The sequence below is a fragment of the Thermomonas flagellata genome (assembly GCF_022419185.1).
Lineage (GTDB): Bacteria > Pseudomonadota > Gammaproteobacteria > Xanthomonadales > Xanthomonadaceae > Thermomonas > Thermomonas flagellata.
In genome coordinates this window covers 133104-189000 of the sequence record NZ_JAJOZK010000002.1, presented here as the reverse complement: position 1 = coordinate 189000, position 55897 = coordinate 133104, and the positions used below count along the sequence as shown (strand labels likewise).

General features: G+C 74.1%; 49 protein-coding genes and 1 tRNA gene (1 of these 50 running past the window's edge). 31 read left to right on the top strand and 19 right to left on the bottom strand.

The genetic code is table 11. From position 1 onward, the window contains the following. Positions 1-1545, top strand: the 3' portion of a protein-coding gene (locus ML340_RS03055; protein WP_240096541.1) for a M13 family metallopeptidase. It extends 570 nt beyond the left edge of the window; 1545 of the gene's 2115 nt are visible here — the last part of the coding sequence; the start codon falls outside the window, past its left edge; the stop codon is at positions 1543-1545. Between the two features lie 19 nt (positions 1546-1564). Here the strand turns inward: ML340_RS03055 and ML340_RS03050 are convergent, their stop codons facing one another. Further along, on the bottom strand, positions 1565-1909 hold the full coding sequence (locus tag ML340_RS03050; RefSeq protein WP_240096539.1) for an EF-hand domain-containing protein: 345 nt from the start codon (positions 1907-1909) through the stop codon (positions 1565-1567). Then, entirely contained in the window at positions 1893-3092 is a 1200-nt protein-coding gene (locus ML340_RS03045; RefSeq protein ID WP_240096537.1) for a DesA family fatty acid desaturase, read from the bottom strand. Before ML340_RS03045 ends, ML340_RS03050 begins: the two co-directional genes overlap by 17 nt. 193 nt (positions 3093-3285) lie before the next feature. On the opposite strand from ML340_RS03045, the gene mutM reads away from it, so the two are divergent. The 3 genes from mutM (at position 3286) to ML340_RS03030 (ending at position 7606) form a co-directional block, all read left to right on the top strand. Continuing rightward, entirely contained in the window at positions 3286-4098 is an 813-nt protein-coding gene (mutM, locus tag ML340_RS03040) for a bifunctional DNA-formamidopyrimidine glycosylase/DNA-(apurinic or apyrimidinic site) lyase (RefSeq protein WP_240096535.1), read from the top strand. 95 nt (positions 4099-4193) lie between these two features. Further along, positions 4194-4772 (top strand): ECF-type sigma factor, encoded by a 579-nt coding sequence (locus tag ML340_RS03035; RefSeq protein WP_240096533.1) that lies wholly within the window; start codon positions 4194-4196, stop codon positions 4770-4772. 29 nt (positions 4773-4801) lie between these two features. Further along, positions 4802-7606 (top strand): serine/threonine-protein kinase, encoded by a 2805-nt coding sequence (locus ML340_RS03030; protein WP_240096532.1) that lies wholly within the window; start codon positions 4802-4804, stop codon positions 7604-7606. Positions 7607-7609: 3 nt separating this feature from the next. On the opposite strand, the gene ML340_RS03025 is transcribed toward ML340_RS03030, so the two are convergent. Beyond that, a complete protein-coding gene (locus tag ML340_RS03025; protein WP_240096530.1) occupies positions 7610-8230 on the bottom strand; it encodes a thymidine kinase in 621 nt (206 codons plus the stop codon). Between the two features lie 62 nt (positions 8231-8292). Between ML340_RS03025 and ML340_RS03020 the strand changes: the two genes are divergently transcribed. The 4 genes from ML340_RS03020 (at position 8293) to plsB (ending at position 15115) form a co-directional block, all read left to right on the top strand. Continuing rightward, complete coding sequence (locus ML340_RS03020; RefSeq protein ID WP_240096528.1) at positions 8293-10302, top strand: UvrD-helicase domain-containing protein; 2010 nt, start codon at positions 8293-8295, stop codon at positions 10300-10302. Positions 10303-10360: 58 nt separating this feature from the next. Further along, positions 10361-11248, top strand: a complete 888-nt coding sequence (locus ML340_RS03015; protein WP_240096526.1) for a 5'-nucleotidase, lipoprotein e(P4) family — start codon at positions 10361-10363, stop codon at positions 11246-11248. A 232-nt stretch (positions 11249-11480) separates the two neighbouring features. After that, positions 11481-12404, top strand: coding sequence for a hypothetical protein (locus ML340_RS03010; RefSeq protein WP_240096524.1), 924 nt, complete (start codon positions 11481-11483; stop codon positions 12402-12404). Further along, positions 12404-15115 carry a glycerol-3-phosphate 1-O-acyltransferase PlsB gene (plsB, locus tag ML340_RS03005; RefSeq protein ID WP_425608260.1) on the top strand — a complete coding sequence of 904 codons (2712 nt, stop codon included), beginning with the start codon at positions 12404-12406 and terminating at the stop codon, positions 15113-15115. The genes ML340_RS03010 and plsB overlap by 1 nt, the downstream gene beginning before the upstream one ends. Here plsB and ML340_RS03000 read toward each other — a convergent pair. Further along, positions 15112-15330 carry a YdcH family protein gene (locus ML340_RS03000; protein WP_425608259.1) on the bottom strand — a complete coding sequence of 73 codons (219 nt, stop codon included), beginning with the start codon at positions 15328-15330 and terminating at the stop codon, positions 15112-15114. The genes plsB and ML340_RS03000 overlap by 4 nt on opposite strands. Before the next feature lie 52 nt (positions 15331-15382). Between ML340_RS03000 and ttcA the strand changes: the two genes are divergently transcribed. Together ttcA and ML340_RS02990 are read left to right on the top strand one after the other, a co-directional pair. After that, positions 15383-16345, top strand: coding sequence for a tRNA 2-thiocytidine(32) synthetase TtcA (gene ttcA, locus ML340_RS02995; RefSeq protein ID WP_240096523.1), 963 nt, complete (start codon positions 15383-15385; stop codon positions 16343-16345). Positions 16346-16420: 75 nt separating this feature from the next. Further along, positions 16421-17323, top strand: coding sequence for a recombination-associated protein RdgC (locus ML340_RS02990; RefSeq protein WP_240096521.1), 903 nt, complete (start codon positions 16421-16423; stop codon positions 17321-17323). Here ML340_RS02990 and ML340_RS02985 read toward each other — a convergent pair whose 3' ends face one another. After that, complete coding sequence (locus ML340_RS02985) at positions 17324-17911, bottom strand: hypothetical protein (RefSeq protein ID WP_240096519.1); 588 nt, start codon at positions 17909-17911, stop codon at positions 17324-17326. On the opposite strand from ML340_RS02985, the gene ML340_RS02980 reads away from it, so the two are divergent. From ML340_RS02980 to ML340_RS02970, 3 genes are all read left to right on the top strand, one after another. Next, entirely contained in the window at positions 17910-18725 is an 816-nt protein-coding gene (locus tag ML340_RS02980; RefSeq protein WP_240096517.1) for a M48 family metallopeptidase, read from the top strand. The two genes, ML340_RS02985 and ML340_RS02980, sit on opposite strands and share 2 nt — an antisense overlap. Before the next feature lie 66 nt (positions 18726-18791). Next, complete coding sequence (locus ML340_RS02975; protein WP_240096515.1) at positions 18792-19280, top strand: hypothetical protein; 489 nt, start codon at positions 18792-18794, stop codon at positions 19278-19280. 51 nt (positions 19281-19331) lie between these two features. Continuing rightward, on the top strand, positions 19332-19637 hold the full coding sequence (locus tag ML340_RS02970) for a hypothetical protein (RefSeq protein ID WP_240096514.1): 306 nt from the start codon (positions 19332-19334) through the stop codon (positions 19635-19637). Between the two features lie 12 nt (positions 19638-19649). On the opposite strand, the gene ML340_RS02965 is transcribed toward ML340_RS02970, so the two are convergent. Both ML340_RS02965 and hemH read right to left on the bottom strand, forming a co-directional pair. Further along, the gene (locus ML340_RS02965) at positions 19650-20516 is read right to left on the bottom strand and encodes an alpha/beta fold hydrolase (RefSeq protein WP_240096512.1); all 867 of its coding nucleotides are present in this window, start codon (positions 20514-20516) and stop codon (positions 19650-19652) included. After that, positions 20516-21484: a ferrochelatase gene (gene hemH / locus ML340_RS02960; protein WP_240096510.1), complete on the bottom strand. Its 969-nt coding sequence runs from the start codon at positions 21482-21484 to the stop codon at positions 20516-20518. Before hemH ends, ML340_RS02965 begins: the two co-directional genes overlap by 1 nt. Positions 21485-21666: 182 nt before the next feature. On the opposite strand from hemH, the gene ML340_RS02955 reads away from it, so the two are divergent. The 5 genes from ML340_RS02955 to ML340_RS02935 all read left to right on the top strand — a co-directional run bounded on the left by ML340_RS02955 (position 21667) and on the right by ML340_RS02935 (position 24715). Continuing rightward, a complete protein-coding gene (locus ML340_RS02955; protein ID WP_240096508.1) occupies positions 21667-22488 on the top strand; it encodes a lipid-binding SYLF domain-containing protein in 822 nt (273 codons plus the stop codon). Positions 22489-22553: 65 nt separating this feature from the next. Then, positions 22554-22775 carry a Sec-independent protein translocase subunit TatA gene (locus ML340_RS02950; protein ID WP_240096506.1) on the top strand — a complete coding sequence of 74 codons (222 nt, stop codon included), beginning with the start codon at positions 22554-22556 and terminating at the stop codon, positions 22773-22775. An 18-nt stretch (positions 22776-22793) separates the two neighbouring features. Then, on the top strand, positions 22794-23270 hold the full coding sequence (gene tatB, locus ML340_RS02945; protein ID WP_240096504.1) for a Sec-independent protein translocase protein TatB: 477 nt from the start codon (positions 22794-22796) through the stop codon (positions 23268-23270). After that, entirely contained in the window at positions 23263-24018 is a 756-nt protein-coding gene (tatC, locus tag ML340_RS02940; RefSeq protein ID WP_240096502.1) for a twin-arginine translocase subunit TatC, read from the top strand. The genes tatB and tatC overlap by 8 nt, the downstream gene beginning before the upstream one ends. Further along, positions 23999-24715, top strand: a complete 717-nt coding sequence (locus ML340_RS02935; protein ID WP_240096500.1) for an RDD family protein — start codon at positions 23999-24001, stop codon at positions 24713-24715. Before tatC ends, ML340_RS02935 begins: the two co-directional genes overlap by 20 nt. Positions 24716-24717: 2 nt before the next feature. Here the strand turns inward: ML340_RS02935 and ML340_RS02930 are convergent, their stop codons facing one another. Together ML340_RS02930 and ML340_RS02925 are read right to left on the bottom strand one after the other, a co-directional pair. Further along, positions 24718-25629 carry a hypothetical protein gene (locus ML340_RS02930; protein ID WP_240096498.1) on the bottom strand — a complete coding sequence of 304 codons (912 nt, stop codon included), beginning with the start codon at positions 25627-25629 and terminating at the stop codon, positions 24718-24720. Positions 25630-25697: 68 nt separating this feature from the next. Beyond that, complete coding sequence (locus ML340_RS02925; protein WP_240096496.1) at positions 25698-26426, bottom strand: glutamine amidotransferase; 729 nt, start codon at positions 26424-26426, stop codon at positions 25698-25700. A 72-nt stretch (positions 26427-26498) separates the two neighbouring features. Here ML340_RS02925 and glyQ point away from each other — a divergent pair, with 72 nt between their 5' ends. The 4 genes from glyQ to ML340_RS02905 are packed head-to-tail and all read left to right on the top strand — an operon-like array spanning position 26499 to position 35254. Then, complete coding sequence (glyQ, locus tag ML340_RS02920; protein ID WP_240096494.1) at positions 26499-27443, top strand: glycine--tRNA ligase subunit alpha; 945 nt, start codon at positions 26499-26501, stop codon at positions 27441-27443. Next, positions 27440-29506, top strand: coding sequence for a glycine--tRNA ligase subunit beta (gene glyS / locus ML340_RS02915; protein WP_240096492.1), 2067 nt, complete (start codon positions 27440-27442; stop codon positions 29504-29506). Before glyQ ends, glyS begins: the two co-directional genes overlap by 4 nt. Positions 29507-29552: 46 nt before the next feature. After that, a complete protein-coding gene (locus ML340_RS02910) occupies positions 29553-31424 on the top strand; it encodes an autotransporter assembly complex protein TamA (protein ID WP_240096490.1) in 1872 nt (623 codons plus the stop codon). Beyond that, complete coding sequence (locus ML340_RS02905) at positions 31421-35254, top strand: translocation/assembly module TamB domain-containing protein (RefSeq protein WP_240096488.1); 3834 nt, start codon at positions 31421-31423, stop codon at positions 35252-35254. The genes ML340_RS02910 and ML340_RS02905 overlap by 4 nt, the downstream gene beginning before the upstream one ends. 9 nt (positions 35255-35263) lie before the next feature. On the opposite strand, the gene ML340_RS02900 is transcribed toward ML340_RS02905, so the two are convergent. From ML340_RS02900 to ML340_RS02885, 4 genes are all read right to left on the bottom strand, one after another. Then, on the bottom strand, positions 35264-35443 hold the full coding sequence (locus ML340_RS02900; RefSeq protein ID WP_240096486.1) for a hypothetical protein: 180 nt from the start codon (positions 35441-35443) through the stop codon (positions 35264-35266). 90 nt (positions 35444-35533) lie between these two features. Then, positions 35534-36787, bottom strand: coding sequence for a sialidase family protein (locus ML340_RS02895; protein ID WP_240096484.1), 1254 nt, complete (start codon positions 36785-36787; stop codon positions 35534-35536). Between the two features lie 74 nt (positions 36788-36861). Next, positions 36862-38751 carry a tRNA uridine-5-carboxymethylaminomethyl(34) synthesis enzyme MnmG gene (gene mnmG / locus ML340_RS02890; RefSeq protein WP_240096482.1) on the bottom strand — a complete coding sequence of 630 codons (1890 nt, stop codon included), beginning with the start codon at positions 38749-38751 and terminating at the stop codon, positions 36862-36864. A 642-nt stretch (positions 38752-39393) separates the two neighbouring features. Then, positions 39394-39933 carry a hypothetical protein gene (locus ML340_RS02885; protein WP_240096480.1) on the bottom strand — a complete coding sequence of 180 codons (540 nt, stop codon included), beginning with the start codon at positions 39931-39933 and terminating at the stop codon, positions 39394-39396. A gap of 129 nt (positions 39934-40062) precedes the next feature. On the opposite strand from ML340_RS02885, the gene ML340_RS02880 reads away from it, so the two are divergent. From ML340_RS02880 to ML340_RS02870, 3 genes are read left to right on the top strand one after another with little or no spacing between them, the layout of a single operon-like run. Beyond that, positions 40063-41046, top strand: a complete 984-nt coding sequence (locus ML340_RS02880; protein WP_240096478.1) for a pyridoxal-phosphate dependent enzyme — start codon at positions 40063-40065, stop codon at positions 41044-41046. Beyond that, on the top strand, positions 41043-41468 hold the full coding sequence (locus tag ML340_RS02875) for a ketosteroid isomerase-related protein (protein ID WP_240096476.1): 426 nt from the start codon (positions 41043-41045) through the stop codon (positions 41466-41468). The genes ML340_RS02880 and ML340_RS02875 overlap by 4 nt, the downstream gene beginning before the upstream one ends. A 6-nt stretch (positions 41469-41474) precedes the next feature. Beyond that, positions 41475-42971, top strand: a complete 1497-nt coding sequence (locus ML340_RS02870; protein WP_240096474.1) for an ArnT family glycosyltransferase — start codon at positions 41475-41477, stop codon at positions 42969-42971. 4 nt (positions 42972-42975) lie between these two features. Here ML340_RS02870 and bioC read toward each other — a convergent pair whose 3' ends face one another. Genes bioC through bioB form a run of 5 tightly spaced genes read right to left on the bottom strand, consistent with a single transcriptional unit; the run spans position 42976 to position 48101 of the window. After that, positions 42976-43878 carry a malonyl-ACP O-methyltransferase BioC gene (gene bioC / locus ML340_RS02865; RefSeq protein ID WP_240096472.1) on the bottom strand — a complete coding sequence of 301 codons (903 nt, stop codon included), beginning with the start codon at positions 43876-43878 and terminating at the stop codon, positions 42976-42978. After that, a complete protein-coding gene (gene bioH / locus ML340_RS02860) occupies positions 43875-44642 on the bottom strand; it encodes a pimeloyl-ACP methyl ester esterase BioH (protein ID WP_240096706.1) in 768 nt (255 codons plus the stop codon). The genes bioC and bioH overlap by 4 nt, the downstream gene beginning before the upstream one ends. Positions 44643-44647: 5 nt before the next feature. Continuing rightward, entirely contained in the window at positions 44648-45829 is a 1182-nt protein-coding gene (locus tag ML340_RS02855; protein WP_240096470.1) for a CaiB/BaiF CoA transferase family protein, read from the bottom strand. Next, the gene (gene bioF, locus ML340_RS02850) at positions 45826-47058 is read right to left on the bottom strand and encodes an 8-amino-7-oxononanoate synthase (protein ID WP_240096468.1); all 1233 of its coding nucleotides are present in this window, start codon (positions 47056-47058) and stop codon (positions 45826-45828) included. The genes ML340_RS02855 and bioF overlap by 4 nt, the downstream gene beginning before the upstream one ends. A gap of 2 nt (positions 47059-47060) precedes the next feature. After that, positions 47061-48101 (bottom strand): biotin synthase BioB, encoded by a 1041-nt coding sequence (gene bioB / locus ML340_RS02845; protein WP_240096466.1) that lies wholly within the window; start codon positions 48099-48101, stop codon positions 47061-47063. A gap of 43 nt (positions 48102-48144) precedes the next feature. Here bioB and ML340_RS02840 point away from each other — a divergent pair, with 43 nt between their 5' ends. Both ML340_RS02840 and ML340_RS02835 read left to right on the top strand, forming a co-directional pair. Next, on the top strand, positions 48145-48867 hold the full coding sequence (locus tag ML340_RS02840; protein ID WP_425608258.1) for a ComF family protein: 723 nt from the start codon (positions 48145-48147) through the stop codon (positions 48865-48867). A 95-nt stretch (positions 48868-48962) separates the two neighbouring features. Next, the gene (locus tag ML340_RS02835) at positions 48963-49511 is read left to right on the top strand and encodes an HdeD family acid-resistance protein (protein WP_240096464.1); all 549 of its coding nucleotides are present in this window, start codon (positions 48963-48965) and stop codon (positions 49509-49511) included. 4 nt (positions 49512-49515) lie between these two features. On the opposite strand, the gene ubiA is transcribed toward ML340_RS02835, so the two are convergent. Next, on the bottom strand, positions 49516-50415 hold the full coding sequence (gene ubiA / locus ML340_RS02830) for a 4-hydroxybenzoate octaprenyltransferase (RefSeq protein ID WP_240096462.1): 900 nt from the start codon (positions 50413-50415) through the stop codon (positions 49516-49518). 155 nt (positions 50416-50570) lie between these two features. Here ubiA and ML340_RS02825 point away from each other — a divergent pair, with 155 nt between their 5' ends. The 4 genes from ML340_RS02825 (at position 50571) to ML340_RS02810 (ending at position 55677) form a co-directional block, all read left to right on the top strand. Further along, entirely contained in the window at positions 50571-51686 is a 1116-nt protein-coding gene (locus ML340_RS02825) for a glycerophosphodiester phosphodiesterase (RefSeq protein WP_425608257.1), read from the top strand. Between the two features lie 7 nt (positions 51687-51693). Next, a complete protein-coding gene (locus ML340_RS02820; RefSeq protein ID WP_240096460.1) occupies positions 51694-53073 on the top strand; it encodes an alkaline phosphatase family protein in 1380 nt (459 codons plus the stop codon). 104 nt (positions 53074-53177) lie between these two features. Next, entirely contained in the window at positions 53178-55481 is a 2304-nt protein-coding gene (locus tag ML340_RS02815; protein WP_240096458.1) for a TonB-dependent receptor, read from the top strand. A 119-nt stretch (positions 55482-55600) separates the two neighbouring features. Next, positions 55601-55677, top strand: a tRNA-Arg gene (locus ML340_RS02810). Positions 55678-55897 lie beyond the last annotated feature (220 nt).

Below are 55897 nucleotides of genomic sequence, written 5' to 3'. Positions count from 1 at the left end.
CAGGGCCTGGCCGATCCGGCGCACAACTACCCCTACCTGCTGCAGGGCGGGCTGGGCATGCCCGACCGCGAGTACTACCTGTCGCCGGATCCGGCGATGGCCAAGAACCGGCAGGCCTACCAGGCCTACATCGTCGCCCTGCTCCGGCAGGCCGGCACCCCCGATGCCGAGGCCAAGGCGCGCGCGATCTTCGACCTCGAGCGGCAGATCGCCCAGGCCCAGGCCAGCGTGGTCGAGACCCAGGACATCCACAAGGCCAACAACCCGTGGCCGACCGCCGAGCTCGGCCAGCGCGCGCCGGGCCTCGACTGGCCTGCCTTCCTCGCCGCCGCCGGGCTCGAGAACCGTCCGGTGCTGATCGCCTGGCAGCCGGAGGCGATCCGCAAGCTGTCGGCGCTGGTCGCACGGGTGCCGCTGCCGGTCTGGCAGGACTACCTGCGCTTCCAGGCCCTGAACGAGAACGCCGCCCTGCTGCCCAAGGCCTACGCCGACCTGCGCTTCGGCTTCTACGGCACCCAGCTGCAGGGCATCAAGGCGCAGCGCCCGCGCTGGAAGCGCGCGCTGGCCGCCACCAACGACGCCCTCGGCGACGCCCTCGGCCGGCTCTACGTGGAGCGCTATTTCCCGCCGGCGAGCAAGGCGCGGGTGGAGGCGATGGTGGCCAACATCCTCGCCGCCTTCCGCGACGGCATCGACCAGCTCGACTGGATGAGCCCGCAGACCAAGGCCGAGGCCAAGCGCAAGGCGGCGGCGATGCGGGTGATGGTCGGCTATCCCGACCACTGGCGCGACTACTCAGGCCTGGAGGTGAAGGCGGACGACGCGCTCGGCAACGCCCAGCGCGCGGCCGCGGCCGAGTACCGCCACCAGCTGGCCAAGCTCGACCAGGCGCCCGACCGCGGCGAGTGGTGGATGACCCCGCAGACGGTCAACGCGGTCAACCTGCCGCTGCAGAACGCGATGAACTTCCCGGCCGCGATCCTGCAGCCGCCGTTCTTCGATCCCAAGGCCGACGATGCCGCCAACTACGGCTCCATCGGCGCGGTGATCGGGCACGAGATCAGCCACGGCTTCGACAACCTCGGCGCCGAATTCGACGCCGACGGCCGCCTGCACAACTGGTGGACGGCGCAGGACGCGGCCCACTTCAAGGCCGCGACCGACAGGCTGGTGCAGCAGTACGACGCCTACCAGCCGCTGCCGGGGCTGCACATCAACGGCCGCCAGACCCTGGGCGAGAACATCGCCGACGTGTCCGGGCTGCAGGCCGCGCTGCGCGCCTACCGCAGCGCGCTCGGCGGCAAGCCGGCGCCGGTGCTGGACGGCTTCAGCGGCGAGCAGCGCTTCTTCATCGCGTTCGCGCAGAGCTGGCGCGAGAAGATGCGCGAGGCCGCGCTGCGCGCGCAGGTGGTGGGCAACGAGCACGCCCCCGGGCCGTGGCGCGCGCTGACCGTGCGCAATCTGGATGCCTGGTACGCCGCGTTCGACGTGCAGCCCGGGCAGGCGCTGTACCTGGCGCCGGCGGAGCGGGTGCGGATCTGGTGAGGGCCGCCGGCCGCCGCGCTCAGCGCGGCGGCGCGGCCAGCTCGCGGGCGTCGAGGAACCCGTCGCGGTTGGCGTCCTGGCGGCGGAAGCGCTCCGCGAGCTGGGCGCGGTGCGCCTGCCGGGTCAGCGGGCGACCGCGGCCGCCGGGCAGTTCGTCGGCACGCAGCACGCCGTCGTGGTCGCGGTCCATCTGCGCGAAGCCGTAGCCCATCCAGGCCTGGTATTCGTCCAGCGAGACCCGGCCGTCGCCATCGGCGTCCATCCGCGCCAGGTAGTCGGCCGGGCGCTGCACCTGCGCCGCGGCCACGGCGGCGGCCAGCCACAGGCCGGCCGCCGCGAGCGCGGCCTCAGGCCGCCAGCGCATAGCCGCGCAGGCGCGCCGCGTACTCCTGCAGGGCGCGCACGCCGCTGGCCTCGGCCGCCTCGCACCAGGCCTGCAGCCGGCGCAGGCGCTCGGCAGCATCGTGGCCGCGCTGCTCGAGCAGCTCGGCCAGCTGGCGCCGCCGCTCCAGCAGGCAGCGGATGCGCGGGCGCGCCTCGACCCAGGCGTGCAGCTGGGCGCGGGCGTCCGCGCTGAGCCAGCGGCCGTCATCGGCCAGGCCCTTGCGCAGCTGGCGCGGCAGCAGGGCGCGCAGGCGCGCGCCGGCGGCCGCAGCCTCGTCCTTCAGCGCCGGCCGCAGCACCTGGCGGTGGTAGTCGGTCAGCGCCTGCACCCGGTGCGCCAGCAGCGCGCGCAGGGTCTCCGCATCCGGCACCCGGATGTTCGGGCGCAGGTTCAGGCTGGGCGCCACCCGCAGCACCCGCGCCAGGCGCAGCGCGGACAGCAGCCGGATCGCGGCCCAGCCGATGTCGAACTCCCAGCGCCGCAGCGCGAACTTGGCCGAGGACGGGAAGGCGTGGTGGTTGTTGTGCAGCTCCTCGCCGCCGATCCACACGCCCCACGGCACCAGGTTGGTCGCGGTGTCGGCGGTGTCGAAGTTGCGGTAGCCCCACCAGTGGCCGAGGCCGTTGACCACCCCGGCCGCCCAGAACGGAATCCACAGCATCTGGATCGCCCACACCGCGACGCCGGCGAAACCGAACAGCACGAAGTTCAGCAGCAGCAGCACGGTCGGGCCGAGCGAGGCGTACGGCGCGTACAGGTGGCGCTCGATCCAGTCGTCCGGGCAGCCCTTGCCGTACTGCTCGATGCTGGCGCGGTCGCGGCGCGCCTCGCGGTAGAGCTCCACGCCGTGCCAGAACACCTTGCCGATGCCCTTGTGCATCGGGCTGTGCGGATCTTCCTCGGTCTCGCACTTGGCGTGGTGCTTGCGGTGGATGGCGACCCATTCGCGGGTGATCATCGAGGTGGTCAGCCAGCTCCAGAAGCGGAAGAAGTGCGCCAGCAGCGGGTGGAAATCCACCCCGCGGTGGGCCTGGCTGCGGTGCAGGTACAGGGTCACCGTGAAGATGGTGATCTGGGTCATCACCAGCAGGTACAGGGCCAGCGGCCACAGGCCGGCCTGGAGCAGGCCGCCGGCCAGGAATTCGGGCAGGGAGGGGAACATCGGGGGGGACTCGCGGAACGTCGGCGCGGATGCGCCCGCGCATGATGCCATGCCGCGCGGGCCGCGCCCGGGCCGTCCGTCAGGCCGGATTCACGGCGGCCGCGCCGGGCCCGGGCCCACCGCCCGCCAGCCGGCAGCCCCCGGCCGCGCGTCCGGGCGCGGCAGGCCGCGCGATCGCTGCGAGAATGCCGCCATGCCCGAACTGCCCGAAGTCGAAACCACCCGCCGCGGGCTGCTGCCGCACGTGGCCGGGCGCACCGTCGAGCACGTGCGCCTGCGCCGCGCCGACCTGCGCTGGCCGATCCCGCCCGAGATCGCCGCCCTGCTGCCGGGCCAGCGGATCGAAGCCATCCGCCGGCGCGCCAAATACCTGCTGCTGGACACCGCCGCCGGCAGCGCGCTGCTGCACCTGGGCATGTCCGGCAGCCTGCGGGTGCTGCCCGCCGACACCCCGGTGCGCGCGCACGACCACGTGGACCTCGCCCTCGACTCCGGCCGGGTGCTGCGCTTCAACGACCCGCGCCGGTTCGGCTGCCTGCTGTGGCAGGCGCCGGGCGCGGTGCACCCGCTGCTGGCCGGGCTCGGCCCGGAGCCGCTGGAGGACGGCTTCGACGGCGACTACCTGTTCGCGCGCAGCCGCGGCCGCAGCGCCCCGGTCAAGGCCTTCCTGATGGACCAGGCGGTGGTGGTCGGGGTCGGCAACATCTATGCCACCGAGGCGCTTTTCCTGGCCGGGATCTCGCCCCTGCGCGCGGCCGGCAAGGTCTCGCGCGAGCGCTACGCCGCGCTGGCGCGGGAAGTGAAGGCGATCCTGAGCCACGCGATCGCGCGCGGCGGCACCACCCTGCGCGACTTCCTCCGCCCCGACGGCGCGCCCGGCTACTTCGAGCAGGAGCTGCGCGCCTACGGCCGCGGCGGTGCCCCCTGCCCGCGCTGCGGCCGTCCGCTGCGCCAGGCCGCCATCGGCCAGCGCACCACCGCCTGGTGCGCGCACTGCCAGCGCTGAGCGCCCGACGCGAGCTAGCGCGGCGCGCGCCGGGCGCGGCTCCACTCGCTGCCGCCATTCGCTATAGTGCTGGCATCCCCCGAGCGCACGCCGCGATGACCGAGGCTGGCGAGATCACCCTGTTGCTGGATGCCGCCCACCACGGCGACCGCGCCGCGCTGGACCGGGTGCTGGCCACCCTCTACCAGGAGCTGCACGCGATGGCGCGCCGGCAGCTGGCCGGGCAGCACGGCCACACCCTGGACGCGACCGCGCTGGTGCACGAGGCCTACCTGAAGCTGATCGGGCGCGGCGGCGGCAGCGCCCGCTTCGACGACCGCTCGCACTTCTTCGCCTACGCCGCCTCGGCCATGCGCAGCGTGGTGGTGGACTACGCCCGCCAGCGCCTGGCGCAGAAGCGCGGCGGCGACCTGCATCGGGTCACCGAACTGCCGGAGGAACTGGAAGGCGGCCTGCGCCTGGACGAGGACATGCTCGGGCTGGACGCCGCCCTGACCCGGCTCGCGGCGGTCGACGCGCGCCTGGCGCAGGTGGTGGAGCTGCGCTACTTCGCCGGGCTGTCGGAGCTGGAGATCGCGGCCCTGCTACAGCGCTCGGAGCGCAGCATCCGGCGCGACTGGCAGAAGGCGCGGATGTTCCTGCTCGCTTCGCTGCAGGAGGCGTCCGGCGCCTGACGCGGGTCGGGTCGGGCCGGGCGGCGGCGATGGATCCGGAACGCTGGCAACGCCTCTCCCCGCTGCTCGATGCCCTGCTCGAGCTGGAGCCGGACCAGCGCGCCGAGCACCTGGCCGCGCTGCGGCGCGAGGACCCGGCGCTGGCGCAGGACCTGCAGCGCCTGCTGGAACTGGAGGCCGGCGACCCCGACTTCCTGGCCGAGCCGGTGGCGCCGCCGCCGCTCGGCGCGCAGCCGGGGACGCCGATCGGGCCCTACCGGCTGGAGCGCCTGCTCGGCGAGGGCGGCATGGGCCAGGTCTGGCTGGCGCGGCGCGCCGACGGCCTGTATGCGCGCAAGGTCGCGCTCAAGCTGCTGCGCCCGGGCCTGGCCGATCCGCGCCTGCACCAGCGCTTCGTGCGCGAGCGCGAGATCCTGGCGCGTTTCGCGCATCCCTTCATCGCGCGCCTGCTGGATGCCGGCATCGCCGCCGACGGCCAGCCCTACCTGGCGCTGGAGTACGTCGACGGCAAGCCGATCACCGACTACTGCCGGCAGCGCCAGCTGGACGTGCCGGCGCGCCTGGACCTGTTCCGCCAGGTCTGCGACGCGGTCAGCCACGCGCACGCCAACCTGATCGTGCACCGCGACCTGAAGCCCTCCAACATCCTGGTCACTCCGGCCGGGCAGGTACGCCTGCTCGACTTCGGCATCGCCAAGCTCTTGGACGTGGAAGCGCCCGAGCGCGAGCAGACCCGCACCGGGGTGCGCGCGTTCACCCTGCACTACGCGGCGCCCGAGCAGATCCGCGGCGAACCGGTCACCACCATGACCGACGTATACGCGCTCGGGGTGGTGCTGTACGAGCTGCTGACCGGCAGCAAGCCGTACCGGCTCAAGCGCCAGACCGACGCCGGCTGGGAGGAGGCGATCCTCGACGAGGAGCCGCAGCGGCCCTCGCTCGCGGCGGCGCGCGCGGATCCGGCGGCGACCGCGCCCTACCTGCCGGCGCGGCTGGCGCGGGTGCTCGCCGGCGACCTCGACAACATCGTGCTGCGCGCGCTGGCCAAGCAGCCGCAGCAGCGCTACGGCTCGGTCGAGGCGCTCTCGCACGACCTGCTCAACTTCCTGCGCGGGCGCCCGGTCGCGGCGCGCGGCGAGAGCGTGCGCTACCGCGTGCGCAAGTACCTGCACCGGCACCGCTGGGCATTGGCGATCACCACCCTGGTGCTGGCGGTGATGGCGGTGGCGCTGACGCTGGCCGGCTGGCAGGCCCGCCAGGCGATGCGCGAGGCCGGGCGCGCGCAGGCCATGCAGCGCTTCGTCGCCGACCTGTTCCAGAGCGCCGGCGCCGGCCCGATGGACGCCCCGATCGACCTGCGCCAGCTGCTGGCGCTGGGGATCGCACGCGGGGATGCCAGCCTGGCGCGGCAGCCGCAGGCGCGCGCGGAGCTGTACGGCGTGGTCGCGCGGCTGCGCCTGGGGATCGGCGACTTCCGCGAGGCCGACGCCCTGCTGGCGCAGCAGGCCACGCTGCTGGCCGGCCTGCCGGACGCGCCCATCAGCCTGCGGCTGGAGGCGGCCACCCTGCGCGGCGCGGTGCGCCAGCGCCTGGACGACGGCCGCGCCTGCCTGGCGCAGATGCAGCCGCTGTACGCCCTGGCCGAACGCGAGCAGCAGCAGCTGCCGGCGCAGGTCTCGGCGTTCTACGCCCAGCTGGCGCGCTGCCAGCGCGACGCCGGCCAGCCGGCGCTGGCGCAGACCCTCTATCAGCGCGCGCTGGCGCTGCGCCGCAGCCACGGCGACGACGTCGGCGTCGCCGAGAGCCTGCTCGACCTGGCCGCGCTGCGCGCCGACAGCGGCCGCCCGCGCGAGGCGATCGCCCTGCTGCGCGATGCGCTGGCACAGTTCCGCGCCCGGGTCGGCATGCGCCATCCGCTCGCGATCGACCTGCTGCGCACCCTGTGCACCCTGGACCGCAGTAACGATGACCTCGCCGCCGCCCTGCGCGACTGCAGCGAGGCGGTCGCCCTGGCGCAGGCGCAGCTCGGCGACGGCCACCGCGCCACGATCGACGCCCGCCGCCAGCGCGCCGCGATCTACGTCGATCTTGGCCGCTTCGCCGAGGCCGAGGCCGAATTCCAGGACGCCTATGCCTGGATGCGCGCGCGCCTGCCGGCGGAGCACGTGGACCTGGCGCGGGTGCAGAACAGCCTGGCGATCGTGGCCTGGGAGCGCGGCGAGCTGGGCCGGGCCGAGCAGCTGCAGCGGCAGGCGGTGGCCACCTGGCGCCGGCACGCCAAGCCGCCGCTGTTGGCCTCGGGCCTGTTCAACCTCGCCCTGATCCTGCATGACGCCGGCCGCGACGCGGAGGCGCTGGCGTTGCTGCGCGAGGCCGGCGCCCTGCGCCGCCAGGCATTCGGGCCCACGCACGAACTGGTCGGCGACAACGACCGCCTGGAAGGCGAGGTCCTGGCCGCGCTCGGGCAGGACGCGGCGGCGCTGACGCGGCTGCAGGACGCGGTCCGCCTGACCCGCGCCGGCTTCGGTCCCGCGCATTCCCACACCCGCCGCGCCGAGATCGCGCTGGCGCGGCTGCAGGCACGGCATGGCGACGCGGAGGCGCTGCGCGCGCTGCAGCGGCTGGCCGGCTACCACGGCCACGACCTCGAGCAGCGCAAGGCCGCCTGGCTGGCCACCGCCTATGCCGCCGAGACCGGCTGCGCGCGCCAGCCGTTGGCCGCGCGCGCGCAGCTGGATCTGTTGCTCGGGCAGATGCAGCTGGCGCTGCCGGAAGGCGGCGCGATCGTGCGCGCGGTGGCGCGCGTGCGCGCCGGCTGCACCGGCGCGGCGTGAGCGCTACAGCGGCAGCGGCACCTGCAGCGGTGCGATCGCACCTTCGCCGCGCATCACCTTCTTGAACTCCTTGCGCGACACCGAGACATAGCGCTCGTTGCCGCCGATCTCCACCTGCGGCCCGTCCTGCAGCGCGCGCCCGGCTTCGTCCACGCGCACGGTCATGGTCGCCTTGCTGCCGCTGTGGCAGATGGTCTTGATCTCCTGCAGCTCGTCGGCCCAGGCCAACAGGTACTGGCTGCCCTCGAACAGCTCGCCGCGGAAGTCGGTGCGCAGGCCATAGCACAGCACCGGGATGGCGAGCGCATCCACCACTTCGGACAGTTGCCAGACCTGCGCCCGGGTGAGGAACTGCGCCTCGTCCACCAGCACGCAGTGCAGCGGGCCGTTGTCCGCGATGTCGGCCTCCACCAGGCGCTGCAGGTCGTCGTCGCGGGCGAACGCGCGGCCCTCGGCCTGCAGGCCGATCCGCGAGGCCACCGTGCCGCTGCCGGCGCGGGTGTCCAGCCGCGGGGTGAGGATCAGCACCCGCATGCCGCGCTCGCGGTAGTTGTACGCGCTCTGCAGCAGGGTGGTGGTCTTCCCCGCGTTCATCGCGGAGTAGTAGAAGTAGAGCTTCGCCATGCACGGATTCTAGCGGCGCACAAGGCTGGCGGGCGCCGCGCCCGGCCGGGACAATACGCGCGATGTCCCGCGATCCCCTCCACGGCTTGAATCCGCCGCAGCGCGCCGCGGTCCTGCACGTCGAGGGCCCGCTGCTGGTGCTGGCCGGCGCCGGCAGCGGCAAGACCCGGGTGATCGTGGAGAAGATCGCGCACCTGGTGCAGAGCGGGCGCTACCCGGCGCGGCGGATCGCGGCGATCACCTTCACCAACAAGTCCGCGCGCGAGATGCGCGAGCGCGTCGGCAAGCGCCTGCAGGGCGACACCGCGCAGGCGCTGACCGTCAGTACCTTCCACGCGCTGGGGCTGAAGATCGTGCAGACCGAGCACGCCAGGCTGGGCCTGCGCCGCGGCTTCTCGATCTTCGACGCCGACGATGCCGCCGCGCAGGTCAAGGACCTGCTGCCGCCCGGCAGCAAGCCCGACGCGGTGGCGGCGATGCAGCAGCTGATCAGCCGCGCCAAGAACGCCGGGCTGTCGCCGGAACAGGCGGCGGAGGCCGCGCGCAGCCCCCGCGAGCGCGAGGCGGCGGCGCTGTACGCGCGCTATCAGCAGCGGCTGGCCGCGTTCAACGCGGTGGATTTCGACGACCTGATCCGGCTACCGGTGCAGCTGCTGGAAACCGACGAAGACGCACGGATGGGCTGGCGCGAGCGCATCGGCTACCTGCTGGTGGACGAGGCGCAGGACACCAACGACGCGCAGTACCGGCTGCTGAAGGCGATCGCCGGCGCGGCCGGGCAGTTCACCTGCGTGGGCGACGACGACCAGAGCATCTACGCCTGGCGCGGCGCCAACCCGGACAACCTGCTGGCGCTGGGCCGCGACTATCCGGCGCTGAAGATCATCAAGCTGGAGCAGAACTACCGCTGCTCCAAGCGCGTGCTGCGCGCCGCCAACGCGCTGATCGCGCACAACCCGCACGAACATCCCAAGACGCTGTGGAGCGAGGCCGCCGACGGCGAGCGCATCCGCGTGTGGGAATGCCGCGATGCCGCGCACGAGGCCGAGAAGGTGGCGGCCGAGATCCAGTTCATCGCCAGGCAGCAGGCCGCCGCCGACGGCAGCCTGCCGTGGGGCGAGTTCTGCGTCCTGTTCCGCGGCAACCACCAGAGCCGCGCGCTGGAGAAGGCGCTGCAGCTGCTGCGCATCCCCTACCACCTCAGCGGCGGCACCGCCTTCCTCGACCGCGGCGAAGTGAAGGATGCGCTGGCCTGGCTGCGCCTGCTGGCCAACCCCGACGACGATGCCGCCTTCCTGCGCGCGGTGCAGTCGCCCAACCGCGGCGTCGGCGCCGGCACCCTGGCGAAACTGGGCGAGTTGGCCCACCAGAAGCACCTGCCGCTGGCGCGCGCGGCCGAGTCGCTGGCGGTGGCGCAGCAGCTGCCGGCACGCGCGGCCAACGCGCTGCAGGGGTTTTCGGCGATCGTGCAGGGCCTGCGCGCGGACGCCCGCACGCTGCCGCCGGCCGAGCTGGTGCGCAAGCTCAACGAGCGCTCCGGCCTGCTCGCCGCGCTGCGCGCCACCTGCAAGGACGAGGCCCAGTTCCAGGCGCGCCGGCGCAACCTCGACGAGCTGGCCGACTGGTTCGACGGACCCAGGACCTCCGGCCCCGGCGAGCTGGCCGCGGCGCTGGCGCTGCTGTCGCACGCCGACAAGGGCGAGGCCGGCAACCAGGTGCGGCTGATGTCGCTGCACGCCTCCAAGGGCCTCGAGTTCCGCTTCGTGTTCATCGTCGGGCTGGAGGACGGCACCCTGCCGCACGAGGCCAGCCTCGAGGAAGGCCGGATCGAGGAGGAACGGCGGCTGTTCTACGTCGGCATCACCCGCGCCAAACAGCGGCTGTGGCTGTCGTATGCGAAGGAGGCGCAGCGCTGGGGCGACCGGGTGCGGCTGTCGCCCAGCCGCTTCCTCGACGAGCTGCCCGCCGCCGACCTCCAGCGCGACGGCGCCGACCCCGAGGCCGAGGCCGCGCAGCGCGCCGAGCGCCGCCGCGCCAGCTTCGCCAACATCCAGGCCCTGCTGGCGGACTGACACTGCGCTGCCCGCCCGCGGGAGTAGACTCCGCACTCCCCCGCCCGGCTTCGCCCGCATGCGCCCATCCCTGCCTGTCGCCCTGCTCGCCCTGGCCCTCGGCCTGTCCGCCTGCCGCTCTACCCCGCCGGCCGCACCGCCCCCGCCGCCTCCGCCGGCCACGGCCGTGGTCGCGCCCGACGACAACCTCAACGCCGTGCTGTGGATGCAGCGGTCGGCCGAATACCGCGCGGTGGCCGAGACGGTGTACCGCGCCGCCAGCGACCGCCTCGCCGCCGCGCTGGCGGATCCGTCCTGGGACGCCCTGGTGCCGGCCGAGCGCGATCGTCCGGCCGCCGGGCTGCCGCCGGCGGTGATCGTGGACGTGGACGAGACCGTGCTCGACAACTCGCCCTACCAGGCGCGCCTGGTGCGCAACGGCGGCGAGTACGACGAGGCCAGCTGGCGCGCGTGGGCGGAGGAGCGCCGCGCGCGCGCGGTGCCCGGCGCGCTCGCCTTCGCGCAGGCCGCGGCCGCGCGCGGGATCACCGTGCTGTACATCTCCAACCGCGCGGTCGCGCTCGACCGCGCCACCCTCGACAACCTGCGCGCGCTCGGCTTCCCGGTGCACGACGACGGCGCCTTCATGGGGCTGGGCACGCAGGTGCCGGGCTGCCAGTCGCAGGGCAGCGACAAGACCTGCCGGCGGCGCTGGGCCAGCCGCCACTACCGGATCCTGGTGCAGGTCGGCGACCAACTGGTGGACTTCGTGCAGGTGCCGGACAACACTCCGGCCGCGCGCGACGCCATCGAGCGCCGCTACCGCGACTGGTTCGGCGAGCGCTGGTTCGCCCTGCCCAATCCCAGCTACGGCGGCTGGGAGGCGGCGGTGTTCGACAACGCCTGGCGCCTGCCGCGCGAGCAGCGCCGGCAGGCCAAGCGCGACGCGCTGGATACTGCTAATTGAATCATCCACTTGCAAGCGATTTCTTCAGGTATTGCCTGAGCAAGGCGGCGGCGCTAGGCTGACCCCCGCCACAACCGCTGTCCGCCGGCCTCGCGCCGGCTTGAAGGAGGCCCCGGGCCTCCTTTTTTGTCGCCGCAGATCACCGCGCGCCCCCCATTCCGTGACCGCGCGCGCTTGCGGCCGCCGGCAGCGGCCCGGACACTGCGCGCATGCCCGCCGCCGCCGCGCCCGCATGCGTCTGACCCGCCGCCGGAGCCCCCCGGCGCTGCTCCTGCTGCTGGCCGTGCTGGCGCTGCTGGCGGGCTGCGCGCGCTCGCCGCAGGCCGCGGACGATGGCCGCGCCGGCGCCAATGTGCGCGCGGACACCCCGACCCATGCCGTCCTGCGCCTGCGCGACCGCCTGCTCGCGCACGACGCGCCGGGCTTCGCCCGCGCCGCGCTGCCGCCGGCCCTGCACGCGCAGGTGGCGGCCGCCTGGCGCGAGGGCCGCAGCCGCTGGCCGCTGGACGAACTGCCGCTGGACGCCAAGCTACCGGCGCTGCTGGCCACGCTGCAGGCGCCGGGCGCGGAAACCGACCTGCTGGCCGGCTTCCGCCGCCAGTTCGCCGGCGCCGACCGCGACATCGACCAGGCGGTGCGCACCCTGGTGGTGTTCGCCGGCGAATACGTGCAGGCCCAGGCCGACACCCCGCCGCACGAACGCGAGCACACCCTGCAGGTGCTGGCCGCACTGGGCGACTGGGCCTTGGCCGCGCCGCTGGCGGACCCGGGACGCGCGCGCCGCTTCCTCGATGCGCTCGCCGCGGCCGCGCGCCGCAGCGGCATCCCCGCCGCGCGCGGCCAGGCCGCATTCGCCGACCTGGGCATGCAGGCCAGCCTGCAGCGGCTGTCGCCGTTCCTGGCCACGCTGATGGCCCAGCTGCGCACGCAGTACGGGCTGGATCTGGACGCCAGCCTGCGCGGCCTGCGCGTGCAGCTGCTGGAGCAGACCGGCGACCAGGCGCGGGTGCGCCTGCGCTATCGGCTCGGCACACACGAGATCGACGCGGTGGTGCCGATGGTGCGCCTCGACGGCGAATGGTACGTAGCCGACTATGTGCGCCGCGCGCGCGCCAGCCTCGATGGCGCCGGCGGCGGGCGGGTGGCTTCGCCATAATGACGCGGATGCCGACCCGACCCGACCCCCCGCTGCAGCCCGGCCTGTTCGACCCGCCCGCATCGGGCACCGACGCGCCGCAGGCACCGGACTCCGCGCCGCTGCCGCTGCCGGAGTTCCTGGCCGCGCCGCCTGCGGCCGCCACGCCGGCGGCGGCGCGCACGCCGCGCCGGCGCCCGTTGTGGGCGCGCCTGCTCGGGCGCCTGCTCGACCCGTGGCTGGCGATCACCCTCGAGCCGGACAACCCGCGCGCCTACGACGACGGCCGCCGGGTCTGCTACGTGCTCGAGGACTACGGCCTGTCGAACGCGCTGATCCTGGACCGCGCCTGCCGCGAGGCCGGGCTGCCGCCGCCGCTGCAGCCGATCCCGGGCGACCCGCTCGGGCGCCGGCGCGCCTACGTCGCGCTCTCGCGCCGGCACGGCAACGCCCTGCGCGCGCTGGGGCTGGTGCCCGGGCCCGAGCACCGCACCCACTCCGGCTCGCTGGCGCGCCTGCTGCAGGCGCACCGCGACGACCCGACGCTGGACGTCGCGCTGGTGCCGGTGTCGATCTTCGTCGGGCAGTCGCCGACCCGCAGCAGCGGCTGGTTCAGCGTGCTGTTCTCGGAGAACTGGACCCTGGTCGGGCGCTTCCGCCGGCTGATGGCGATCCTGCTCAACGGCCGCGACACCCTGGTCCAGTTCGCGCCGCCGGTGTCGCTGCGCGCGATCGTGGCCGAGGGCCTGGAGCCGGAGCGCACCGTGCGCAAGCTCTCGCGCGTGCTGCGCACCCACTTCCGGCGCGTGCGCGAGGTGGTGGTCGGGCCCGACCTGTCCACCCGCCGCATGCTGGTGGACAAGGTGCTGGCCGCGCCGGCGGTGCGCGAGGCGATCGCCGACCAGGCGCGGCGCGACCGCTCCGACTACGACACCGCCTGGCAGAAGGCGCATGCCTACGCCTACGAGATCGCAGCCGACTACTCGCACCCGGTGGTGCGCTCGGCCAGCTTCCTGCTGACCCCGGTGTGGAACCGGATCTACCGCGGGGTGCTGGTCCACCACCTGGACCGCTTCAAGCAGCAGGCGCCGGGGCACGAGGTGGTGTACACGCCCAGCCACCGCAGCCACATGGACTACCTGCTGCTGAGCTACCTGCTGTACACCCATGGCATCGTGCCGCCGCACATCTTCGCCGGGATCAACCTCAACCTGCCGGTGGTCGGCACCCTGCTGCGCAAGGGCGGCGCGTTCTTCGCCCGCCGCAGCTTCAAGGGCAACGCGCTGTATTCGGCGGTGTTCCGCGAGTACATGGCACAGCTGGTGGCCGGCGGCTATTCGATCGAGTACTTCATCGAGGGCGGGCGTTCGCGCACCGGCCGCCTGCTGCCACCCAAGGGCGGCTCGCTGGCGATGACGGTGCGCGCCTACCTGCGCCAGCCGACCCGCCCGGTGCTGTTCCAGCCGGTCTACATCGGCTACGAGAAGCTGATGGAGGGGCGCAGCTACCTCGAGGAGCTGTCCGGCAAGCCGAAGGAGAAGGAATCCATCTGGCAGCTGCTGACCGGCATCCCGCGCGTGCTGCGCAGCAACTACGGCCAGGTGGTGGTCAATTTCGGCGAGCCGATCCGGCTCGACGCCCTCCTGCACGAGGTGCTCGCCCGGCATGCGACCGCGTGGGACGGCCGCCCGCTGGCGGAGGACGACAAGCCGGCCTGGCTCGCGGATACCATCGACGCGCTGGCGCAGCGCATCCAGGTCAACATCAACCGCGCCGCCGACGTCAACCCGATCAACCTGCTCGCGCTGGCGATGCTCTCGACCCCGCGCCACGCGATGGGCGAGGCCGACCTCTTGGCGCAGATCGCGCTGGCCAAGACCCTGCTGGCGGAGGTGCCCTACTCCGACCGGGTCACCGTGACCCCGCACACCCCGGAGCAGATCGTCGCCCATGGCGAGGAGATCGGCATCCTGCAGCGCACCGCGCACCCGCTGGGCGACGTGCTGGCGGTGGACGACGAGCAGGCGGTGCTGCTGTCCTACTTCCGCAACAACGTGCTGCACCTGTTCACCGCCTCGGCCTGGATCGCGGTGTGCTTCCTCAACAACCGGCGCATGAGCCATGCCGTGCTGCAGCGGCTGGGGCGCACCCTGTACCCGTTCCTGCAGGCGGAGCTGTTCCTGCCGTGGGACGAGGACGGCTTCGCCGAGCGGATCGACCGCGTGCTGGCGGTGTACCTGCGCGAGGGCCTGCTGCAGCGGGTCGGCGACGACGACGGCGGCATCTACCAGCGCAGCTCCGGGCAGAGCGACGAGGTGTTCCGCCTGCGCGCGCTCGGGCACGCCCTGCAGCAGGCGTTCGAGCGCTACTACATCGCTATCTCGGTGCTGGTGAAGAACGGCAGCGGCACCCTCACCGCGGCCGAGCTGGAGCGGCTGTGCCAGCTGGCGGCGCAGCGGCTGGCGCTGCTGTACGCCAACGTCGCCCCGGAGTTCTTCGACAAGGCGCTGTTCCGCGGCTTCATCCAGAAGCTGCGCGAGCTCAAGCTGGTGTGGACCGACGAGGAGGGCCGGCTGGCGTTCGACGCGCGCCTGCACGGCTGGGCCAAGGACGCGCGCATCGTGCTCGGCCGCGAACTGCGCCACACCATCGAGAAGATCAGCCCGGAGACCACCGCCCCCGCCGACGCCGGCGCGGGCGACGCAGCGGCCGCCGACGGCGCGCGCGGCTAGGCCGGCTCGTCCGGGATCAGCGCGTTCTCGATCCAGGCGATCTGGTCCTTCAGCAGCAGCTTGCGCTTCTTCAGGCGGCGGATCGCCAGCTCGTCGGCGCGCGGGTCGGCCTGCAGGCGGGCGATCGCCGCGTCCAGGTCGCGGTGCTCCTCGCGCAGCGCCACGAGGCGCCGCGTCAGGCGCGACTGTTCGGCGGGATCGAGGGGACGCTCCACGCCGGGAGGATAGCGCGGGCCGGCGGCGGGCGGCGGGTAGAATGCGCAGGCCATGTCCCGTTCGTCCCCGACCGTCCCGCCCGCGGCCGCCGCCGCGGCCGATCCCGCCGCGCTGCGCCGCAAGCGCGAGGCCGACAAGCTGGCCAAGCGCCTGCGCCACCAGGTGGGCAGGGCCATCGCCGACTTCGGCATGATCGAGGACGGCGACAGGGTCATGGTCTGCCTGTCCGGCGGCAAGGACAGCTACACCCTGCTGGACGTGCTGCTGCAGTTGCAGAAGAAGGCGCCGGTCGAGTTCAGCATCACCGCGGTCAACCTCGACCAGAAGCAGCCCGGCTTCCCGGAACACGTGCTGCCGGACTACCTGCGCGCGATCGGGGTCGATTTCCACATCCTCGAGCAGGACACCTATTCGGTGGTCAGCCGCGTCATCCCCGAGGGGAAGACGATGTGCTCGCTGTGCTCGCGCCTGCGCCGCGGCGCGCTGTACACGCACGCCGCGCAGCACGGGTTCACCAAGATCGCGCTGGGCCACCATCGCGACGACATGGTCAACACCTTCTTCCTCAACCTGTTTTTCCACGCGAAGTTGAGCGGCATGCCGCCCAAGCTGCTCAGCGACGACGGCAAGCACGTGGTGATCCGGCCGCTGGCCTACGTGCGCGAGGACGACATCGCCGCCTACGCCGAGGCCAAGGGCTTCCCGATCATCCCCTGCAACCTGTGCGGCTCGCAGGAGCACCTGCAGCGCAAGCAAGTGAAGAAGATGTTGGCGCAGTGGGAGCAGGAGACGCCCGGCCGGATCGAGACCATCGCCCGCGCGCTGGGCGACATCCGCCCGTCGCAACTGGCCGACCCCAAGCTATTCGATTTCCTCGCGCTGGGCCGGCGCAGCGACGCCCCGCCGCCCGACGCCCACGCCTGGCTAGCCGGCGCGCCGGCCGCGCCCGAACCGGTGGCGATGGCGCTGCACCCGGTGCGCAACCACGACGGGCTGGACATCTTGAAGTCCTGATCCCGCGCCGCGTTTCCCGCATTTCCGCCCGGCCGCCGTCCCTCCGTTGGCGACGGCCCTTGCACAGGATTCCCGATGTTCTTCCGCAACCTCACCCTGTTCCGCTTCCCGTCCTCGCTCGACCTGTCCGACCTCGAGGCGCAGCTGGCCGAATGCGCGCTCAAGCCGGTCGGCCCGCTGGAGCTGTCCTCGCGCGGCTTCGTCGCACCCATGGGCCAGCACCACGACGGCTTGCTGCACCTGTGCGACGGCGCGCGCTGGCTGACCGTGGGCGGCGAGGACAAGCTGCTGCCCGGCGCGGTGGTCAACGACCTCTTGCAGAAGAAGCTGGCCGCGATCGAGGAGAAGGAAGGCCGCAAGCCCGGCGGCCGCACCCGCAAGCGGATCAAGGACGAACTGGTGACCGAGCTCTTGCCGCGCGCGTTCGTGCGCCCGGTGCGCACCGACGCGCTGGTGGACGCCACGCTCGGCGTGATCGCGATCGACACCTCCTCGCGCAAGTCGGCCGAGGCGGTGGTGTCGGAAGTACGCCGCGCGCTGGGCAGCTTCCCGGCGCTGCCGCTGAACGCGGAAGTGGCGCCGCGCGCCATCCTCACCGGCTGGCTGGCCGGCGATGCGCTGCCCGACGGCCTCGCCCTGGGCGATGAGTGCGAGCTGCGCGACCCGGCCGATTCCGGCGCGGTGGTCAAGATCCAGCGCATGGAGCTGTCGGGCGAGGAAATCGCCAAGCACCTCGAGGCCGGCAAGCAGTGCACGCGGCTGGCGCTGGTGCTGGACGACCACGTCAGCTGCGTGATCGGCGAGGACCTGATCGTGCGCAAGTTCAAGCTGCTGGACGGCGCGGTGGACGCGCTGGAATCCAGCGAGCACGACGACCTGGTGGCCGAGTTGCAGGCCCGCTTCGCGCTGATGACCGGCGAGTTCCGCCGCCTGTTCCCGGTGCTGGAGCAGGCGTTCCGGCTCAGTAAGGCGGGATAACTAAACCCGAACGTTAGAATTATTTTTTACCTCATATGCAATCAAATAAAATCTGAATATTTGATTGCAAAGACGATCGACAATATTGATCGGCAACTCAAATTGCACTTGTCTGTCATTGAATTTCACTGCAATGTGATTTTCCCGCATCAGAAAATACAACCCATCGTGGCAAAGCGCATTTCTAATCCGCTGAGGGAGAGTATCCTCTCCTTTCTTCGTACAGCCAGATCGGTATAGTTTTTTATACAATTCAAGCAAAGAGCCCTCGGGCGCAGAATCCAGGCCTCGCTCCAATATGTCGCTCCTCATATAAACGAGAGCCACATAAAGCTTTAGCAGGACAACGCTTCTCAGCTTAATAGCCGGAATCGCACTGGGAGGGATAGCAACTCCTCCCGCAAAAATTACATCATCTAGACTAGAAAGTCTTTTTATTGCGCCATACGCGGAAAAGGCAAAGCTGAACTTTTCTTGATCTATCTCGAAATTCATTTTCATCATTTCATTTCTGAGCGCACCATCGTCCGCCCTTTCAATTTCAGAAAGAATAGATTCAATGTTGATTTCCATGTAAAGAACCCCCATGCCAGAGAAGTTATCGTCTCCACACCCCTTAGATACACTAGGGTATCAGTTGAGATCAAGAGAAGTACCGCCCGCCACCCGGCGCGAGACGGTCGCGCTGGCGCTGGCCGACGGCCGCGAGGTCGCGGTGCTGCGGGTGCGCGATCCGCGCGCGCGCCGGCTGCGGCTGAGCGTCAGCGAGCGCGGCGCGCGCCTGACCGTGCCGCCCGGCACCAGCCTCGCCGCCGGCGAGCGCTTCCTGCACCAGCACCGCGACTGGCTGGACGCGCAGCTGCAGGCGCACGCCGCCGACGCGCAGGCGCCGCTGCTGCGCGGGCAGACCGCCTGCCTGCCGCTGCGCGGGCAGGAGATCCCGCTGCGCTGGGCCGAGGGCCGCGCCGCGCGCCTGCAGGCGGACGCCGAGGGCCTGGTGTTCGCCGCGCCTGTGCGCGCCGGGGAGGCCGCGCTGCGGCGCGTGCTGCGTGATTTCTACGAGGCGCAGGCGCGCGCCGATGTCGGCCGCTGGCTGCCGGCCTACCTGCCGGGGTTGCCGCGCGCGCCGCGCCGGATCGTATTCAAGCGCACCACCTCGCTGTGGGGCTCGCTGGCCGCGGACGGCACCCTGGCGCTGGACCTGGCGCTGGTGCTGGCGCCGCCGGCGGCGTTCGAATACGTGCTGGTGCACGAACTCTGCCACCTGCTGCATGCCGACCATTCGCCGCGCTTCTGGCAGGCGGTGGAACAGCGCTTCCCCGGCTGGCGCGCGCAGCGCGAGGTGCTGCGCGCGGACGGCCGCCGGCTGAAGGCGCGGCTGCGCGCGTTGCTGGCCGGGTGAGACGCTGGCCGGTCGCGGCCGCCACCCGCGTAGCAGGACACAACAGGACCTCCCGGAACCCTCCGCATGCCGTCGATCCGCCGGCTGCTGGCCACCGGCGGCACCGTGGCCATGCTGCTGGCCGCCGGCTGCCGCAATGCGCAGGAACCCGCCACCGGGCTCGCGGCGGCGACGCTGCCGGCCGTTCCGGCACCGGCACTGCCCATGGCTGCGGTGCAGGCACCGGCGGCGCCCGCCGCGGACACGACCGGGGTGCCGATCCCGGCGGACTTTCCGGCCGACGTCTACCTGCCGCCGCAGCGCGCAGTGGACGGCGCGCTGGCGACGGCGGAAGCCCGCCAGCTGCAGCTGGCCACCCGCACCCCGCCGGCACGCCTGGCCGGGGAGATCGAACGCGCGATGCAGGCCGCCGGCTGGACCCGCGAGATGGCGGTGCAGTCCGGCCAGGGCAGCCTGCTGCTGTACCGCAAGCAGCAGCGGCAGGCGGTGTACCAGTTCGGGCCGGCGGCCGACGGCCTGACCCGGCTGGCGGTGCGCACCGGCCGCGACGGCTGAGCGGGCGCGGCATGCGGTAGATTGGCGGCGTTTCCCCGATCGCCCGCCGTGATGGCTACCTCCGATGTGTCCGCCACTTGGGCGGACTACCACGCCCGCCGCCGCCTGTTCTGGGCCAGCGTCTGGCTCGGGCCATGGCTGGCGCTGGGGATCGGCGCGCTCTGGCTGGTCGAGCGCCACGGCCTGCACGGGCTGCTATGGCCGCTGCTGGCCTGGCTGGCGCTGGTGGCCTGGACCGGGGCGCGCTGGCAGGCCAGCCGCTGCCCGCGCTGCGGGCACCGCTTCTTCCATGCGCGCCCGTTCCTGCTCGCCCTGCGTGCGCCGCGCTGCGCGCACTGCGCGCTGCCCAAGGACTGAACGGCCGGGCGGTCAATCCTGGCCGCGCAGGAATCCGCCGATCGCCGCGGCCACCGCCGCCGGCTGCTGGATGTGCAGGTGGTGGCCGCCGGGCAGCACGACCAGTTCGCCCGCCGGCAGCAGGGCCGCGCGCCGGCGCCGCAGCGGATCGGGCAGGTAGGGCTGGGCCGGATCGGCGTACACCACCCGGGTCGGGCAGGCGATCCCGGCCACCAGCGCCTCCACCTGCGGCTCGGTCAGGCGGCTGAAGCTGGGCAGGGTCAGGCGCGGATCGCTGCTCCAGACATAGCCACCGGGGACTGCGCGCAGGCCGCGCTCGACCAGCGGCCGCAACTCCTGTGCGCTCAGCCCGCTGCCGGGGACGCGGCTGGTCAGCTGGCGCGCGCGCACTGCGGCCTCCACGTCGGGGAATACCCGCAGCTGCTTGCCGGCCAGCGCCCGCTGCGCCGCCAGCGCCTCGCGCATGCGCGGCACGGTGCGCTCCGGCGGTTCCGACAGCGCGCCCAGCGCCTCGATCGCAACCAGCCGAGTGACTCGCTCCGGGCATGCCGCCGCCAGCAGGCTGGCCAGTCCGGCGCCCATCGAATGCCCGAGCAGGGCGAAGCGCTCCCAGCCCAGCGCGTCGGCGGCATCCAGCACCGCCGCCAGCGCCACCATCGGCGTGTACTCCGCGCCCTCCGGCAGGTGCGCGCTATGGCCGTGGCCGGGCAGGTCGAGCGCGACCAGCTCGACCTCGGGCAGGTGCGCGGCCAGCGGCACGAAGCTGGCGGCATTGTCCAGCCAGCCGTGCAGGGCCAGCACCCGCGGCGCGCCGCCCGGCACCTCCCAGTGCAGCGCGGCCAGCGGGCCGAGCGCCGCCTCGATCACGATCTCGCGCATCAGACCCAGCCCTCCTCGCCGCGGGCCAGGGCCGCGAGCACGTCGGCATGCGCCGGCGCCGCGTTCAGGCAGGGGATGTAGCGCAGCGCCTCGCCGCCCGCGGCGCGGAAGGCCACCGCGTTCTCCACCGCGATCTCCTCCAGCGTCTCCAGGCAGTCCACCGCGAACCCGGGGCAGGCCACGTCGACCCGGCGCACGCCCGCCCGCGCCAGCGCCTCCAGGGTCGGCTGGGTATAGGGTTCGAGCCAGGCCTCGCGGCCGAAGCGCGACTGGAAGGTCAGCAGCACCTCCTCGCGCGCCAGCCCGAGCGCGGCGGCGATCGCGGCGGTGCTGGCCTCGCACTGGCGCGCGTAGGGGTCGCCGGCGTCCACCAGCCGCCGCGGAATGCCGTGGAACGACAGCAGCAGGCGCTCCCCGCGCCCGTGCAGCTGCCAGTGCGCGCGGATGCTGTCGGCGATCGCCGCGACCCAGCCCGGGTCGAGGTGGTAGTCGCGCAGCCGCTGCACCTGCAGGCCCGTGTCGGCGACGGCCGCGGCCACCGCATCCTCCACGCTGGCGGTGGTGGTGGTCGAGTACTGCGGGTACAGCGGCAGCACCCGCACCCGGCGCACGCCCTGCGCCTGCAGCTCGGCCAGCACCGCGGGCACCGACGGCTCGCCGTAGCGCATCGCGTGGCGCACCTGCCAGCCGGGCAGGCGCTGCCCGACCGCGCCGGCCAAGGCGGCGGTGTGCACGGCCAGCGGCGAGCCGCCCTCCATCCAGATCTGCGCGTACTTGCGCGCCACCTTCGGGCTGCGCAGCGGCAGGATCACGAAATGCAGCAGCGGGCACCACAGCCAGCGGGTCAGCTGCACCACCCGGTGGTCGTGCAGGAACTGCGACAGGTAGCGGCGCACCGCCGGTGCGGTGGGCGCCGCCGGGGTGCCGAGGTTGACCAGCACCAGGGCCTGCGGTGCGTCGTGGGACATGCGTCGTTCTCCTTGGGGAACCCGGTTCGCGGCCGGGATCCGCGCCTGCCGCGGGCGGCACACGCGGCGGGCCTGCGTAGCATCGCATGCCACGTACGGCGCCCGGCGTCGGGGCGATTCATGCGCGTGTCATCCGCGCGCGGCGAGCATGCAGGCTCCCCCGATCCGCCCAGGAGCCCGTGATGCCCGCCACGCCGCGCCCGCTGCTGCCCGCCGCCCTCGCCCTGCTGCTCGCGCTCGGCCCGGCCCTCGCCGGCGAACGCGAGGACGCGCGCGCCGGCGAGGCGCTGCGGGTGATCGAGCAGCTGCAGGCGATCCCGGAGGCGGCGATCCCGGACCGCCTACTCGACGAGGCGCGCGCGATCGTGGTGGTCCCGGACACCCTCAAGGCCGGCTTCCTGTTCGGCGGCCGCCGCGGCCTGGGCCTGATGGCGGTGCGCGGCGCCGACGGCGCCTGGTCGAACCCGGTGTTCGTCAAGCTCGCCGGCGCCAGCTTCGGCCTGCAGGCCGGGATCCAGTCGGCCGACGTGGTGCTGGTGTTCCGCGACACCCGCAGCCTGGAGTCGCTGGTCAATGGCAAGCTCACCCTGGGCGCGGACGCCGGGATCGCGGCCGGCCCGGTCGGGCGCAACGCCGCCGCCGCCACCGACGGCCAGCTCAAGGCCGAGATCTGGTCGTGGTCGCGTGCGCGCGGGCTGTTCGCCGGGATCGCGCTCGACGGCGCGGTGCTGTCGATCGACAGCGGTGCCAACCGCAGCGCCTACGGCCCGGCGGTGACCCCGCGCATGGTGTTCGAAGGACGCCTGCCGCAGCCGCCGTCGGCGGCCATCGTGCGCGTGCGCGACGCCCTCGAGGAGGCCACCGCCGCCGCCCGCCAGAGCCGCGGCAGCCCGACGCCCGCCGCCCCCGCGCCGCCCGCCGCGGAGCCGGGCGCGGCGCAGGTGCAGCCGCTGGACACCCACAATCCGGTGACTCCGGCCCCGCTGCCCGACCACCGACGCTGAGCGGCCCGGCCCGACGCCGGGCTTGGGCGTAGAATCCTTTCCTCCACACACGCAGGAACCCGACCATGGGTGGCTTCAGCATCTGGCACTGGCTGATCGTGCTGGCGATCGTGCTGCTGGTGTTCGGCACCAAGCGCCTCACCTCCGGTGCACGCGACCTCGGCAAGGCGGTCAACGAGTTCAAGAAGGGCATGGCCGGCGAGGACGACAAGCCGGCCGCGCGCCTGCCCGACGATAGCGCGGCCGGCAAGGCCGAGCAGCGCGACCGCGACGACGTCGCCCGCTGATCCGCGCGGACAGCGCCGATGTTCGACCTGTCCTTCGGCGAGCTGCTGGTGATCGCGCTGGTCGCGCTGGTGGTGCTCGGTCCCGAGCGCCTGCCGAAGGCCGCGCGCATGGCCGGCCTGTGGGCGCGCAAGGCGCGCGCGCACTGGCACGCCGTCAAGGACGAACTGGAGCGCGAGCTGGCCGCCGAGGAGCTCAAGCGCAGCCTGCAGGACGGCCGGCGCGCCTTCAGCGAGGCCGAGCAGGCCCTGCGCGAGGCCGGCGAGCAGGCCGCGCAGCGCCTGCAACCACCGACAGCGGATACCGCGAGTGCGCCGCCGCCGACCCCGGCGCTGGGCCGCGGGCTGGGGCGCGCCTACGACGACCCGGACGACGCCGCGGCGGAGCCACCCACCCCTGCGGATTCGTCTCCGCCCGCCTCCGTCCCCCTTTCGCCGGCCGCGACCTCCGCGCCGCCGCCCGCGGCCGTGCCCGCGCACGAGGCCCGCGATGGCTGACGCCCTCGACGATGCCGAGCGCCCGCTGATCGCGCACCTGCTGGAGCTGCGCGCGCGCCTGCTGCGCGGCTTCGCCGGCCTCGGCCTGGTGCTGCTGGCGCTGCTGCCGTTCGCCAACCGCCTGTACGGCTGGCTGGCGCAGCCGCTGCTGGAGAAGCTGCCGGCCGGCGGGCGCCTGATCGCGACCCAGGTCGCCTCGCCGTTCTTCGCGCCGATGAAGCTCGCGTTCTTCGCCGCGCTCATGCTCAGCATGCCGTGGCTGCTGTACCAGGCCTGGGCGTTCGTGGCGCCCGGGCTGTACCGGCGCGAGAAGAAGCTGGCGCTGCCGCTGCTGGCCTCGGCGCTGGCGCTGTTCTACGCCGGCTGCGCGTTCGCCTACTACCTGGTGCTGCCGATGGTGTTCGGGTTCCTGACCCGGATCACCCCGGAGGGCGTGGCGATGATGACCGACATCGGCGCCTACCTCGACTTCGTGCTGGTGATGTTCCTCGCCTTCGGGCTGGCGTTCGAGCTGCCGGTGGCGCTGGTGATCCTGGCCCTGCTCGGCTGGGTCACCCCGGCGCAGCTGCGCGAGGTGCGCGGCTATGCGGTGGTCGGCATCTTCATCGTGGCCGCGATCGTGACCCCGCCGGACGTGGTCAGCCAGCTGCTGCTGGCGATCCCGATGGTGCTGCTGTACGAGGCCGGCATCCTCGCCGCCGCGCTGGTCGCGCCGAAACCGGGACAGGATGACCGCGCCATCGGCTGAACTGCGCGTGGCCGGGTTCTGGGCGCGCGCCGCGGCGTGGTCGCTGGATGCCGCCGTGCTGCTGCCGCTGGCACTGCTGCTCGGCGGGCCGCTGCTGGCGCCGGCCTGGCAGGCGGCGCAGGCCGCCTGGGCGGCATTGCCGGCGACGCTCGGGCAGAGGCTGGCCGCCGGCGTGGACGCGGGCGTGGCCGATCCCCTGGCCCTGGCGATCCAGCTGGCGCGCGATCCTGCCCTGGCGGCGCAGATCGGCGCCCTGTCCGCGGCCCTGACCCGGCTGCTGCTGGTGCCGGTGCTGGCCTATGCCGGCCTGGCGCTGGCCTGGGCCGAATGGTTCGAGCGCGGCCCGCGGCAGGCCACCCCCGGCATGCGCCTGCTCGGCCTGCGGGTGGTCGCCGCCGACGGCCGCGCGCCGGATGGCGCGCGCGTGCTGCGGCGGCACCTCGCCGCCGGGCTGTCCTGGCTCAGCCTCAACCTCGGGCATGCGCTGGCCGCGCTGCCGCCCGAGCACCTGGCCCTGCACGACCGCCTCAGCGGCACCCGGGTGGTCTGGCGCGCCGGCGCCGGGCCGCACCTGCCGGGCTGGGCGCGCGCCTGGCTGCTGCTGCAGGCGCTGCTGGCGCTGGCCGTGCCGCTGTGGCTGCTGGCGCGCCTGCAGGCGACGCTGCAAGCCGCGCTCGGCGACGCGCTCGGCGGTTGATTTCAGAGCGCGATCCGCGCGTCCTGCGCGGGCGCAGCCGGCGCGTCCGCGCCGCAGATGTCGCGCCACATGTAGTACATCACCCCGAACATCACCACCACGAGGGCGACCACGAACGCCAGGTACACCGGCAGCGCCACCAGCGCCACCAGCCAGCCGCCGACCAGCTTGGACAGCAGCACGGCCAGCGCGACCACCAGCGCCATCACCAGCGCCAGCACCAGCGCCGCCGCGATCGCCAGCAGGAACAGCAGCAGCAGCGCGGGCAGGTTGCGCAGGGTGCCCTGCACCCCGTCGGCCAGCGCGCGCGGCCAGTCGCGCCCGGCCAGCGCGATCTGGCCGAAGCCGAGCGACTGCACGCCGTAGGCGAACAGGGTGACCACCCAGATCGCCACCATCGCCAAGCCAAACCCGGCCGGCGGCGCGGCCGCGGGCGCCGCGCCTGGGCCGGCCTGCAGCATCTGCAGATACCAGTTGCCGAATTCCGGGGCGAGTCCGGCGATCAGCAACGCCAGCAGCAGGTTCTGCGCCAGCACCAGCACCAGCATGAACACCACCGCGTTCACCGCCACCCGGCGCTCGCCGAGCACCGCGAACACCGCGCTGGCGCCGACCGGGCGCCCGCGCTCGACCGCATCCAGCAGGTGCAGGTAGCCGGCGATCAGGATCGCCATCAGCGCGGTCATCGCCAGCATCACCCCGCTCGACACCAGCCCCGCGACCACGCCGTTGCCCTGCGCGACGAACCCGGCGCCGGCCGACAGCAGCACGCTGGCCAGCGCCAGCGCCAGCATCGCCAGCAGCAGCAACAGTGCACCGCCGAACACCGCCTTCGGGTTGTCGCGCCCCAGGTTCACCGCGCGGCGCAGCCAGCCCCAACTGGCGGCGGCACCCACCGACCGCGTCGTCGTCATCGTCCGTCCTCGTCTTGTCCGTCCGCGCCGCGCGCGGAGCACCGGTGCCAAGGATAGCCGAGCGCCGCTCAGCGCGCGGGATGCGGCGCGCGCGCATGGCGCACGAACCGGCGCAGCACCCGGCGCGCGTGCGGCGCGGCGGTGACCGCACGCGCCAGCCGCCGCCCGCACTGGCCCTCGCGCGCGAGCACGTCGTGGCGGGCGCGGATGTAACCGCGCATGTGGGTGGCGGAGAACTCCGGGTGGAACTGCACGCCCCACACCCGCTCGCCCCAGCGGTAGGCGTGGCAGGCGTCGTGCGGGTTGCGCGCGAGCACGGTCGCGCCCGGCGGCGGGCGCAGCACGCTCTGCACGTGGGTGGCCTGCGCCGGGAACCGCGGCGGCAACCCGGCGAACAGCGGATCGGCCTGCGCCGGTTCCGCCAGTTCCACGCACACCGTGCCCATCTCGCGCCCGCGCGGGTTGTCGCCGACCTCGCCGCCGAGCGCGTGCGCGATCAGCTGGTGGCCGTAGCAGATGCCCAGCAGCGGCAACCCGGCGTGCGCGGCCTCTGCCAGCCAGACCGCGCTGGCCTCGCTCCACGGCAGGCGCTCGGTGACCATCGCCGCCGAGCCGGTCACGATCACCCCGGCAAAGCCCGCCCGCCGCGGCAGCGGGTCGCCGCGCTGCACGTCCACCACCACCGCATCATCCGCCTCCAGTCCCGCCGCGACCCGGATCCAATGCGCGAAGCTGCCATGCCGGCGCATGTGCGCCACCGGCTGGCCGGTCTGCAGGATCAAGAATGGCGGGGTCATCGCGCGGCGCACGGGCTCGGGGCGGGAACGGCCCGCCTATACTAGCGGCCGTTTCCGCCGCGCCCACGCCCGATGCCGAGCCCACTCACTTTCCAGGACCTCATCGCCCGCCTGAACGCCTACTGGGCCGGGCAGGGCTGCGTGCTGATCCAGCCGCTGGACCTCGAGGTCGGCGCCGGCACCTTCCACCCGGCCACCTTCCTGCGCGCGCTCGGCCCGGAGCCGTGGAACGCCGCCTACGTGCAGCCCAGCCGCCGCCCCACCGACGGCCGCTACGGCGAGAACCCCAACCGCCTGCAGCGCTACTACCAGTACCAGGTGGTGATGAAGCCCAGCCCCGACGACATCGTCGAGCGCTATTTCGACTCGCTCAAGGCGCTCGGCATCGACCCGCTGGTGCACGACCTGCGGCTGGTCGAGGACAACTGGGAAAGCCCGACCCTCGGCGCCTGGGGCCTGGGCTGGGAAGTGTGGCTGAACGGCATGGAGGTGACCCAGTTCACCTACTTCCAGCAGGCCGGCGGGCTGGAATGCCGCCCGGTGCTGGGCGAGATCACCTACGGCCTCGAGCGGTTGTGCATGTATCTGCAGGACTGCGACAACGTGTACGACCTGGTGTGGACTTATGGCCCCGACGGGCTGCCGGTCACCTACGGCGACGTGTACCACCAGAACGAGGTGGAGCAGAGCGCCTACAACTTCGAGCATGCCGACGTGGCCGAGCTGTTCCACCGCTTCGATGCCTGCGAGAAGGAGGCGATGGCGCTGGTCGAAGCCGGGCTGCCGCTGCCCGCCTACGAGCAGGTGACCAAGGCCAGCCACAGCTTCAACCTGCTGGACGCGCGCCGCGCGATCTCGGTGACCGAGCGCCAACGCTACATCCTGCGCGTGCGCAGCCTGGCGCGCGCGGTCGCCGAGCGCTATTACGCGCAACGTGAGAAGCTGGGTTTCCCCGGGGTCAAAGGGGCGGATCAACGCGCTCGGTTGGCGCTGTCCGCGCCGGGAGCCCCGGCATGAACAGCAAATCCCTGCTGCTCGAACTGGGCACCGAGGAACTGCCGGTGAAGGCGCTGCCGGCGCTGGCCGAGGCGTTCGCGGCGGGGATCGCCGGCGGCCTTGCCCGGCGCGGCATCGCCCACGGCACGGCGCGCGCGCTGCATTCCCCGCGCCGGCTGGCGGTGCACGTGGCCGCGGTCGCGCCGCAGCAGCCGGCGCAGCAGATCGAACTGCTGGGCCCCTACCTCAACGTGGCGCTGGACGCGCAGGGCGCGCCGACCCGTGCGCTGGAGGGCTTCGCGGCCAAGGCCGGGGTGGCGTGGACGTCGCTGGAACGCGTGCGCGACGCCAAGGGCGAGCGCTTCGCCTACCGCGCGCAGCAGCCCGGCGCGGCCACCGTGGACCTGCTGCAGGCGGTGCTGGACGAGGCGCTGGCGGCGCTGCCGATCCCCAAGCCGATGCGCTGGGGCGCGCATGCCTACGCGTTCGCGCGCCCGGTGCACTGGCTGGTCGCGCTGTACGGCGAGGCGGTGGTGCCGCTGCGCGCCTTCGGCCTCGAGGCCGGACGCGCCAGCCGCGGCCACCGCTTCCACCACCCCCAAGCGGTCGTGATCGCGCAGGCCGATGCCTATGTCGCCGCGCTGGAAGCGGCGCAGGTGCTGGTCGACCCGCACGCGCGCCAGGCGCGGATCGTGGCCGAGGTCGAGGCCGCGGCGCGCGCGGCCGGCGGCGAGGCGCGCATCACCGAGGACAACCTGACCCAGGTGCTGTGCCTGACCGAATGGCCGGTCGCGGTCGCCTGCACGTTCGAACCGGCCTTCCTGCAGGTACCGCAGGAGGCGCTGGTCGCGACCATGGAGGCGAACCAGAAGTTCTTCCCGGTGCTGGACGCGCAGGGCCGGCTGACCGCGCACTTCATCGGCATCGCCAACATCGCCTCGCGCGACCCGGGCGAGATCCGGCGCGGCTACGAGCGCGTGATCCGGCCGCGCTTCGCGGATGCCAAGTTCTTCTTCGACGAGGACTTGAAGCAGGGCCTGGCCGCGATGGGCGCGGGCCTGGCGAGCGTCACCTACCAGGCCAAGCTCGGCAGCCTGGCCGACAAGGTGGCGCGGGTCGCCGCGCTGGCCGAGACGATCGCCGCGCAGGTCGGCGCCGATCCGGCGCAGGCGCGGCGCGCGGCGCAGCTGGCCAAGAACGACCTGCAGAGCCGCCTGGTCGGCGAGTTCCCGGAGCTGCAGGGCATCGCCGGACGCTACTACGCGCAGCGCGCGGGCGAGGCGGACGCCGTGGCGCTGGCGATCGACGAGGCCTACCGCCCGCGCTTCGCCGGCGACGACATCGCGGCTTCACCGCTGGGCAAGGTGCTGGCGATCGCCGAGCGCCTGGACACCCTGGCCGGCGGCTTCGCCGCGGGCCTCAAGCCCACCGGCAACAAGGACCCGTTCGCCCTGCGCCGCGCGGCGCTGGGGCTGGCGCGCACCCTGATCGAGAGCGGGCTCGACCTCGACCTGCCGGCGCTGCTGGCGCAGGCGAACACGGCGCTGGCCGCGACCGGCGTGCAGGCGGACGCAGCCGAGCTCTATGACTTCATCCTCGAGCGCCTGCGCGGCTACTACGCCGAGCGCGGGGTGCCGGCGGCCCATTTCAACGCGGTCGCGGAGCGTCGCCCCGCCTCGCTGTACGACCTCGACCGCCGCCTCGACGCGATCGGCGTGTTCGCGCAATTGCCGGAGGCGGCGGCGCTGGCCGCCGCCAACAAGCGCATCGGCAACATTCTGCGCAAGGCCGACATCGCGATCCCGGCCGCGGAGGACCCGGCGCTGCTGGTCGAACCGGCCGAGCGCGCGCTGGCCGAGGCGGTGGAAGCCGCGCTCGGTGCCTGCGCGCAGGCGCTGGCCGCGCGCGACTACGTGGCCGCGTTGACCCGGCTGGCGGCCCTGCGGCCGCAGGTGGACGCCTTCTTCGACGCGGTGATGGTCAATGCCGACGACCCGGCCCTGCGCGCCAACCGCCTGGCCCTGCTGCAGCGGCTGGCGCAGGCGCTCGGCGGCGTCGCCGCGATCGAGCAGCTGTCGGCCTGACCCTTCGGCTCGCCGCCTGTCGCAGGCGCCGGGTATGCTCCCCGGCATGCGCCGCCGCCTCGCCCGCCTGAGCCTGCTCTTGGCCTGCCTGCCGGCCGCGCTGCCGGCCGCTGCGATCGAAGTGCAGGCGGTGCAGGTCGTCGGCGTGCGCGAGGACGCGATCGCACAGAACATCCGCAGCGCGCTGTCGCTGGTGGAGGCGCAGGGCAAGCCGCTCACCGCGCGCCGCCTGCGCTACCTGCTGCAGCAGGCGCAGGATGAGACCCGGCGCGCGGTGGAACCGTTCGGCTACTACAGCCCGACGGTGCGGATCACGCGCAGCGATGGCGGGCGCATGCCCGGCGACGCCGACGCGCCGGCGGACGCCGAGGCCGACGCCGTACCCGAACCCGACGACACGGCCGCTGACGCAGATCAGGCGCGGATCACCGTCCGCATCGAAGTAAGCCTCGGGCCGCCGGTGCGGGTGCGCCGGGAGACCGTGCGGGTCGAGGGCCCCGGCGGCGAGGATGCCGGCGTGCAGGCGGCGCTGGCGCAGTTCGCGCCGCGGGTCGGGCAGGTGCTGGACCAACCCGCCTACGAGGCCAGCAAGAAGCGGATCGGCGAGGCCCTGCTGCGGCACGGCTATTTCGACGCCGACGCGGTGGTGCACCGGATCGAGGTCACCCGCGCCGAGCAGGCCGCCGACATCGACCTGCGCTGGACCAGCGGCGAGCGCTATCGGCTGGGCGAAGCGCGCTTCGTGCAGACCCCGGCGCCGGCGATCCGCGACCGCGTGCTGCGCAAGCTGGTGAACTGGACCCCCGGTCAGCCCTACGACGCGGCGCGCCTGGAGCGCCTGCGGCGCTCGCTGGCGGGGCTGGACTACTTCGGCCTGATCGGGGTGACTCCGCAGCCGGAGCAGGCGCAGGACCGGCAGGTGCCGGTGCTGGTCGAACTCACCCCGGCCCCGCGCAGCATCTACACGGTGGGCGCCAGCTACGGCACCCTCAGCGGGCCGGGCGTCAACCTCGGGCTGGAGCGGCGCTACCTCAACAGCCTCGGCCACAAGGTGCTGGCGCGGCTGGACTACGCCAAGGAGCGCAAGGTGCTGAGCCTGCAGTACCGGGTGCCGGCGTTCGCCTGGCTGGACGGCTGGTACACCGCCGGCCTGCAGGCGGTCGAGGAGCGCACCGATTCGCTCGACGACCGCCGCCTGGAACTGGTGGCCAGCCGCAGCGGGCAGTACAGCGCGCACCTGAACCTCCTGGCCTCGCTGCACGTGCTGCGCGAGCGCTGGTCGTACCTGACCCTGACCCTGCCGACCGCGACCTGGCGCTACGCCAGCTTCGCCTATCCCTCGCTGCGCGCGGACTACCTCGACGTCGACGACCGCCTGTGGCCGCGGCGCGGGCTGGCCGGGTTCGCCATCCTGCGCGGCGGCCGCGGCGGCATCGACAGCAACCTCAACTTCGCGCAGGTGCACGCACGCCTGCAGTGGTTCCATCCGCTCGGCGGCGACGGCCGCCTGCGCCTGCGCGGCGAGCTCGGGCACACCTTCACCGGTGCCGGCGAAGTGTTGGACCTGCCGCCCAGCCTGCGCTTCTTCGCCGGCGGCGACGGCAGCATCCGCGGCTACGGCTGGCGCGAGGTCGGCCCGCGCATCCGCAACAGCGTCGGCCAGCCCTATCCGCTCGGCGCCGCCAACCTGGTCACCGCCAGCGTCGAGTACGAGCGCTATTTCGCCGGGCCATGGGGCGCGGCAGTGTTCGTGGACACCGGCAGCGCGTTCGACAGCCGCCCGGACCTGCACACCGGCATCGGCATCGGCCTGCGCTGGCGCTCGCCGGTCGGCCCGGTGCGGGTCGATATCGCCCACGGACTGAACCGGCCGGACGCGCCGCTCAGCCTCACCCTCAACATCGGCCCCGACCTGTGAACCAGGATCCCGCCCCCCGCCCGGACACGCCGCCACGCCGCCGCCGGCGCTGGCTGGCCGCCGCCGCCGTCGGCGCGCTGCTGCTGGCGGCTGGCCTCGGCCTGCTGCTGTCCTGGCTGCTGGGCACGGCCAGCGGGCGCGACGCGCTGCTGGCGCAGGTCGTGGCGCGACTGCCGCCGGGCGCGAGCCTGACCTGGCGCGCCGCGGAGGGGCCGCTGGCCGGGCCGCTGCTGCTGCGCGGGGTGCGCCTGACCCTGCCGCGCCCGCGCGATGCCCGCTGCCGGCCGACCCCGCAGGCGCCGTGCGCCACCGGCACCCTGGTGTTCACTGCCGACACCCTGCGCCTGCAGCCGGCGCTGCGCCCGCTGCTCGCGCGCACCCTGCGCCTGCAGGCGCTGGAGGTGCGCGGCGCGCGCCTGCAGCTGCCGCGCGACGACACCCCGTTCGAACTGCCGCGCTGGCCGCAGGTACTGCCGCAGATCGCGCTGCCGCTGACGCTGGAGGCCACGGCGATCCGGATCGAGGATTTGCGCGTGCTGCGCGAGGACGCGCCGCTGCTGCACGTGCGCTCCGCGAGCGGCGCATTGCAGGCCGGCGACGGCTGGCTGCGGGTGCCGCGGCTGCAGGCCGACACCGACCGCGGCCAGTTCCGCCTGCAGGGCGAGTACCGTCCGCGCGAGAACTTCCGCAGCGACCTGGTCGCGACCGCGGTGTTGCCGGCGCCGGCCGGGCACAGCCTGCCGCGGCTGGGGCTGGTGATGCGCGGCGACCTGGCGCGGATGGACGTGGCGCTGGCCGGGCGCCTGCCCGGCCCGACCCGCGCCACCCTGACCCTGCGCGGCGACCCGGCGGCCCCGCGCTGGCAGCTGCGCGCCGACAGCGCCGCGCTCGATCCCGGCCTGCTCGCCGGCGGCGACGCGGGCACGCCGTGGACGCTGGCGCTCAGCGCCGACGGCCGCGGCGGCGCCGCGCGCGTGCAGGGCCGGTTGGCGCAAGGCGCCACGACGCTGGTGCTGCAGCCCTCGCAGCTGCGCCTCGAGGATCAGCGCCTGCAGCTGCAGCCGCTGGTGGTGGACCTGCTCGGCGGGCGGGTGACCGCCCACGGCGAGGCCGACCTGCGCGACCCGGCCGCGGCCCGCGTGCGGCTGGCGCTGAACGCGCGCGGCCTGCGCTGGGCCAGCGCCGACGGCACCACCACGCTGGTCGGCGACGCCGACCTCGGCGTCGCCGGCCGCCTCGACCGCTGGGGCGTGCACGGGCAGGCGCGGCTGCAGCGCGGGCGCGAGCAGGCGGTGGTCGACCTGGACGGCCACGGCGACCGCGACGGGATGCGGATCGCCGCCCTGCAGGCGCGGATGCCGCAGGGCCGGCTGCAGGCGCAGGGCACCCTGGCGTGGGCACCGCGGCTGGCGTGGCAGGCGCAGGCGCAGCTGGACGGCTTCGACCCCGGCTATTTCGTCCCGGACTGGCCGGGCGCGCTGCGCGGCGCGCTGCGCAGCCGCGGGCAGGTGCGCGCCGACGGCCGCCTGCAGGCGGAGGTGGAAGCGCGCCCGTTCGGCGGCCAGCTGCGCCGGCGCCCGCTGTCCGGGCAGGCGTTGCTGGCGATCGACGGCGATGCCTACCGCGGCGAGCTGGCGCTCGCGCTCGGCGCCAGCCGGGTGCAGGCGCGCGGCTCGCTCGCGCAGGCGCTGTCCGTCGATGCCCGCCTCGCGCCGCTGCGGCTGGACGACCTGCTGCCGGGCGGGCACGGCCAGCTCGACGGCCAGCTGCGCCTGCGCGGCACGCGCCGCGCGCCGGAGATCGCGGCCGACCTCAGCGGCCGCGGCCTGGCCTGGCGCGACCTGCGCGCCGAACGCCTTCGCCTGCACGGCGCCCTGCCGTGGGCGCGCGGCGACGGGCGGCTGCAGCTGGACCTGCAGGGGCTGCAGGCGGGGCTTCCGCTGACCGCGCTGCAGGCCGACCTGCGCGGCGCGGTCGAACGGCTGCAGGCGCAGCTCGCGGCCGAGTCCGAGCACGGCCGCGTGCAGCTGCGCGGCCATGCCGCGCGCGGGGCGCGCGGTTGGTCCGGGCAGCTGGAGTCGCTGGCGCTGGCCCCCGCGACCGGCCCGGACTGGAGCCTGCGCGCGCCGGCCGCCTGGCAATGGGACGGCGCGCGCGGCACGCTGGCCCCGGCCTGCCTCGCCGCGCGCGGGGGGGGCGAGCTGTGCGTTTCCGCCGACTGGCCGCGGCAGGGGCTGGGCCTGCAGGGGCAGGCACTGCCGCTGGCGCTGCTGGCGGCCTACCTGCCCGAGCGCGCGCCGGGCGAACCCTGGGCGCTGTCCGGCAGCGCCGACCTGCGCGCCGGCCTGCGCCCCACCGCCACGGGCTGGCGCGGCGAGGCCCGCGTGGTGTCGGCCACCGGCGGCCTGCGTATGCGGCCGCGCGCGCGCCGCGACGTGCTCGGCTACCACGACTTCACATTAGAGGCGACGTTCGACCCGCACCGGCTGCAGGCGATCGCCTATGCCGGTCTGGACGGCAACGGCGCGCTCACCGCGCAGCTGGCCACCGGCTGGGACGCGCAGGCGCCGCTGGACGGCCTGCTGCGGGTGCGCACCGAGGCGCTGACCTTCCTCGAGCTGTTCTCGCCGGACATCGTCGATCCCAGCGGCAGCCTGGACGTCAGCCTGCAGCTGGGCGGCAGCCGCGCACAGCCGCGGCTGGCCGGCGAGGGCCGCCTGCAGCGCTTCGCGGCGGAGGTGCCGGCGCTCGGGATCAGCCTCACCGACGGCGACGTGCAGCTGGATGCGCAGCCCGACGGCAGCGCCCGCATCGACGGCCGGGTGCGCTCCGGCAGCGGCACCCTGACGGTGACCGGCAGCCTCGGCTGGCGCGGCGACGACACCCCGCTGCAGCTGCAGGTCAGCGGGCGCGACGTGCTGCTGGCGGACACCCGCCAGCTGCGCGCGGTGGCCAGTCCCGAGCTGCAGGTGCGCTACCGCAGCGGGCAGCCGCTCACGGTCAGCGGGCGGGTACAGGTGCCGAGCGCGCAGATCCACCTGGAACGGCTGGAGATGGCGGTCACGCCCTCGCCGGACGTGGTGGTGCTGGATCCGGCCGACCCGCGCCAGGCCCCGGCCGCGCCGCTGCGGCTGGACCTCGATCTCGCGCTGGAACTGGGCAAGGACGTGCGCCTGGACGGCTACGGCCTGAAGGGCAGCCTCGCCGGCACCCTGCAGGTGCGCCAGGTGGCCGGCGGCGGGCCGCGCGGCACCGGCGTGCTCGAGGTGGACGGGCGCTACCGCGCCTACGGCCAGGACCTGCAGATCACCCGCGGGCGCCTGCTGTGGGCCAACAGCGACATCGCCGACCCGCGCCTGGACATCCAGGCCGAACGCAGCGTCGGCGACGTCACCGCCGGGATCAAGGTCGAGGGCCTGGCCTCGGCCCCGCAGGCCACGGTGTATTCCGACCCGAGCATGACCCAGTCGGAGACGCTGGCCTACCTGACCCTCGGTCGCCCGCTGCCGAGCCTCTCCAGCAGCGAGCTGCAGCAGGTGGACATGGCGCGCTCGGCGCTGAACGCTGGGGTCGGCCTGCTGACCGCGCAGCTCGGCACCCGCCTCGGCCTGGACGATGCCGGGATCATGCAGTCGCGCGCGCTCGGCGGCGAGGTGCTGGGGGTCGGCAAGTACCTCTCGCCGCGGCTGTACGTCAGCTACGGGGTGGCGATGGTCGGCAACGGCCAGGTGCTGCTGCTGAAGTACCTGCTGCGCAAGGGCTTCGACATCCAGATCGAGTCGAGCACCTTCGAGAACCGCGCCTCGCTCAACTGGCGCAAGGAGAAGTAGCCGCCGCGCTCAGCCGCCCCCGCGTCGGCCCGCGCCGGCGGCGTACAGCCCGCCGGACAGGATCCCGAGCGCCACCGCCAGCCCCAGTCCGACGAGCTGCGCGCTGCCGGACAGCAGCGACAGCGACAGCGCCACTGCCACGCAGCCGCCGATCAGGCACAGGAACGCCCAGCCTTCCATCCGCGCCATCGCCCACCTCCGCGCCCACACCGGTCGCCCCTGCCTACACCCGGCGGATGACGCACGGATGACGCGCCGGCGGTACGCCGGCAACGTCTCTCAGCGCAGCAGTTGCGCGCCCTGCAGGTGCGGCACCCCGGCGCGCACATCCACCCACACCAGCCAGGCGCCGCGCGCGTCCGCGACCAGCTGCGGGCGGCCGCCGGCATGCCCGTGCGCGCGCGTGCGCGCCACCTCCAGCCGTTGCAGGCGGCGCGCCAGGTCCTGGCTGTAGCGGTCCACCAGCACGGTCTGGCCGTCCGCGTCCTCGCGCAGCCAGGCCACCCACACCTGCGCCGGATCCATCGCCACCGCAACCTGGCCCGCGACCGCCGGGCCGCTGTCCACGGTGACCGGCGCGGCGAAGCGGTCGCCGGCATCCGTGCTGCGCGCCAGTCGCACCGCGCGCGTCCCGCCGGCCTCGGTGTACCAGGCGACCACCGCCTGCTCGCCCTGCGCGGCGACCGCCGGGCCGTTCACCGGGCAGGCCTGCACCACCCAGCCGTCGGCATGCACGGTGACCGTGGGCCCCCAGGCCGTGCCGTCGAAGCGGCGCACGCGGATGTCGCGCACGTCGCCGGCGGCATGCCCGCGCCAGGCCAGCAATGCGCCGCGCGCGGTCATCGCCACCGCGGTCTGGCAGCAGTCGCAGGCGTGCGCGTCCAACTCCACCTCCGGCCCGCGCGCGAGGTCCTGGTCGAACACGGTCGCGCGCAGGCGGCTCGCCTGCGCCGCCGGGTCGGCCGATGCGGAGGCGGGCGCGGCCGGCCCGTCCAGCCAGGCCACCCCGAGGCGGTCGCGGCCCACCGGCCACAGCGCGGCGAAGCCGTGCTCGCCGCCGGCGCCGGCATGGTCGATGCGGGTCATCTGCGGCCAGCGCATGCCGCCATCGCGCGAGCGCGCCAGCACCGCGTGGTAGCCGTTGCCCTGGTCCGGATCGGCCTGCAGCCACTGCACCCACAGCGCGCCGTCCGGGGTCGCGCGCAGGTGCGGGATGTCGGCGCCGCTGACCACCAGCGACTGCCCGACCGCGATCGTGCGCGGCTGGCTCTGCCAGCCGGCGTCCGCGTCGTAGGACGCGAACTGCAGCGCATTGCGCCGGCCCGGGGTGCGGTTCATCCACGCCAGCAGCAGGCGGCCGTCCGGCGCGCGGCTGAGCTCCGGGGCCAGCGAGCCGGCCTCGGCCGGCAGCGGCCAGACCTGCGCGCGGTAGTCGCCGTTCGCCGCCGGGGCCGGCGCCGGTGCGCGCTGGCAGGCGGTGAGCGCAAGCAGCAGGGCCAGGCCCGGCAGGCTGGCGCGGACGATGCGGTGCATGGAGCCTCCGGCGGATGCTGGGCGGGTGCTGCGGGGATTCTGCCGCGCCCGCCGGCGCGCGCAAGCCGGGTGCGTCAGGCCGCGCGCTCGCGGCGCGCGCGCTCCAGGTGCACCAGCAGCAGCGCGATCGCCGCCGGCGTCATCCCGGGGATGCGCTGCGCCTGCCCCACGGTCTGCGGCCGCACCTGCTGCAGCTTCTGCAGCACCTCGGCGGACAGCCCGCGCACCTGCGCATAGTCGAAGCCGGCGGGGATCGCGGTCGCCTCGTGGCGCTGCTGGCGGGCGATCTCCTCGCGCTGGCGTGCGAGGTAGCCGGCGTACTTGGCTTCGATCTCGACCTGCTCGGCGACCTTGGGATCGTCCACCGCGGGGCCGAGCGCGGGCACCTGCATCAGCGCGGCGTAGTCCAGCTCCGGCCGCCGCAAGAGGTCCAGCGCGCTGTTCTCGCGGCTGACCTCGATCCCGAGGTGGCGCGCCAGCGCCGCGCCCAGCGCGTTGTTCGGCGCCGCCCACAGCCCGGCCAGGCGCGCGCTCTCGCGCTCCACCGCCTCGCGCTTGCGGCTGAAGCGCTCCCAGCGCAGGTCATCGACCAGTCCCAGCTCGCGCCCGAGTGGCGTCAGCCGGGCGTCGGCATTGTCCTCGCGCAGCTGCAGCCGGTACTCGGCGCGGCTGGTGAACATGCGGTAGGGCTCGGAGGTGCCGTGGGTGATCAGGTCGTCCACCAGCACGCCGAGGTAGGCCTGATCGCGGCGCAGCGTGCACGGCGGCCGGCCCTGCGCATGGCGCGCGGCGTTCACCCCCGCCAGCAGGCCCTGCGCGGCGGCCTCCTCGTAGCCGGTGGTGCCGTTGATCTGGCCGGCGAAGAACAGCCCGGCCACCGCCTTGGTCTCCAGCGAGGCCTTCAGCCCGCGCGGGTCGAAGAAGTCGTATTCGATCGCATACCCGGGGCGGGTGATGTGCGCCTGCGCGAAGCCGCGGATCGAACGCACCAGCTCCAGCTGCACGTCGAACGGCAGCGAGGTGGAAATCCCGTTTGGATAGATCTCGGCCACGCCCAGCCCTTCCGGCTCGACGAAGACCTGGTGGCTGGGCTTGTCGGCGAAGCGCACCACCTTGTCTTCGATCGACGGACAGTAGCGCGGGCCGATGCCCTCGATCTGCCCGGAATACAGCGGGCTGCGATCCAGCGCGGCGCGGATGATTTCATGGGTGCGCTCGCTGGTGTGGGTGATCCAGCAGCTGACCTGCGGCGGATGGTCGGCGGGGCTGCCCAGGAACGACATCACTGGGCGCGGGTCGTCGCCGGGCTGCTCTTCCATCACCGCGTAGTCCAGCGTGCGGCCGTCGATCCGCGGCGGGGTGCCGGTCTTGAGCCGGCCGACCACGAACGGCCCCGCGCGCAGGCGCTGCGCCAGCGTGGTCGCAGGCGGATCGCCCATGCGCCCGGCCGCGTACTGGGTGTCGCCGATGTGGATCTTGCCGGCGAGGAAGGTGCCGGCGGTGAGCACCACCGCCGGCGCATGCAAGCGCAGGCCGGTGTGGGTGACCACCCCGCGCACGGCGTCGCCCTCGATCACGAGGTCGTCCGCCGCGGCCTGGAACACCGCCAGGTTCGGCTGGGTCTCCACCGCGCGGCGGATGAAGGCGCGGTACAGGGCGCGGTCGGCCTGGCAGCGGGTGGCGCGCACCGCCGGGCCCTTGCTGGCGTTGAGCACGCGCCACTGGATGCCGGCGGCGTCCGCGGCGCGCGCCATGATGCCGCCCAGCGCGTCGATCTCCTTCACCAGATGGCCCTTGCCGATCCCGCCGATCGCCGGGTTGCAGCTCATCGCGCCCACGGTCTCGATGCTGTGGGTCAGCAGCAGCGTGCGCGCGCCGGCGCGCGCGGCCGCCAGCGCGGCCTCGGTGCCGGCATGGCCGCCGCCGACCACGATCACCTCGTAGCGGTCGAACGCTGTGCTCATTGGCCCGCCTCCGGACGCGCACACGGCGCCGCGCGCGCGGCGCGGGCGCGGGGCGGACGAGCAGCGGTGGGATGCGGACGCGGGGCCATGCGGCACTCGAGGCGGAGGGACGGGGGGCCCGCCGGGGTCCGGCCGGGACGGCGGCGGGGTTCGGGCATTATCCCGCAGCGCGCGCCGGCGCGATCCCCCAAACTTGGCACGCTTCCTGCGTAACTCCAGGCGGCACCCGGCATGGCACGCCCATGGCGAGGACCGGACTGAACAGGGGCCGGTCGTTGCGCAGGCCGGGGACGCTCGAGGGCCGGATGTCGGGGGACGTCCGGCCCTCATTCTTTCTAACCGACTCCTTCGCCCGACCCGCTCCGGGTTCGCAGGCGGCAGTGCAGGTCCAGACTCAGCCTTTCGGATCGCAGCCACGACCTCGCAGCGCAGTGCCGCGCAGCGCGTCGAGGTGAGAATGAAGGGCCGGCGACCGCGGGGTTGACGGAACAGGGGGGATCCGGGATGCCCCGGTCGGTCGCCGGCTGGAACGCAGCTTACTCGGTTCGGGGCGCGGAGTGACGTTCTGTGTCAGCCGGCCGACCGACGGCATCCGATTCCACGCACTGCGTCACAGTTTGCGGCCATCCCGGACGCGGGAGGTCACTCCTCGGCCGACACCGCCGGATGCGGCACCCGCAGCGGCCGTCCACCGCCCTCGGCGCGCGCCGGCAACCGCGGCGCGGTCATTCGCTCGGGCGTACCGATGCGTTCCGGCATCGGCGCCTGCAGGGCGCGCGGCGGCGGCGCCGGGCGCGGCTCGGGGGCGTTTTCCAGCCGCGGCAGGGCACGCCACGGCGGGCGCCGATCCTGGTCGCTGCCGGTCGCCGGCGGGGACGGCGGGCGGTTGTCGTCGTCATCGCGGCGCGGCGGGTGCGGATGCGGCGGCCGCACGTAGTAGCCATACGGGTAGTAGTAATAGGGCCAACCATAGAACCCCCCCCAGCCCCACGGTCCGTAGTAGCTGCCGAAGCCCAGCCCCCAATAGGGGCCGCCATAGCCGTACTCGTAGCGGTATTCGACCGAGGGGCGACCGTAGTAGTAGTCGCCGCTGCCGGCGCGGTAGCCGTAGTCGGTGGCACAGCCGGCCAGCAGCGCGGCGGCCGCGAGCGGGAGGGCGAGGAAGCGGAGGGGCAGGCGCATGGCGGCGATCCTCGGGTGTTGTCGGCGAGCGTGAGCGCGCCGGATTGAATCCGTGCTTAATCCTGCAGGCCACGCACACGGCCGCTCACCCCGCGTTGCCGGTCATGGCCTTGCGCTAGCATCGCACGGATGCCACCCACTGCCGACCTGCCCTCCCCCGGCGACGTGCTGGACGCCGCTGCGCGCATCGCGGTGCATGCCCACGCCACGCCCGTGCTGCGCTCGCGCGCGCTGGACGAGGCCGCCGATGCCCGCCTGCACTTCAAGGCCGAACACCTGCAGCGCGCCGGCGCGTTCAAGTTCCGCGGCGCCTGCAATGCGGTGTTCGCGCTGGACGAGGCCACCGCCGCGCGCGGCGTGGTGACGCATTCCTCCGGCAACCACGGTGCGGCGCTGGCGCTGGCCGCCCGCCTGCGCGGGATTGCCTGCCACGTGGTGGTGCCGGAGGGCGCGGTGCGTGCCAAGCGGGCGGCGATCGCGCACTACGGCGCGGTGCTGCACCCCTGCGCGCCCACCATCGCCGCGCGCGAGGCCGCCTGCGCCCGGGTGCAGGCCGAGACCGGCGCCCGCGTGGTGCATCCCTACACCGATGCGCGCGTGATCGCGGGCCAGGGCACCGCCGCGCTGGAGTTGCTGCGCGCGGTGCCCGACCTCGACGCCGTGGTCGTGCCGCTGGGCGGCGGCGGGCTGGCCGCCGGGACCGCGCTGGCGCTGCGCGCGCTGGCGCCGGCGTGCGCGCTGTTCCTGGCCGAGCCCGCGGGCGCGGCCGACGGCGCACGTTCGTTCGCGCGCGGCGTGCTCGACCATGAGTTCGTGCCCGATACCGTCTGCGACGGCCTGCGCGGCACCTTGGGCGCGCCCAACTTCGCCCTGCTGCGCGCGGCCGATGCGCGCGTGCTCACGGTGGACGATGCGCGCACCGTCGCCGCGATGCGCCTGCTGTGGACGCGCACCAAGCAGCTGGTGGAACCCTCGTCGGCGATCGCGCTGGCGGCGGTGCTGGCGCATCCGGCGCTGTTCGCCGGGCGCCGGGTCGGGATCGTGCTCTCGGGTGGCAACGTCGACCTCGACGCCGTGCCGGCCCTGTTCGCCCTTGCAGGAGAGGCCGCATGAAGATCGATGGCAACCGCGCGCACGACCGCGCGATCGAACGGGTCCTGTCCTACTACGCCGCGTTCAACCGCGGCGACTGGGACGGCATGCTGGCGCTGCTGGCGGACGATGTGGTGCACGACCTCAACCAGGGCCCGCGCGAGACCGGCAAGCCGGCGTTCGCGGCCTTCCTGCAGCGGATGGCGCGCTGCTACCGCGAGCAGCTGCGCGAGGTGGTGGTGCTGGCCAGCGAGGACGGCACCCGCGCCGCGGCCGAGTACGTGGTGCACGGGCAGTACCTGCAGACCGATGCCGGGCTGCCGGAGGCGCGCGGGCAGGCCTACGTACTGCCGGGCGGGGCGTTCTTCGCCCTGCGCGAGGGACGCATCGCGCGGGTGACCAACTACTACAACCTCGACGCCTGGCGGGCGCAGGTGCGCTGAGGCGCCATGGCCGCCTGGCTGCGCCGGCCCGCGGTCGCCATCGCGCTGCTGGCGCTGCTGCTGGCCCTGCTGGGGCTGGGCTGGCGCGGCATCTGGGATCCGGACGAGGGCCGCTACACCAACGTCGCGCTGAACATGCTGGCCAGCGGCGACTGGCTGAACCCGCACCGCAGCCACGAGGTCGGGCACTGGACCAAGCCGCCGCTGACCTACTGGGTGCTGGCGGCCAGCCTCGGCAGCCTCGGCCACAGCGCGTTCGCCGCGCGCCTGCCCTCGGCGCTGGCCTACCTGCTGCTGGTGTGGCTGGCCTGGCGCAGCGCGCGCCGGCTGGTGCCCGGCGGCGAGGCGATGGCGGCGCTGGCCTATGCCAGCATGCTGCTGCCGTTCGCCAGCTCGCAGCTGGTCACCACCGATCCGCTGCTGGCCGCCTGTCAGGGCGTGGCCATGCACGCCTTCGTCGAAGCCCGGTTCGGGGCGCGCGCGGTCAAGCGCTGGCTGTTGCTGATGTGGGCGGCGTTCGCGCTGGCGTTCCTGACCAAGGGCCCGCCCGGGCTGCTGCCGCTGCTGGCGGTGCTCGCGTTCCAGTGGCTGGGGCCGGGCCCGCACCGGCACCGGGTGTTCACCCTGGCCGGGCTGGCGGTGTTCCTGCTGCTGGCGCTGCCGTGGTACGTCGCGGTGGTGCTGGGCAATCCCGGCCTGCTCGACTACTTCCTCGGCGACGAGGTGTACCGGCGGATCGCGACCGACCACTTCGGCCGCCACGGCGAGTGGTACGGCTGGCTGAAGGTGTACCTGCCGACCCTGCTGCTCGGCAGCCTGCCGTGGACGCCCTGGCTGTGGCCGTGGCTGCGGGCGCTGCCGGCGGCGGTGCGGCGCTGGCGTGACCCGGCCACGCGTGCCGCCGATGCGCCGCTGCTGCTGCTGACGCTGTGGGTGCTGCTGCCGCTGCTGGTGTTCTGCCTCGCGCGCTCGCGCCTGCCGCTGTACCTGCTGCCGCTGTTCCTGCCGCTGGCGCTGCTGGTCGCCCGCCAGCGCGTGCAGGCCGGGCGCGGGCTGCCGCACTGGGGCTGGATCGCGGCCTGGGCCGCGCTGCTGCTGGGGCTGAAACTGGCCGCGGCGCGCCTGGACAGCGACAAGGATGCCGCCGCCTGGGCCGAGGCGATCCGCGCGCGCGCGCCGGGGCCGGTCACCGAGGTCAACGCGATCGACGACCTGCCGCGCTACGGCCTGCACCTGGAGCTGGGCGTGCAGGTCGAGCGGGTCTCGCTGCATCCACGGCCGGACGCGCCGCCGATCAACCCGGAGTACGACAAGGACGTGCTGCGCGAGCTGGCCGAGCGCGAGACGGGCGTGGTCTGGCACACCCCGCAGGAGCACTTGCCCGCCGTGCAGGCCTACCTGCAGGCGCACGGCCACCGGGTACAGGTGCTCGGCGCGCCCTACCGCGACCGGGTGTTCCTGCGGATCGAGCCGGTCGCAGCGGCGGCGACCGCGGGCGAGTGAGCGCTCAGCGCCGGCGCACCGGGATCCGCGCCAGCGGAACGCTGGCCACCTCCTGGCCGCCCTCGCGGCGCGGCGCGCCGGGCGGCGGCGCCCACGCCATCGCGGTGATCACCTCCCAGTCGGCGGGCAGGCCCGCATCCTCGCGCCAGGCCTCGTAGGCGGCGGCCGCGCGCGCGAAGCGGCCGCGCCCGGTCAGGCCCGGGCGGCGCGCGGCCAGCGCGTTGGTCGCCCCGGTCGCGCGCTGCGCGCGCATCAGCGCGGCCAGGTCCGGGTAATGGCGGACCAGCACGTCGCGGTCCAGCACCGGCTGGCGGAAGCCGGCGCGCACCAGGGCATCGCCGAGCGCGGCGATGTCGGCGAACGGGCTGACGTGCGGCGCATCGTCGGCCTGCGCGAACGCCTCGCGCAGCTGCCACAGGGTGCCGGGGCCGAAGGTCGAGACCAGCAGCAGGCCGTCCGCGCGCAGCACGCGCCGGAACCCGGCGAGCACCGCATCGAGGTCCTCCACCCACTGCAGGCACAGGTTGGAGAACAGCACGTCCACGCTGGCCTCGGCCAGCGGCAGCGCGCGCGCGTCTGCGCAGACCGGCTGCGGGCGGCGCGCGAACGGGCGCCAGCGGCGCGCCGCGTCCAGCTGGCGCAGCATCGGCAGGGCGAGGTCGAGCGCCAGCACCCGCGCCCGCGGCCAGCGCCGCTGCATCGCCCGGCTCGCGCTGCCCGGCCCGCAGCCGAGGTCGAGCACGCAGGCCGGCGGCGGCCGCCGCAGCGCCGGATCGTCCAGATAGTCCAGGGACTCCAGCAGGCGCGCCTCGATCTCCGCCTGCAGGCGCGCGGCGGCGGCATAGCCGGGGGCGGCGCGGCCGAACGCGCGCCGCACCTGGCGCACGTCGAACACCGGCGTGCTCATGCGGCGTGCTCCGCCAGGTGCGCCAGCAGCGCCTGCGCGACCCGCGCCGGGTCGGTGAGGAACGGCGCATGCCCGGCGTGCGCCACCTCGACCCAGCGGGCCTGCGGCGCCAGCGCGGCCGCGGCCTGCAGCGCCGCCGGGTTGACCAAGCGGTCGCGCCGGCCGCCCAGCCACAGGCTGGGCGCGGCCAACGCCGGCAGCCGCGGGCGCAGGTCGGTCTGCTCCAGCAGCGCCAGGCCTTCCGCCAGCACCCGCGGATCCGGCGCGCCGCGCTCCAGCACCGCCGCGCGCAGCAGGCGCAATTCCTCGCGCATGTGCGCCGAGCCGAACGCCTCCAGCGCGAGGAAGCGGTCGACCGTGGCCTGCCAGTCGGCGGCCAGGCCGGCGGCAAACTCGGCGAACACCGAGGCCGGCATCCCCTGCGGCCAGTCCGGGGCCTGCACGAAGCGCGGGCTGGCGGCGACCAGGGCCAGGGCCGGCACCTGCGGCGGCGCCTGCAGGGCGGCTTCCAGCGCGACCAGCCCGCCCAGCGACCAGCCGCACCACGGCGCCGGCGGCAGCGCCGCGCGCAGGGCCGCGGCCAGGGTCGACAGCTGTAGCGGCAGCGCGCAGTCGCGGCTGTGGCCGTGCCCGGGCAGGTCGACCACGTACAGCGTGCGCCGCGCGCGCAGCGCCTCCACCAGCGGGGCGAAGATGCCGCCGTGCATGGCCCAGCCGTGCACCAGCACCAGCGGCGGGCCGCGGCCGACCACCTCCACGTGCAGGCCGTTCACGGCGTGCCGGCCTCCAGCTCCGCGCGCACCGCGTCGGTGTGCGCGCCCAGCGCGGGCGCCGCGCGCCCGAGCGCCAGCGTGGCCTCCGAGAAGCGGATCGGGGTGCGCAGGCCGGGCACGCGGCCACCGGCGAGGCCGGGCGCCGGCAGATCCAGGCGCAGCCCGCGGTGGCACACCTGCGGGTCGGCGAACACCTCGGCCAGGTCGTTGATCGGCCCGGCCGGCACGCCCTGTGCCGCGAGCGCCGCCAGCAGCGCGGCGCGCGGCCAGGCGGCGATCGCCTCCGCCAGCTGCGGCACCAGCCGCGCGCGGTCGCGCACGCGCCCGGCGTTGTCGCGCCACGCCGGCGCCTGCGCCCACTGCGGGCGGCCGAGCACCGCGCACAGCCGCGCGAACTGGGCATCGTTGCCGACCGCCAGCATCAGCCAGCCATCGACGGCGGCGAACGCCTGGTAGGGCACGATGTTGGGATGGGCATTGCCCATTCGCCGCGGCACTTCACCGCCGACGAAGTAGTTCATCGCCTGGTTGGCGAGCATCGCCACCTGGCAGTCGAGCAGGGCGATGTCGATGTGCTGCCCGCGCCCGCTGCGCTCGCGCTGCCACAGCGCGGCCTGGATCGCGATCACCCCATGCAGCCCGGCGAACAGGTCGGCATGCGCCACCCCGGCCTTCTGCGGCGGGCCGTCGGGCTCGCCGGTGAGCGACATGATGCCGCCCATCGCCTGCACCATCGCGTCGTAGCCGGCACGCGCGGCGTACGGGCCGTCCTGGCCGAAGCCGGTGACCGAGCAGTACACCAGGCGCGGGTTCAGCGCGGCCAGCGCGGCATAGTCCAGCCCGTGGCGGGCGAGATCGCCGACCTTGAAGTTCTCGATCAGCACGTCGGCGCGCGCGGCCAGCGCCCGTACCAGCGCGCGCCCCTCGGCGCTGCGCAGGTCGGCGACCACCGAGCGCTTGCCGCGGTTGCAGGCGTGGAAATAGGCGGCATCGCCGCCGCTGCCGTCGGCGCGGGCCACGAACGGCGGACCCCATCGGCGGGTGTCGTCCCCTTCCGGCGCCTCCACCTTGACCACGTCGGCGCCGAGGTCGGCCAGGGTCTGCCCGATCCACGGCCCGGCCAGGATGCGCGCCAGTTCGACCACGCGCAGGCCGGCCAGCGGGGCGCCGGCGCTCATGGCGTCGCCTCCGCGGGCGCCGCCGCGCCCGGCATGGCCGGCAGCGCATCGCGCGCCGCGGCCAGCGCGTCCAGCAGGCGATCGACGTCCTCCGCGGTGTGCGCGGCGGACAGGCTGATGCGCAGGCGCGCGCCGCCCTCGGGCACGGTCGGCGGGCGGATCGCCGCCACCCACAGCCCCTGTTGCTCCAGCGCCGCGGCCAGCGCCAGCACGGCCGCCTCGCTGCCGCAGGGCAGCGGCTGGATCGGGGTGTCCGAATCCAGCAGCGGCAGGCCGAGCCGGCGCGCGCCGGCGCGGAACTGGGCGATGCGCGCGGCCAGCCGCTCGCGCCGCCAGCCGTCGCGGCGCGCCATCCCCACCGCCGCGCGCGCGGCCGCGGCCAGCGCCGGCGGCAGCGCGGTGGTGTAGACATAGGGGCGCGCGGTCTCGGCCAGGTGCTGCACCAGCTCGGCCTCCCCGACCACCAGCGCGCCGTAGCCGCCGAGCGCCTTGCCGAGCGTGACCAGCCGCAGCGGCACCGCGGCGTGGTCGAGCCCGGCCGCGGCGACGCTGCCGCGGCCTTCCGGGCCGAGCACGCCGATCGCATGCGCCTCGTCCACGTACAGGGTGGCGCGCTGCGCCTGCGCCACCAGCGCCAGCCGCCGCAGCGGGGCGACGTCGCCGTCCATGCTGAACACGCCGTCGCTGGCCAGCAGCGCCGCACCCTCGGGCGCGGCACGCAGCTGGCGCAGGGCGCCCTCGGCATCCGCGTGCGGATAGCGGCGCAGCGCGCAGCCGGCCAGGCGCGCGCCGTCGATCAGGCTGGCGTGGTTGAGCCGATCCTGCACGCACACGTCGTCGCGGCCCAGCAGTGCCTGCACCACCGCCAGGTTGGCCGCATAGCCGCTGCCGAACAGCAGCGCCGCCGGCGCGCCCAGCCAGTCGGCCACCGCGCGCTCGAGCGCGGCGTGCTCGGCATGGTGGCCGCAGACCAGATGCGAGGCGATCCCGCCGCTGCCGTGGCGGGCGGCGGCGTCCTGCAGCGCGCCGGCCACGGTGTAGTGGCGCGCCAGCCCGAGGTAGTCGTTGCCGCAGAAGTCCAGCAGCCAGCGCGTGCCGCCGCCGGCGTCCTGCACCTGGCAGCGCATGCCGTCGCGGCGCAGCACGGTGCGCCGCGTGCGCACGCGCTGCTGCGCGAGGCGCTGCTGGCGCAGCGCGGCGACGCGGGCGGTCAACGGCGGCCGCGGCATGCTCAGGCCGCTGCGGTGATCCCGGCGTGCACCGTCACGGTGCAGGCGTCGATGCGGTCGTCCTGCACGGCGTCCACCGCCATCGGGCGCAGGCCCAGGCGCGCGAACAGCGCCTGGTCGCGCGCGGTGTCCGGGTTGCCGGTGGTCAAGAGCTTCTCGCCGTAGAAGATCGAATTGGCGCCGGCCAGGAAGCACAGCGCCTGCAGCTCGTCGCTCATGGTCTCGCGCCCGGCCGACAGCCGCACCATCGAGGCCGGCATCAGGATGCGCGCGACCGCCACGGTGCGCACGAACTCGAATGGGTCCAGCTCTACCGTGCCGTGCAGCGGCGTGCCTTCCACCTGCACCAGGCGGTTGATCGGCACCGAGTCCGGATGCGCCGGCAGGTTGGCCAGGGCGCACAGCAGGCCGGCGCGCTGGCGGCGCGATTCGCCCATGCCCACGATCCCGCCGCAGCAGGTCTTCAGGCCGGCCTCGCGCACGTGCGCCAGGGTGTCCAGGCGGTCCTGGTACTCGCGGGTGTGGATGATCTGGCCGTAGAAGTCGGGGGCGCTGTCGAGGTTGTGGTTGTAGTAGTCCAGCCCGGCGTCCTTCAGCGCCTGCGCCTGCGCCGCGCTGAGCATGCCGAGGGTGGCGCAGGTCTCGAGGCCGAGCGCCTTCACCTCGCGGATCATCGCCGCCACCTTCGGGATGTCGCGGTCCTTCGGGCTGCGCCAGGCCGCGCCCATGCAGAAGCGCGAAGCGCCGGCGGCCTTGGCCTGGCGCGCGCGCTCGACCACCGCCGCGGTCTCCATCAGCTTGGTCGCCGCCACGCCGGTGTGGTAGCGCGCCGCCTGCGGGCAGTAGCCGCAGTCCTCCGGGCAGCCACCGGTCTTCACCGACAGCAGGGTGGACACCTGCACCTGGGTGGGATCGAACCGTTGGCGATGCGCGCTGGCAGCGCGGTACAGCAGCTCCGGGAAGGGCAGCGCGAACAGGGCCTCGACCTCGGCCAGGGTCCAGTCGTGGCGGATCGGGAATTCGGCGAGGGCAGGTTGCGGCATTGTCCGATGCAAGGGGAGCGGCCCGGGCGGCAGTCTGGTCGCCATGGCCGCCCCCGTCAACCGATCTCCCCCTGTGCCGGTTGACGGCGGGCCGGCCTGCCCCGCGCCGTGGCTGTTCCCGCCCACCTGCCTGGTCTGCGGCGAGCCCGGCTTGCAGGGACGCGACCTCTGCCGCGCCTGCCTGGCGGCCTTGCCGTGGCAGGGGCCGGCCTGCCCGCGCTGCGCCCTGCCCACCGCGGAGGGGCGGATGTGCGCCACATGCCGCCGGCAGCCGCCGCCGCTGGCGGCGGTGCATGCCACCTTCGCCTATCTGTTCCCGCTGGATCGGCTGCTGCCGCGGCTGAAGTTCCATGCCGATCTCGCCGCCGGGCGCGTGCTGGCGCAGTGCATGGCCGGCGCGCTGGCTGCGGTGGAGCGCCCGCAGGCGTTGGTCGCGATCCCCCTGCATCCGGCCCGGCTGCGCCGGCGCGGGTACGACCAGGCGCGCGAGCTGGCCGCGCCGCTGGCGCGCCTGCTCGGGTTGCCGCTACGCGAGGGCGCGTTGTGGCGGACCCGCGCCACCACCGCGCAATCGCAGCTGGATGCGGCCGCCCGCCGGCGCAACCTGGCGGAGGCATTCGCGGCCGCGCCGGGGGCCCTGCCCGCGCACGTCGCCCTGGTCGACGACGTGATGACCACCGGCGCCACCCTGCATGCCGCGGCACGCGCGCTGCACGCGGCCGGGGTCGCGCGCGTGGATGCCTGGGTCTGCGCGCGTGCAGTGTGAGGCCCTGCCGCCCGCGCCCCGCGCCGGCATGGCGGCGGCTTAACGCGCGCCTGCGGACACTCGCCTGCGGGAATCCATTCAAGGGGAGAAACCTCATGGCGCTGGTCCAGCATCCGGTTTCGCGCAGCTGGTGGCTGTTCGTGGTCTATGGCGTGATCGGGATCCTGTTCGGGCTGGGGATGCTGCTCTGGCCGGACCGTTCGCTGATCGCGCTGATGCTGGCCTTCGGCCTGCTGTCGCTGGCGGACGCGGTGGTCAGCCTGCTCAGCCTGGTGCGCCGCGACCTCGCGCTGCCGCGCTGGCTGCTGTTGCTATACGCGCTGGTGTCGCTGGCGTTCGGCGTGCTCGCCCTGCGCGATCCCCTCGGCATGGCCCAGGCCATGCTGTGGCTGCTGGCGATCTGGCTGATCGTGGCCGGCATCGCGCGGATCGTGTTCGCGGTGCAGGTGCGCAAGCTGGTGCAGGGCGAATGGCTGCTGGTGCTCAGCGGCCTGCTGGCGCTGCTGCTCGGGATCCTGTTCCTGGCCAATCCCGGCATCGGCCTGTTCACCGTGGTCCTGTGGATCGGCGCCGGCGCGCTGGTGTACGGCGTGTTCCAGGTCGCGGTCGGCCTGCGCCTGCGCCGCCACCGGCTGGCGGCCTGAGCGCTCAGCCGCGCAGCGCGAGCGCCGCCGCCAACCCGACGAACACCGCCAGCCCCACCCAGGTGTTGTGCAGGAACGCGCGGAAGCAGGCCGCACGCTCGCGCCGGCGCGCGATCGCGAATTCCCAGGCGACCAGCGCCAGCGCGACCGCCAGCCCCGCCCAGTACGGCCAGCCCAGCGCGGCCTGGCGCCCGACCAGCGCCAGCGCCGCGAACATGCCGGCGTACAGCACGCCCTGCGCGATGAGATCGAGCTCGCCGAACAGGATCGCAGTGGACTTGGCGCCCATGCGGATGTCGTCGTCGCGGTCGACCATCGCGTACCAGGTGTCGTAGGCGGTGGCCCAGAAGATGTTGGCCACGTACAGCACCCAGGCCAGCGGCGGCACGCCGCCGGTGACCGCGGCGAACCCCATCGGGATGCCCCAGCCGAAGGCCATGCCCAGGTAGACCTGCGGCAGGTAGGTGTAGCGCTTCAGGTAGGGATAGCTGGCGGCGAGGAACACCCCGACCACGCTGAGGGCGACGGTCAGCCGGTTCTGGGTCAGCACCAACGCGAACGCCACCAGCATCAGCGCCGCGAACACCGCCAGCGCCTCGCGCGCGGACACCGCGCCGGTCGCCAGCGGGCGCCCGCGCGTGCGCTCCACGTGCGGGTCCAGCCAGCGGTCGGCGTAGTCGTTGATCACGCAGCCGGCCGAACGGGTCAGCCAGACGCCGAGGGTGAACACCAGCAGCACCCCCAGCGGCGGGACACCGCCCGCGGCCAGCCACAGCCCCCACCAGGTCGGCCACAGCAGCAGCAGCCAGCCGATCGGGCGGTCGCCGCGCACCAGCGCCCAGTACAGGCGCAGGCGCCGGCGCCAGGCCGGCTCATCGGCGGGCGGGACGGCGGGAGATGGCATGTCGGGCATGGGCAAGCCGGCGATCTGGGCGCATCATCCTGCCAAATCCGGCGCGCGCGGCCCACGCCCGCCGCGCAAGGGTTGCCCCGGGCTGTCAAGCGCACGCAACCTGGCGCCGGCAGGCTGGCGCGACCGCCGCCGCCCGCCCCTCGCCGATGTCGCTGCTGCTCGCCCTAGCCATGCTCGCCCCGCCCGCCTGCCCCGAGCCCGCCGCGTTCCCGGCGGAACCCCCGCGCGCGGCGCAGGTGCAGGTGTACGGCCACCGCGGGGCGAGCGCGCTGCGCCCGGAGCACACCCTGGCCGCGTACGCCAAGGCGATCGCGGACGGCGCCGATGCGATCGAGCCGGACCTGGTGATGACCCGCGACGGCGTGCTGGTGGCGCGCCACGAGAACGAGATCGGCGGCACCACCGACGTCGCCGCGCACCCGGAATTCGCCGGCCGCCGCACCACCAAGATGATCGACGGGCAGGCGGTCACCGGCTGGTTCAGCGAGGACTTCACCCTCGCCGAGCTGAAGACCCTGCGCGCGCGCGAGCGCCTGCCGGAGCTGCGCGGGACCGCCTGGGACGGCCAGTTCCAGGTGCCGACCCTGGAGGAGATCATCGACTTCACCGCGGCCGAGGCCGCCGCGCGCGGACGCCCGATCAAGCTGGTGCCGGAGCTCAAGCACTCCACCTATTTCCGCGCCCACGGCCTGCCGATGGAGGACGCCCTGCTCGCGGTCCTGCAGGCGCACGCCTACACCCGGCGCGCGCCGGTGGAGATCCAGTCGTTCGAGATCGGCAACCTGCGCGCGCTGCGGCAGGCGCTCGGCCAGGCGCATCCGAACATCCGCCTGCTGCAGCTGATCGACGAGCCGCAGCTCAAGCCGGGCGACGTGCTGGCCGCCGGCGGCACCCTCACCTACGCGCAGATGCTCACCCCCGCCGGGCTGCGCGCGATCGCCGGCTACGCCGATGCGATCGGGCCGGACTACCACGCGGTCATCCCGTTCGACGCCAACGGCTGCCTGGGCGCCCCCACCTCGCTGGTGCGCGATGCCCACGCCGCCGGGCTGGAGGTGCACGTCTACACCTTCCGCCCGGAAAACACCTTCCTTGCGCGTCCGTTCCGCGCCGGCGACGACCCGAAGGCGGTGCCGCCCGACGGCATGGTGCGCCAGATCCGGTACTACCTGCGCACCGGGATCGATGCCTTCTTCACCGACGATCCCGCCGGCGGCCGCCGCGCGGTGGACGCCGGCCCGCTTCCCGCCACCGCCCGCTGAGCCCCGTATGCCCTTCGCCCCGCGTCGTTTCCCCGTGCGCGCCCTCGCGCGCCTGCTGCTGTGCCTGTGCGCGCTGGCCGCGCTGCCGGCCCTCGCCGGCGGACGCCCGGTGCTGCTGGTGTCGATCGACGGCCTGCGCCCGCAGGACGTGCTGCAGCCGCCGGCGGGTGCGCCGCCGCTGCCGCAGCTGCGCGCGCTGGCGCGCGAGGGCGCCTACGCCGAGGGTGTGGTCGGGGTGCTGCCGACGCTGACCTATCCCAGCCATGTCACCCTGATGACCGGCACCGCGCCGCGCACCCACGGGATCGGCGGCAACCTGACCTTCGACCCCTACAACAAGAACCAGCAGGGCTGGGCCTGGTATGCCCGCGACATCCGCGTGCCGACCCTGTGGCAGGCCGCGCACGCGGCCGGCCTGCGCACCGCCAACGTGCACTGGCCGGTGAGCGTGGACGCGCCCGGGCTGGACGCCAACCTGCCGCAGATCTGGCGCACCGGCAGCGACGACGACCGCAAACTGCTGGCGGCGCTGGCCACGCCCGGCCTGCTGCCGGCGCTTGAGGCGGACACCGGCATCGCCTATCCGCAGGGCATCGACGAGTCGCTGCAGGCCGACGCGCAGCGCGCGCGCTTCGCGCTGGCGCTGATCCGGCGCGCGCGCCCGCAGTTCATGACCGTGTACTTCGCCGCGCTCGACCACGAGGAGCACCTGCACGGCGCCGGCTCGGCCGAGGCCTGGCAGGTGCTGCAGCGGCTGGACGGGCTGGTCGGCGAACTGCGCGCGGCGTGGCGGCAGGCGCATCCGGACGGTGTGTTCGCGCTGGTGTCCGACCACGGCTTCGCCGACGTGCAGCACGACGTGAACCTCTACGCGCCGTTCCTGTCCGCCGGGCTCATCACCCTGCAGAACGGTGAGGTCAAGGACTGGCAGGCGATGCCATGGAACCAGGGCGGCAGCGCCGCGATCGTGCTGCGCGACCCCGCCGATGCCGCGCTGCGCGCGAACGTGCAGGCGCTGCTGAAGACGCTGCAGGCCGATCCCACGCTCGGCATCGCCGCGGTGCTCGACCACGACCAAGTCGCCGCCAAGGGCGGCAGCGAACGCGCGGAGTGGTTCGTGGTGTTCGCGCCCGGCTACGAGATGGCGGCGCGCCCGGACGCGCCGTTGGTCGGGCCGCCGCAACGGCGCGGCATGCACGGTTACGATCCGGCGCGGCCGGACCAGCGTGCGAGCTTCTTCCTGGCCGGGCCCGGGATCGCCGCCGGGCAGGACCTGGGCGTGATCGACATGCGCGCCATCGCCCCGACGTTGGCCTCCCAGCTGGGGGTCGCGCTGCCGACGGCGGAGGTCGCGCCGCTGCCGTTGCAGCGGCCGTCATCGCACTGACGCACGCGCGTCAGCATTCCTACACGCAGCGCTTACATCCTGCCGCCAGCCGCGCGGCCCGGCCGCGCGCGTGCTGCCCCCATTCAACCCAGGAATCCGACGCCATGACCTTCCGCCCGCTCCCGCGGCGCCGCGCCGTGCTCGCGCTCGCGCTGCTGTCCGCCCTGCACGCCCCGGCCTTCGCCGCCGACGCCGATGCCGACGCCCGCGATCCCAAGCAGCTCGACGCGGTCTCGGTGATCGGCCAGGGCAGCGCCCGCCAGGTGCACCGCATCAGCGTGCAGGAAACCGCGCTGCAGCCGCCCGGCGCCAGTCCGCTGCAGGTGCTGGCGGCCAAGCCCGGCGTGCACTTCGTCGCCGCCGACCCGTTCGGCAACTACGAATGGTCGACCCGCTTCAGCCTGCGCGGCTTCAACCAGGCGCGGCTCGGCTTCACCCTCGACGGCATCCCGCTCGGGGACATGAGCTACGGCAACAACAACGGCATGCACATCAGCCGCGCCATCATCGCCGAGAACCTGGCCGGCGCCGAGCTGGCCGAGGGCATCGGTGCACTCGGCACCGCCTCCAGCAGCGACCTCGGCGGCACCGTGCAGTTCCTCTCCGCCGACCCCAGCCCGGACTTCGGCGCCACCGTCGCCCAGAGCCTCGGCAGCGACGCCGCGCGGCGCACCTTCCTGCGCCTGGACACCGGCAACCACCAGGGCTTCTCGATGTACCTGTCGTACGTCTACGCCGACGTCGACAAGTGGAAGGGCGACGGCCGCCAGCAGCAGCAGCAATTCAACGCCAAGGCGGTGTACGAGCTCGGCGAGGACAGCCGGATCGGCGCGTGGCTGGGCACCTCCGACCGCGACGAGCAGGACTACCAGGACCTGTCGCTGGCGCTGACCCGCCGCAACGGCTGGGACTGGGACAACTTCCGCCCGGACTGGGCGCGCGCGGTCAAGGTCGCGCAGCAGTACCAGACCACCGGGGTCGTCAACGACGGCAACGTGCAGAGCGTGGACGACGCCTACTACGACGCGCGCGGCCTGCGCCGCGACACCCTGGCCAGCGTGTTCGGCGACTTCGCGCTGGGCGACGGCCTGCGCCTGAAGGCCACCGCCTACCACCACAAGAACCGCGGCCAGGGCCACTGGTTCACGCCCTACGTGGTGTCGTTCCCGGGCACGCCGCAGCAGACCCCGATCTCGATCCGCACCACCGAATACGGCATCGACCGCAGCGGCGTGGTCGCCTCGCTGGGCTGGGAGCTGGGCATGCACCGGATCGAGGGCGGCCTGTGGTACGAGGATTCCGACCACAACGTGCAGCGCAACTTCTACTACATCACCGGCCCGCTCAACGACGGCTATTTCCTGCGCAACCCGAACCTGCGCCAGTTCTACCTGCACTTCCGCACCACCACCCGCATGTTGTACCTGCAGGACAGCCTGAGCCTGCTGGAGGGCCGCCTGCGCCTGGACGCTGGCTTCAAGGCGCTCGACGTGCAGACCGACGGCCGGCCGATGCCCGGCACCCTGACCTACGGCACGCCCGGCTCCTACGCCACCGGCACCCTGACCGCGAAGAAGAACTTCCTGCCGCAGCTGGGCGCCAGCCTCGACCTCGGCGACGGGTTCGAGGCGTTCGGCTCCTACGCCAAGAACATCGCCGCGTTCCAGCCCGGCATCAGCAGCCCGCTGGCCACCACCCAGGTCGCGTTCGACACCTTCGCCCGCAACCTGAAGCCGGAGGAGTCGCGCACCTTCGAGGGCGGCCTGCGCCAGGTCAACCCGCTGTTCGAGGCCTCGCTGGCGCTCTACCACGTCAAGTTCTCCAACCGCCTGCTGGTGATCTCGCAGTGCGCCGGCATCATCGGCTGCGCCAATGCCTACGCCAACGTCGGCTCGGTCACCAGCAAGGGCGCGGAGCTGGCGGTCAACTTCAAGCTGGCCCCGGACCTGCGCTGGAACAATTCGCTGGCGCTCAACCAGGCGCGCTACGACAACGACTACGTGCGCGGGCTGGACGGCAGCGGGCGGCCGATCGTGGTCGCCACCCGCGGCAAGACGGTGGTGGACAGCCCCAAGCAGCTGTTCAGCAGCAACCTGTACTGGACCCCCGGCCCGTGGCAGCTGGGCCTGTCCGCGCACTACACCGGGCAGCGCTACTACACCTACCTCAACGACGCCGGCGTGCCCAGCTTCTGGCTGCTCAACGGCCTGGTCGGCTACGACTTCGGCAAGGTCGGCCCGACCCAGGGGGTGAAGCTCGCGCTGAACGTGACCAACCTCGCGAACAAGCGCTACTTCTCGACCATCGGCTCGAACGGCTTCGTGGTCAGCGACCCCGACGGCAGCTACCAGACCCTGCTCGCCGGCGCCCCGCGCGCGTTCCTGCTGACCGCCACCGTGCGCTTCTGAGCGTAGCGCCACCAGCGCCCCGCCCGGCCCGCGTGCCGGGCGGGCGTCCGCCCGCGGCGTGCACGCCGAGCGCGGTTCGTGCGAGAATCGCGGCCCGCGATGCCCGCCATCGCACCTGCGCGCCCGTAGCTCAGCCGGATAGAGTAGCGGCTTCCGAAGCCGTTGGTCGGGGGTTCGAATCCCTCCGGGCGCGCCATCTTCGATGCCGCTTCCTCCGCGATTCCCGGCCCTCGCGCACAGCGCTCGGGCGTTCGTGTCCGCGCGAGGCTGCGCCTCGCCAGCGCGTCCCCTCACCCCTCCGGGCGCGCCATCTTCGATGCCGCTTCCTCCGCGATTCCCGGCCCTCGCGCACAGCGCTCGGGCGTTCGTGTCCGCGCGAGGCTGCGCCTCGCCAGCGCGTCCCCTCACCCCTCCGG

Bases quoted from the DNA above. Each gene is read 5' to 3' on its own strand.
- ML340_RS03050 (WP_240096539.1), bottom strand. From the start codon at position 1,909: ATGCGCTGGCGGCCTGAGGCCGCGCTCGCGGCGGCCGGCCTGTGGCTG.
- ML340_RS03045 (WP_240096537.1), bottom strand. From the start codon at position 3,092: ATGTTCCCCTCCCTGCCCGAATTCCTGGCCGGCGGCCTGCTCCAGGCC.
- mutM (WP_240096535.1), top strand. From the start codon at position 3,286: ATGCCCGAACTGCCCGAAGTCGAAACCACCCGCCGCGGGCTGCTGCCG.
- ML340_RS03035 (WP_240096533.1), top strand. From the start codon at position 4,194: ATGACCGAGGCTGGCGAGATCACCCTGTTGCTGGATGCCGCCCACCAC.
- ML340_RS03030 (WP_240096532.1), top strand. From the start codon at position 4,802: ATGGATCCGGAACGCTGGCAACGCCTCTCCCCGCTGCTCGATGCCCTG.
- ML340_RS03025 (WP_240096530.1), bottom strand. From the start codon at position 8,230: ATGGCGAAGCTCTACTTCTACTACTCCGCGATGAACGCGGGGAAGACC.
- ML340_RS03020 (WP_240096528.1), top strand. From the start codon at position 8,293: ATGTCCCGCGATCCCCTCCACGGCTTGAATCCGCCGCAGCGCGCCGCG.
- ML340_RS03015 (WP_240096526.1), top strand. From the start codon at position 10,361: ATGCGCCCATCCCTGCCTGTCGCCCTGCTCGCCCTGGCCCTCGGCCTG.
- ML340_RS03010 (WP_240096524.1), top strand. From the start codon at position 11,481: ATGCGTCTGACCCGCCGCCGGAGCCCCCCGGCGCTGCTCCTGCTGCTG.
- plsB (WP_425608260.1), top strand. From the start codon at position 12,404: ATGACGCGGATGCCGACCCGACCCGACCCCCCGCTGCAGCCCGGCCTG.
- ttcA (WP_240096523.1), top strand. From the start codon at position 15,383: ATGTCCCGTTCGTCCCCGACCGTCCCGCCCGCGGCCGCCGCCGCGGCC.
- ML340_RS02990 (WP_240096521.1), top strand. From the start codon at position 16,421: ATGTTCTTCCGCAACCTCACCCTGTTCCGCTTCCCGTCCTCGCTCGAC.
- ML340_RS02980 (WP_240096517.1), top strand. From the start codon at position 17,910: ATGCCAGAGAAGTTATCGTCTCCACACCCCTTAGATACACTAGGGTAT.
- ML340_RS02985 (WP_240096519.1), bottom strand. From the start codon at position 17,911: ATGGGGGTTCTTTACATGGAAATCAACATTGAATCTATTCTTTCTGAA.
- ML340_RS02975 (WP_240096515.1), top strand. From the start codon at position 18,792: ATGCCGTCGATCCGCCGGCTGCTGGCCACCGGCGGCACCGTGGCCATG.
- ML340_RS02970 (WP_240096514.1), top strand. From the start codon at position 19,332: ATGGCTACCTCCGATGTGTCCGCCACTTGGGCGGACTACCACGCCCGC.
- ML340_RS02965 (WP_240096512.1), bottom strand. From the start codon at position 20,516: ATGCGCGAGATCGTGATCGAGGCGGCGCTCGGCCCGCTGGCCGCGCTG.
- hemH (WP_240096510.1), bottom strand. From the start codon at position 21,484: ATGTCCCACGACGCACCGCAGGCCCTGGTGCTGGTCAACCTCGGCACC.
- ML340_RS02955 (WP_240096508.1), top strand. From the start codon at position 21,667: ATGCCCGCCACGCCGCGCCCGCTGCTGCCCGCCGCCCTCGCCCTGCTG.
- ML340_RS02950 (WP_240096506.1), top strand. From the start codon at position 22,554: ATGGGTGGCTTCAGCATCTGGCACTGGCTGATCGTGCTGGCGATCGTG.
- tatB (WP_240096504.1), top strand. From the start codon at position 22,794: ATGTTCGACCTGTCCTTCGGCGAGCTGCTGGTGATCGCGCTGGTCGCG.
- tatC (WP_240096502.1), top strand. From the start codon at position 23,263: ATGGCTGACGCCCTCGACGATGCCGAGCGCCCGCTGATCGCGCACCTG.
- ML340_RS02935 (WP_240096500.1), top strand. From the start codon at position 23,999: ATGACCGCGCCATCGGCTGAACTGCGCGTGGCCGGGTTCTGGGCGCGC.
- ML340_RS02930 (WP_240096498.1), bottom strand. From the start codon at position 25,629: ATGACGACGACGCGGTCGGTGGGTGCCGCCGCCAGTTGGGGCTGGCTG.
- ML340_RS02925 (WP_240096496.1), bottom strand. From the start codon at position 26,426: ATGACCCCGCCATTCTTGATCCTGCAGACCGGCCAGCCGGTGGCGCAC.
- glyQ (WP_240096494.1), top strand. From the start codon at position 26,499: ATGCCGAGCCCACTCACTTTCCAGGACCTCATCGCCCGCCTGAACGCC.
- glyS (WP_240096492.1), top strand. From the start codon at position 27,440: ATGAACAGCAAATCCCTGCTGCTCGAACTGGGCACCGAGGAACTGCCG.
- ML340_RS02910 (WP_240096490.1), top strand. From the start codon at position 29,553: ATGCGCCGCCGCCTCGCCCGCCTGAGCCTGCTCTTGGCCTGCCTGCCG.
- ML340_RS02900 (WP_240096486.1), bottom strand. From the start codon at position 35,443: ATGGCGCGGATGGAAGGCTGGGCGTTCCTGTGCCTGATCGGCGGCTGC.
- ML340_RS02895 (WP_240096484.1), bottom strand. From the start codon at position 36,787: ATGCACCGCATCGTCCGCGCCAGCCTGCCGGGCCTGGCCCTGCTGCTT.
- mnmG (WP_240096482.1), bottom strand. From the start codon at position 38,751: ATGAGCACAGCGTTCGACCGCTACGAGGTGATCGTGGTCGGCGGCGGC.
- ML340_RS02885 (WP_240096480.1), bottom strand. From the start codon at position 39,933: ATGCGCCTGCCCCTCCGCTTCCTCGCCCTCCCGCTCGCGGCCGCCGCG.
- ML340_RS02880 (WP_240096478.1), top strand. From the start codon at position 40,063: ATGCCACCCACTGCCGACCTGCCCTCCCCCGGCGACGTGCTGGACGCC.
- ML340_RS02875 (WP_240096476.1), top strand. From the start codon at position 41,043: ATGAAGATCGATGGCAACCGCGCGCACGACCGCGCGATCGAACGGGTC.
- ML340_RS02870 (WP_240096474.1), top strand. From the start codon at position 41,475: ATGGCCGCCTGGCTGCGCCGGCCCGCGGTCGCCATCGCGCTGCTGGCG.
- bioC (WP_240096472.1), bottom strand. From the start codon at position 43,878: ATGAGCACGCCGGTGTTCGACGTGCGCCAGGTGCGGCGCGCGTTCGGC.
- ML340_RS02855 (WP_240096470.1), bottom strand. From the start codon at position 45,829: ATGAGCGCCGGCGCCCCGCTGGCCGGCCTGCGCGTGGTCGAACTGGCG.
- bioF (WP_240096468.1), bottom strand. From the start codon at position 47,058: ATGCCGCGGCCGCCGTTGACCGCCCGCGTCGCCGCGCTGCGCCAGCAG.
- bioB (WP_240096466.1), bottom strand. From the start codon at position 48,101: ATGCCGCAACCTGCCCTCGCCGAATTCCCGATCCGCCACGACTGGACC.
- ML340_RS02840 (WP_425608258.1), top strand. From the start codon at position 48,145: ATGGCCGCCCCCGTCAACCGATCTCCCCCTGTGCCGGTTGACGGCGGG.
- ML340_RS02835 (WP_240096464.1), top strand. From the start codon at position 48,963: ATGGCGCTGGTCCAGCATCCGGTTTCGCGCAGCTGGTGGCTGTTCGTG.
- ubiA (WP_240096462.1), bottom strand. From the start codon at position 50,415: ATGCCATCTCCCGCCGTCCCGCCCGCCGATGAGCCGGCCTGGCGCCGG.
- ML340_RS02825 (WP_425608257.1), top strand. From the start codon at position 50,571: ATGTCGCTGCTGCTCGCCCTAGCCATGCTCGCCCCGCCCGCCTGCCCC.
- ML340_RS02820 (WP_240096460.1), top strand. From the start codon at position 51,694: ATGCCCTTCGCCCCGCGTCGTTTCCCCGTGCGCGCCCTCGCGCGCCTG.
- ML340_RS02815 (WP_240096458.1), top strand. From the start codon at position 53,178: ATGACCTTCCGCCCGCTCCCGCGGCGCCGCGCCGTGCTCGCGCTCGCG.